Annotated in this window: 56 protein-coding genes; 37 read left to right on the top strand and 19 right to left on the bottom strand. The window is 62.8% G+C overall.

Annotation, left to right across the window (positions count from 1 at the left end):
- Positions 1 to 16: 16 nt before the first annotated feature.
- Together AC1D08_RS31820 and AC1D08_RS31825 are read left to right on the top strand one after the other, a co-directional pair.
- A complete protein-coding gene (locus tag AC1D08_RS31820) occupies positions 17 to 1,162 on the top strand; it encodes a porin (protein WP_477226234.1) in 1,146 nt (381 codons plus the stop codon).
- A 240-nt stretch (positions 1,163 to 1,402) separates the two neighbouring features.
- On the top strand, positions 1,403 to 2,485 hold the full coding sequence (locus tag AC1D08_RS31825; protein ID WP_477226235.1) for a tyrosine-type recombinase/integrase: 1,083 nt from the start codon (positions 1,403 to 1,405) through the stop codon (positions 2,483 to 2,485).
- 75 nt (positions 2,486 to 2,560) lie between these two features.
- On the opposite strand, the gene AC1D08_RS31830 is transcribed toward AC1D08_RS31825, so the two are convergent.
- Positions 2,561 to 3,442, bottom strand: a complete 882-nt coding sequence (locus AC1D08_RS31830; protein ID WP_477425000.1) for an alpha/beta fold hydrolase — start codon at positions 3,440 to 3,442, stop codon at positions 2,561 to 2,563.
- Positions 3,443 to 3,593: 151 nt separating this feature from the next.
- Entirely contained in the window at positions 3,594 to 5,624 is a 2,031-nt protein-coding gene (locus AC1D08_RS31835; RefSeq protein WP_457153874.1) for a lytic transglycosylase domain-containing protein, read from the bottom strand.
- 293 nt (positions 5,625 to 5,917) lie between these two features.
- Between AC1D08_RS31835 and dapA the strand changes: the two genes are divergently transcribed.
- From dapA to AC1D08_RS31850, 3 genes are read left to right on the top strand one after another with little or no spacing between them, the layout of a single operon-like run.
- Positions 5,918 to 6,799: a 4-hydroxy-tetrahydrodipicolinate synthase gene (dapA, locus tag AC1D08_RS31840; RefSeq protein ID WP_457153876.1), complete on the top strand. Its 882-nt coding sequence runs from the start codon at positions 5,918 to 5,920 to the stop codon at positions 6,797 to 6,799.
- Between the two features lie 25 nt (positions 6,800 to 6,824).
- Positions 6,825 to 7,304: an SsrA-binding protein SmpB gene (smpB, locus tag AC1D08_RS31845; protein ID WP_013896388.1), complete on the top strand. Its 480-nt coding sequence runs from the start codon at positions 6,825 to 6,827 to the stop codon at positions 7,302 to 7,304.
- A 36-nt stretch (positions 7,305 to 7,340) separates the two neighbouring features.
- Complete coding sequence (locus tag AC1D08_RS31850; protein WP_457153875.1) at positions 7,341 to 8,054, top strand: glycoside hydrolase family 25 protein; 714 nt, start codon at positions 7,341 to 7,343, stop codon at positions 8,052 to 8,054.
- 69 nt (positions 8,055 to 8,123) lie between these two features.
- On the opposite strand, the gene AC1D08_RS31855 is transcribed toward AC1D08_RS31850, so the two are convergent.
- Complete coding sequence (locus AC1D08_RS31855; protein ID WP_167392168.1) at positions 8,124 to 8,486, bottom strand: winged helix-turn-helix transcriptional regulator; 363 nt, start codon at positions 8,484 to 8,486, stop codon at positions 8,124 to 8,126.
- Positions 8,487 to 8,596: 110 nt separating this feature from the next.
- Between AC1D08_RS31855 and AC1D08_RS31860 the strand changes: the two genes are divergently transcribed.
- The gene (locus AC1D08_RS31860) at positions 8,597 to 9,610 is read left to right on the top strand and encodes a zinc-binding alcohol dehydrogenase family protein (protein WP_477425002.1); all 1,014 of its coding nucleotides are present in this window, start codon (positions 8,597 to 8,599) and stop codon (positions 9,608 to 9,610) included.
- Positions 9,611 to 9,619: 9 nt separating this feature from the next.
- Here the strand turns inward: AC1D08_RS31860 and AC1D08_RS31865 are convergent, their stop codons facing one another.
- Both AC1D08_RS31865 and AC1D08_RS31870 read right to left on the bottom strand, forming a co-directional pair.
- Positions 9,620 to 10,276: a uracil-DNA glycosylase gene (locus AC1D08_RS31865; protein ID WP_457153439.1), complete on the bottom strand. Its 657-nt coding sequence runs from the start codon at positions 10,274 to 10,276 to the stop codon at positions 9,620 to 9,622.
- 11 nt (positions 10,277 to 10,287) lie between these two features.
- Entirely contained in the window at positions 10,288 to 10,869 is a 582-nt protein-coding gene (locus tag AC1D08_RS31870) for a LabA-like NYN domain-containing protein (RefSeq protein ID WP_095086599.1), read from the bottom strand.
- A gap of 326 nt (positions 10,870 to 11,195) precedes the next feature.
- On the opposite strand from AC1D08_RS31870, the gene rpoZ reads away from it, so the two are divergent.
- The 9 genes from rpoZ to era all read left to right on the top strand — a co-directional run bounded on the left by rpoZ (position 11,196) and on the right by era (position 18,988).
- The gene (gene rpoZ / locus AC1D08_RS31875) at positions 11,196 to 11,597 is read left to right on the top strand and encodes a DNA-directed RNA polymerase subunit omega (protein WP_477418426.1); all 402 of its coding nucleotides are present in this window, start codon (positions 11,196 to 11,198) and stop codon (positions 11,595 to 11,597) included.
- A 131-nt stretch (positions 11,598 to 11,728) separates the two neighbouring features.
- Positions 11,729 to 13,957 carry a RelA/SpoT family protein gene (locus AC1D08_RS31880; protein WP_095086593.1) on the top strand — a complete coding sequence of 743 codons (2,229 nt, stop codon included), beginning with the start codon at positions 11,729 to 11,731 and terminating at the stop codon, positions 13,955 to 13,957.
- Between the two features lie 66 nt (positions 13,958 to 14,023).
- Positions 14,024 to 14,602 carry an orotate phosphoribosyltransferase gene (pyrE, locus tag AC1D08_RS31885; protein WP_095086590.1) on the top strand — a complete coding sequence of 193 codons (579 nt, stop codon included), beginning with the start codon at positions 14,024 to 14,026 and terminating at the stop codon, positions 14,600 to 14,602.
- Positions 14,603 to 14,648: 46 nt separating this feature from the next.
- Positions 14,649 to 15,050 carry a VOC family protein gene (locus AC1D08_RS31890; protein WP_457153442.1) on the top strand — a complete coding sequence of 134 codons (402 nt, stop codon included), beginning with the start codon at positions 14,649 to 14,651 and terminating at the stop codon, positions 15,048 to 15,050.
- A gap of 252 nt (positions 15,051 to 15,302) precedes the next feature.
- The gene (locus AC1D08_RS31895; RefSeq protein ID WP_477226242.1) at positions 15,303 to 15,902 is read left to right on the top strand and encodes a DUF2062 domain-containing protein; all 600 of its coding nucleotides are present in this window, start codon (positions 15,303 to 15,305) and stop codon (positions 15,900 to 15,902) included.
- Positions 15,899 to 16,312, top strand: coding sequence for a holo-ACP synthase (acpS, locus tag AC1D08_RS31900; RefSeq protein WP_184871218.1), 414 nt, complete (start codon positions 15,899 to 15,901; stop codon positions 16,310 to 16,312). Before AC1D08_RS31895 ends, acpS begins: the two co-directional genes overlap by 4 nt.
- A gap of 77 nt (positions 16,313 to 16,389) precedes the next feature.
- Positions 16,390 to 17,139: a signal peptidase I gene (lepB, locus tag AC1D08_RS31905; RefSeq protein WP_095086791.1), complete on the top strand. Its 750-nt coding sequence runs from the start codon at positions 16,390 to 16,392 to the stop codon at positions 17,137 to 17,139.
- Positions 17,139 to 17,885 carry a ribonuclease III gene (gene rnc / locus AC1D08_RS31910; RefSeq protein ID WP_457154092.1) on the top strand — a complete coding sequence of 249 codons (747 nt, stop codon included), beginning with the start codon at positions 17,139 to 17,141 and terminating at the stop codon, positions 17,883 to 17,885. Before lepB ends, rnc begins: the two co-directional genes overlap by 1 nt.
- Before the next feature lie 170 nt (positions 17,886 to 18,055).
- The gene (gene era, locus AC1D08_RS31915; protein WP_379026024.1) at positions 18,056 to 18,988 is read left to right on the top strand and encodes a GTPase Era; all 933 of its coding nucleotides are present in this window, start codon (positions 18,056 to 18,058) and stop codon (positions 18,986 to 18,988) included.
- A gap of 146 nt (positions 18,989 to 19,134) precedes the next feature.
- Here the strand turns inward: era and AC1D08_RS31920 are convergent, their stop codons facing one another.
- Together AC1D08_RS31920 and AC1D08_RS31925 are read right to left on the bottom strand one after the other, a co-directional pair.
- Positions 19,135 to 19,950, bottom strand: a complete 816-nt coding sequence (locus AC1D08_RS31920; protein ID WP_477425004.1) for a CPBP family intramembrane glutamic endopeptidase — start codon at positions 19,948 to 19,950, stop codon at positions 19,135 to 19,137.
- Between the two features lie 294 nt (positions 19,951 to 20,244).
- The gene (locus tag AC1D08_RS31925) at positions 20,245 to 20,520 is read right to left on the bottom strand and encodes a hypothetical protein (protein ID WP_477425005.1); all 276 of its coding nucleotides are present in this window, start codon (positions 20,518 to 20,520) and stop codon (positions 20,245 to 20,247) included.
- A 231-nt stretch (positions 20,521 to 20,751) separates the two neighbouring features.
- Here AC1D08_RS31925 and AC1D08_RS31930 point away from each other — a divergent pair, with 231 nt between their 5' ends.
- From AC1D08_RS31930 to AC1D08_RS31970, 9 genes are all read left to right on the top strand, one after another.
- Positions 20,752 to 21,921 (top strand): porin, encoded by a 1,170-nt coding sequence (locus tag AC1D08_RS31930; protein WP_477425007.1) that lies wholly within the window; start codon positions 20,752 to 20,754, stop codon positions 21,919 to 21,921.
- Positions 21,922 to 22,059: 138 nt separating this feature from the next.
- Positions 22,060 to 22,821, top strand: coding sequence for a DNA repair protein RecO (gene recO / locus AC1D08_RS31935; protein WP_477425009.1), 762 nt, complete (start codon positions 22,060 to 22,062; stop codon positions 22,819 to 22,821).
- The gene (locus AC1D08_RS31940; protein ID WP_457153975.1) at positions 22,818 to 23,336 is read left to right on the top strand and encodes a PaaI family thioesterase; all 519 of its coding nucleotides are present in this window, start codon (positions 22,818 to 22,820) and stop codon (positions 23,334 to 23,336) included. Before recO ends, AC1D08_RS31940 begins: the two co-directional genes overlap by 4 nt.
- 82 nt (positions 23,337 to 23,418) lie before the next feature.
- Positions 23,419 to 26,187: a DUF2339 domain-containing protein gene (locus tag AC1D08_RS31945; RefSeq protein WP_477425010.1), complete on the top strand. Its 2,769-nt coding sequence runs from the start codon at positions 23,419 to 23,421 to the stop codon at positions 26,185 to 26,187.
- A 161-nt stretch (positions 26,188 to 26,348) separates the two neighbouring features.
- Positions 26,349 to 26,867: a sigma-70 family RNA polymerase sigma factor gene (locus AC1D08_RS31950; protein ID WP_457153973.1), complete on the top strand. Its 519-nt coding sequence runs from the start codon at positions 26,349 to 26,351 to the stop codon at positions 26,865 to 26,867.
- Positions 26,864 to 27,655: an anti-sigma factor family protein gene (locus AC1D08_RS31955; protein WP_457153972.1), complete on the top strand. Its 792-nt coding sequence runs from the start codon at positions 26,864 to 26,866 to the stop codon at positions 27,653 to 27,655. Before AC1D08_RS31950 ends, AC1D08_RS31955 begins: the two co-directional genes overlap by 4 nt.
- Positions 27,656 to 27,861: 206 nt before the next feature.
- The gene (locus tag AC1D08_RS31960; protein WP_477226249.1) at positions 27,862 to 28,968 is read left to right on the top strand and encodes a peptidase C39 family protein; all 1,107 of its coding nucleotides are present in this window, start codon (positions 27,862 to 27,864) and stop codon (positions 28,966 to 28,968) included.
- On the top strand, positions 28,965 to 30,428 hold the full coding sequence (locus AC1D08_RS31965) for a RimK family protein (RefSeq protein ID WP_477226250.1): 1,464 nt from the start codon (positions 28,965 to 28,967) through the stop codon (positions 30,426 to 30,428). The genes AC1D08_RS31960 and AC1D08_RS31965 overlap by 4 nt, the downstream gene beginning before the upstream one ends.
- 17 nt (positions 30,429 to 30,445) lie before the next feature.
- Positions 30,446 to 30,718 carry a DUF3303 domain-containing protein gene (locus AC1D08_RS31970; RefSeq protein WP_457153773.1) on the top strand — a complete coding sequence of 91 codons (273 nt, stop codon included), beginning with the start codon at positions 30,446 to 30,448 and terminating at the stop codon, positions 30,716 to 30,718.
- A gap of 10 nt (positions 30,719 to 30,728) precedes the next feature.
- Here the strand turns inward: AC1D08_RS31970 and AC1D08_RS31975 are convergent, their stop codons facing one another.
- A complete protein-coding gene (locus AC1D08_RS31975) occupies positions 30,729 to 31,661 on the bottom strand; it encodes a LysR substrate-binding domain-containing protein (protein WP_457153772.1) in 933 nt (310 codons plus the stop codon).
- 113 nt (positions 31,662 to 31,774) lie between these two features.
- On the opposite strand from AC1D08_RS31975, the gene AC1D08_RS31980 reads away from it, so the two are divergent.
- Positions 31,775 to 32,665 (top strand): fatty acid desaturase family protein, encoded by an 891-nt coding sequence (locus AC1D08_RS31980; protein ID WP_457153775.1) that lies wholly within the window; start codon positions 31,775 to 31,777, stop codon positions 32,663 to 32,665.
- A 56-nt stretch (positions 32,666 to 32,721) separates the two neighbouring features.
- Here AC1D08_RS31980 and AC1D08_RS31985 read toward each other — a convergent pair whose 3' ends face one another.
- The gene (locus AC1D08_RS31985; protein WP_457153771.1) at positions 32,722 to 33,477 is read right to left on the bottom strand and encodes an SDR family oxidoreductase; all 756 of its coding nucleotides are present in this window, start codon (positions 33,475 to 33,477) and stop codon (positions 32,722 to 32,724) included.
- A 93-nt stretch (positions 33,478 to 33,570) separates the two neighbouring features.
- Here AC1D08_RS31985 and AC1D08_RS31990 point away from each other — a divergent pair, with 93 nt between their 5' ends.
- Positions 33,571 to 34,488, top strand: a complete 918-nt coding sequence (locus tag AC1D08_RS31990; protein WP_457153770.1) for a LysR family transcriptional regulator — start codon at positions 33,571 to 33,573, stop codon at positions 34,486 to 34,488.
- 14 nt (positions 34,489 to 34,502) lie between these two features.
- Here AC1D08_RS31990 and AC1D08_RS31995 read toward each other — a convergent pair whose 3' ends face one another.
- The 3 genes from AC1D08_RS31995 to ygfZ form a co-directional block, all read right to left on the bottom strand.
- Positions 34,503 to 36,641: a putative bifunctional diguanylate cyclase/phosphodiesterase gene (locus AC1D08_RS31995; RefSeq protein ID WP_477226252.1), complete on the bottom strand. Its 2,139-nt coding sequence runs from the start codon at positions 36,639 to 36,641 to the stop codon at positions 34,503 to 34,505.
- A 63-nt stretch (positions 36,642 to 36,704) separates the two neighbouring features.
- Positions 36,705 to 37,340 (bottom strand): HD domain-containing protein, encoded by a 636-nt coding sequence (locus AC1D08_RS32000; RefSeq protein WP_095086537.1) that lies wholly within the window; start codon positions 37,338 to 37,340, stop codon positions 36,705 to 36,707.
- Complete coding sequence (gene ygfZ / locus AC1D08_RS32005) at positions 37,340 to 38,197, bottom strand: CAF17-like 4Fe-4S cluster assembly/insertion protein YgfZ (RefSeq protein WP_477226440.1); 858 nt, start codon at positions 38,195 to 38,197, stop codon at positions 37,340 to 37,342. The genes AC1D08_RS32000 and ygfZ overlap by 1 nt, the downstream gene beginning before the upstream one ends.
- Positions 38,198 to 38,270: 73 nt before the next feature.
- On the opposite strand from ygfZ, the gene AC1D08_RS32010 reads away from it, so the two are divergent.
- Entirely contained in the window at positions 38,271 to 39,602 is a 1,332-nt protein-coding gene (locus AC1D08_RS32010) for a dihydroorotase (RefSeq protein ID WP_457153425.1), read from the top strand.
- 33 nt (positions 39,603 to 39,635) lie between these two features.
- Here the strand turns inward: AC1D08_RS32010 and AC1D08_RS32015 are convergent, their stop codons facing one another.
- The 4 genes from AC1D08_RS32015 to AC1D08_RS32030 form a co-directional block, all read right to left on the bottom strand.
- On the bottom strand, positions 39,636 to 40,421 hold the full coding sequence (locus tag AC1D08_RS32015) for a hypothetical protein (RefSeq protein ID WP_457153426.1): 786 nt from the start codon (positions 40,419 to 40,421) through the stop codon (positions 39,636 to 39,638).
- Between the two features lie 70 nt (positions 40,422 to 40,491).
- Positions 40,492 to 40,749, bottom strand: coding sequence for a hypothetical protein (locus tag AC1D08_RS32020; protein ID WP_008874920.1), 258 nt, complete (start codon positions 40,747 to 40,749; stop codon positions 40,492 to 40,494).
- A 339-nt stretch (positions 40,750 to 41,088) separates the two neighbouring features.
- Positions 41,089 to 41,466 (bottom strand): TIGR02301 family protein, encoded by a 378-nt coding sequence (locus AC1D08_RS32025; RefSeq protein ID WP_477399512.1) that lies wholly within the window; start codon positions 41,464 to 41,466, stop codon positions 41,089 to 41,091.
- 65 nt (positions 41,467 to 41,531) lie between these two features.
- Complete coding sequence (locus AC1D08_RS32030; RefSeq protein ID WP_457153429.1) at positions 41,532 to 41,963, bottom strand: NUDIX hydrolase; 432 nt, start codon at positions 41,961 to 41,963, stop codon at positions 41,532 to 41,534.
- Between the two features lie 131 nt (positions 41,964 to 42,094).
- Here AC1D08_RS32030 and AC1D08_RS32035 point away from each other — a divergent pair, with 131 nt between their 5' ends.
- Positions 42,095 to 42,856: an SOS response-associated peptidase gene (locus AC1D08_RS32035; protein WP_457153430.1), complete on the top strand. Its 762-nt coding sequence runs from the start codon at positions 42,095 to 42,097 to the stop codon at positions 42,854 to 42,856.
- A 72-nt stretch (positions 42,857 to 42,928) separates the two neighbouring features.
- Here AC1D08_RS32035 and AC1D08_RS32040 read toward each other — a convergent pair whose 3' ends face one another.
- The gene (locus AC1D08_RS32040) at positions 42,929 to 43,084 is read right to left on the bottom strand and encodes a hypothetical protein (RefSeq protein ID WP_095086527.1); all 156 of its coding nucleotides are present in this window, start codon (positions 43,082 to 43,084) and stop codon (positions 42,929 to 42,931) included.
- Between the two features lie 391 nt (positions 43,085 to 43,475).
- On the opposite strand from AC1D08_RS32040, the gene cysS reads away from it, so the two are divergent.
- The 9 genes from cysS (at position 43,476) to AC1D08_RS32085 (ending at position 51,223) form a co-directional block, all read left to right on the top strand.
- Positions 43,476 to 44,909 (top strand): cysteine--tRNA ligase, encoded by a 1,434-nt coding sequence (gene cysS / locus AC1D08_RS32045; protein WP_457151889.1) that lies wholly within the window; start codon positions 43,476 to 43,478, stop codon positions 44,907 to 44,909.
- Positions 44,910 to 45,177: 268 nt separating this feature from the next.
- A complete protein-coding gene (locus AC1D08_RS32050) occupies positions 45,178 to 45,585 on the top strand; it encodes an endonuclease domain-containing protein (protein WP_457151888.1) in 408 nt (135 codons plus the stop codon).
- Entirely contained in the window at positions 45,582 to 45,968 is a 387-nt protein-coding gene (locus AC1D08_RS32055) for a VOC family protein (protein WP_457151887.1), read from the top strand. The genes AC1D08_RS32050 and AC1D08_RS32055 overlap by 4 nt, the downstream gene beginning before the upstream one ends.
- A 6-nt stretch (positions 45,969 to 45,974) precedes the next feature.
- Positions 45,975 to 46,466, top strand: a complete 492-nt coding sequence (locus tag AC1D08_RS32060) for a GFA family protein (RefSeq protein WP_457151886.1) — start codon at positions 45,975 to 45,977, stop codon at positions 46,464 to 46,466.
- Positions 46,463 to 46,939, top strand: coding sequence for a GFA family protein (locus AC1D08_RS32065; RefSeq protein WP_457151885.1), 477 nt, complete (start codon positions 46,463 to 46,465; stop codon positions 46,937 to 46,939). The genes AC1D08_RS32060 and AC1D08_RS32065 overlap by 4 nt, the downstream gene beginning before the upstream one ends.
- Complete coding sequence (gene pip, locus AC1D08_RS32070) at positions 46,936 to 47,892, top strand: prolyl aminopeptidase (RefSeq protein WP_457151884.1); 957 nt, start codon at positions 46,936 to 46,938, stop codon at positions 47,890 to 47,892. The genes AC1D08_RS32065 and pip overlap by 4 nt, the downstream gene beginning before the upstream one ends.
- Positions 47,889 to 49,511 (top strand): citramalate synthase, encoded by a 1,623-nt coding sequence (gene cimA, locus AC1D08_RS32075; protein ID WP_477226255.1) that lies wholly within the window; start codon positions 47,889 to 47,891, stop codon positions 49,509 to 49,511. The genes pip and cimA overlap by 4 nt, the downstream gene beginning before the upstream one ends.
- Before the next feature lie 83 nt (positions 49,512 to 49,594).
- Positions 49,595 to 50,512 carry an EamA family transporter RarD gene (gene rarD / locus AC1D08_RS32080; RefSeq protein ID WP_457151882.1) on the top strand — a complete coding sequence of 306 codons (918 nt, stop codon included), beginning with the start codon at positions 49,595 to 49,597 and terminating at the stop codon, positions 50,510 to 50,512.
- Positions 50,513 to 50,521: 9 nt separating this feature from the next.
- Positions 50,522 to 51,223, top strand: coding sequence for a glutathione S-transferase family protein (locus tag AC1D08_RS32085; protein WP_457151881.1), 702 nt, complete (start codon positions 50,522 to 50,524; stop codon positions 51,221 to 51,223).
- Between the two features lie 18 nt (positions 51,224 to 51,241).
- Here AC1D08_RS32085 and AC1D08_RS32090 read toward each other — a convergent pair whose 3' ends face one another.
- Together AC1D08_RS32090 and AC1D08_RS32095 are read right to left on the bottom strand one after the other, a co-directional pair.
- Entirely contained in the window at positions 51,242 to 52,240 is a 999-nt protein-coding gene (locus AC1D08_RS32090) for a transporter (protein WP_457151880.1), read from the bottom strand.
- A gap of 152 nt (positions 52,241 to 52,392) precedes the next feature.
- Positions 52,393 to 52,944 (bottom strand): hypothetical protein, encoded by a 552-nt coding sequence (locus AC1D08_RS32095; RefSeq protein ID WP_477425013.1) that lies wholly within the window; start codon positions 52,942 to 52,944, stop codon positions 52,393 to 52,395.
- Positions 52,945 to 53,248: the final 304 nt, after the last annotated feature.

Here is a 53,248-nt window from a genome sequence, read left to right on the forward strand (position 1 = left end):
GACTGGAGGTCAGAAAATGAACATCAAGAGCCTTCTCCTCGGCTCCGCTGCGGCTCTGCTCGCAGTTTCCGGTGCGCGCGCCGCCGACGCCGTCGTCGTCGCCGAGCCGGAGCCCGCTGAATACGTCAAGATCTGCGACGTCTACGGCGCTGGCTACTTCTACATCCCCGGCACCGAAACCTGCCTGCGCATCGGCGGCTATGTCCGTTACGACATCGGCGGCGGCGACGTCGGCTCGTTCGATGGCGCAAGAAGCGCTGATCACATGGATGCCGGTGAGAGCAACGACACCTGGCGCAAGCGGGCCCGTCTCTCGCTGAAGACCTGGACCGGCCAGGAAACCGAGCTCGGCACCTTGAAGACCTACACCGAGACCCGCTTCAACTTCAACAATGCCAACGCCGACACGAGCCCCTACATCAACGAAGCCGGCAACTCGGGCGCTTCGCTGAACTTCGCCTGGATCCAGCTCGGTGGTCTCCGCGTCGGTAAGGACGAATCGGCTTACAACACCTTCATCGGTTATGCCGGCGAAGTTATCCAGGATACGCTGGTTCCCTACGGCGGCTTCGACACCAACGTCATCCAGTACTACTTCGATGCTGGCAACGGCTTCTCGGCCGTGGTCTCGCTCGAAGAAGGCTATGGCGCTTACACGATCGACAGCTATGTTCCGCATGTCGTCGGCGGCGTGAAGTGGACGCAGGGTTGGGGCGCTATCACCGGCGTCATCGCTTATGACAGCAACTACGAAGAAGTGTCCGGCAAGGTTCGCTTGGACGTGAAGGCGTCTGACGCTGTCACGCTGTGGATCATGGCCGGTTACGGCACCGACGACAACCTCAGCGACGGGACCTTGGCTTTCCCGGCTGGCGGTCGCGGCATGTACAAGCAGTGGGGCGGCAACTGGGCAGTGTGGGGCGGTGGCACCTACAAGTTTAACGAGAAGACCTCGTTCAACGCTCAGATCTCGTATGACGATTGGAAGAATCTCGGCGTCGCCGCGAACATCGCCTACGACATCGTCCCCGGCTTCACGGTTACGGCCGAAGTCGACTACCTCAATGCAGGCAAGTTCGACGACGCCGACTTCTCCAACTGGACCCATGCCGACAAGAAGAGCAGCGTCGGCGGTATCCTCCGCTTCCAGCGCTCGTTCTAAGGGCTGGTTCTACACAGGTGAAATCCAGCCCGGGCGCACAAACGCCCGGGCTGTTTTTGTTTCGTGACTGGGTCAAGGCAGACAGAAGGAACAGGGGGTAACGGTAGCTGAATAGGGTCCGTGGGTGATTTCGTGGGATCCGCTGATGGGCGGATGAAATCACAACTGCGTGATTCAAATCTCTTGAAAGGACGCCTCCAAGCGGGTAGGGCTGATCTATCCCACTCGGGGGTGTGGCAAATGATGACGACCGAAGCGATTCAAGAGGGTGAGCCTTCTGATCATTTTTCGATGTTTTCTTCTCAAAATGCGAATATACGATACAGTTACAACAAGATCAGAGAAGTAAAGTCGTATAGGGTTCGAGAGCTCTTTTTAGCATACCGGGACATATTATGGGATGATGGGCGGCATAAGTACAATGTCAGCTCTTTCATCGGCGAGATAGATGAGCTTCTCCTTGGGGAGCGATTCAGCGCCTTTGACCAGAGTACCCTGGACAACCTCATTGGTACCTTGCGCCAGCGCGGCAACAGCAACGCAACCATCAACCGAAAGATGGCTGCCCTTAGCAAACTGCTGCGCAAGGCATATAAGATGGGAGATATCCACAGCCTGCCCGAGTTCCGCCGCCAGAAGGAGCGGGCGGGACGGATTCGTTTCCTCGAGAGGGACGAAGAGGCACGGCTGTTCGCGGCCATCAGGAGCCGCAGCGAGGACGCCTACAGGCTTTCAGTTTTTTTGGTCGATACCGGGTGCCGTCTCGGTGAGGCGCTTGGGCTGATCTGGAACGACATCCAGGAACATCGGGTCAGTTTCTGGATCACCAAATCCGGTCGCAGCCGCACCATTCCGATGACCGAGCGGGTCAAGGAGGTCATCAAGCTGCCGGCTGCCGAAGGCCGACGGCCCAAAGGCCCGTTCACCAAGCTCAGCCAGGCACAGTTCCGTGCCATCTGGAACGATGCCAAAGCCGAAGTTGGCCTTGGCGCCGATGACCAGGTGGTGCCGCATATCTTGCGACACACCTGCGCCTCGCGTCTCGTCCAGGGTGGCATCGATATCCGCCGTGTGCAGATGTGGCTCGGTCACCAGACGCTGTCGATGACCATGCGTTATGCGCATCTGGCCACCAATGACCTCGATGGCTGTGTGGTCGTCCTGGAAACACCTCGCGGCGAGCAACCGGCAAGCAGTGGGGAAGGCTCCATGTTTTCGTCGCCTGTGACCACTCCCTCATCCCCGCCCACGGCTCGGAAACAGCGGGACGAATCAGCCGCGGCCTCGCCGAAAGCGCCTCGGAAAAATTCAAAAGCCAAATAGGCTGGGGAGCTAGCTTATACTGTTGTGTCAACCCCAGGACCTTGTTTGGTCTTGGGGTTTACTTTAGATGCGCCGTCACTCGGCGCGATCAAGGAAAGACGCGATGGCGTCCGGCAAGTTGCCGGTTTCGAGGAAAGGGGCGTGGCCCTGGCCCTCTACAGTGATCGTCTCCATCATGGAATGATGCTCTTGCATCTGCCGTAGTGTGTCTGTGGACAGCAATCTCGAGTTGGCGCCGCGTATGGTGAGCAATGGGATCGCGGCCAACGCGTCGAATTGCGGCCATAGGGCAGGTAGAGGCTGCGTCAGATCGAGACCCGCAACGGTGTCGACCAGCTTCGGGTCGAAATCCGGCAACAGGCCCTGATCCGTCTCGCGGTTGAGCGCCCGTACCATCCGCTCCCAATCCACGTCGGTGAGAGCGGGAAAGTCCTGGCCGTGAACGCTGCGTTGGGCAGCCACGGCCTCGGCGAAGGTTCTGGGGTTCGGTGTCCGTTCAAGATAGGACTTGATATGGGCGAGACCGGCCGCCTCGATCACCGGCCCGATGTCGTTGAAAACAATGGCTTTCAGGATAGCCGGCTGCATCATGCCGAGCACATGGATGATCAGCCCGCCGCGTGATGTTCCGATAAAGGCGGCCGCCTCTATTTCCAATGCCGCCAGCCCGGCAAGGATGTCGCCGGCTTCGACGCCGACATTGTAACGACCGACATCGGCATCGTAGGCGGACTGCCCGCGCCCGCGATAATCGAAGGCAACGACCTTGCGCGGAGCCTGAGCTCGAGCCGAAAGATAGAGCGCGAGTTCATGAAAATCCCGTGCGTTGCGGGTCAGGCCGGGCAGGCAGACGACCGGCCAAGGACCGGCATTCACGTCACCATAGACGCGCGCGTGAAGGTTTAGCCCATCCGGCGCGCTGTAGAAAAAATCGGAGAAACCTTCACTGCTCGACATCTGGACGCGATTCCTTCCGCCTGCCTGATTGTCTTCCGACTGCTATAGGCGAGGGAAGGTGGGGTCAAATTGAGATTGGGTTGGAGAGAGCCGCCGATCCGCAGAGGCAGAATCGACAGCTTCGGCGACGCCTCTTGAGGGGTCGGCTGCGTCAGCCGCGCCCGTTCACGAGATCTCCAACGATGTCGTATTTGCCGGAAATACGCATCTTGTAGACCTCGTAATTCTCCATCACGCGCTGCACGTAACTTCTTGTTTCCGTGTAGGGAATCCGTTCGATCCAGTCGACGACGGCGTCGATGTCCTTTCCGCGCGGGTCGCCGTATTTCGCGACCCACTGGCTGGCCCGGTTGGGACCGGCATTGTAGCCGGCGAAGGTCAGCACATAGGAGCCGTTGAAGCGGTCGAGCTGCTCGCCGAGGAAGGCCGAACCAAGCGTCGCGTTGTAACCGGCGTCGGTGGTCAGCCGTGTCTGCGAGAATTGCAAACCGGCCTTCTTCGCCAATTGCTTGGCGGTGCCCGGCATCAGCTGCAGCAGTCCGCGAGCGCCTGCGCTCGACACGGCACCGATGTTGAATTCGCTTTCCTGGCGGGCGATCGCATAGGCCAGCGCCTTGCCCGAGCCGGAAATGTTGGCCGAATCGGGAATGACGCCGAGCGGATGCGACAGTGCGCCGACATCGATGCCGCGCGCGCCAGCGATCTTGCCGACTTTCAGCGCCATGAAATGGTTGCCTTGCTTTTCCGCCAAGACGGCGAGCAGCGCCAGTTCGCCTGGGCTGGTCAACTGCCCGGCAAGGTCGCGATAGAGCGTTTCGGCATAGCGGTCGTAGCCCGCCTCCTGCAGCCGCTTGATGGCGCTGACGGCCTCGCGGCCGGCAAAATTCTGCCGGTCGGCTGCATCGGGCTGCGGGTAGGCAATGTTGAGCGCCTGCCGGCCGACGCGTTCGGCGGCAAGCTGGCCGTAAAATGTCGTGCCGTAGGCAGCGGCGCGCGCAAAATAGTCCTTGGCGCTGCCCGGGCCGCCGACTTCCGCCGCCCGGCCGAGCCAGTAGTAGGCGCGCGACAGCGTCATCGGTCCCTGGGCGAGGTCGGCGATGCGCGCAAAATGCGTTGCCGCGGTTTTCGGATCGTTCAGGCCACGCAGCGCATACCAACCGGCATGGAACTCGGCCTCCGCCGCATTGGTGGCGCTTTCGGCGGCATGCGTGGCGACGATCTGGTAGGCCGTCTTCATGTCGCCCTGGTCGACCAGTTCGCGCGACAACACCCGGCGCTCGACCCACCAGGCGTCCGGATCGACCAAAGCTTCGCGATCCGTCGGTGCCTGCATCACGACAGCCGCGGCGTCGGCAAAATTCTCTTTTTTGCGCAGATATTCGGCCTGCGCGAAGAAGTAGCCGGCTGAACGCTGCGCCGCCGGCACGGCCTTGAGCAGTTTCGGCGCATTCTTGTCGCCTCTGTCCGCCGCCGCCCAGGCGTCGGCAAGCTGCTGGGCACCGGCGAGGCCGGCGACGCGCTGCGCCGAATTCGCCCGATCGGCATAGAACATGCGCTCCATGCGAAAACGGTGGTCGGCGGCCGGAATCAGGCTGCCGAATTCCTTGAGCAGCGCCGCCTCGTCCTTGGCCTCCAGGATCGCGGTACGCCAGAACGGCGACAGCACCGAACGCGCCGCCTTGGCATTGCCCGACGCCACATAGGCGCGGGCGAGAACCATCACGCCTTCGAATGTCTGCGGCTGGCTGCCGTCGAACGCGGCAATGACGGTATCGGGGGCAGGGTTTTCGCGATAGAGCGCGCGCTCGCTGTTCTTGCGCAAGGCGACGGTGCCGGGCCAGGTGGGCAGCATCTTCGCGGCGGCGGCAATATCGCCGCTCGGAACCTTGTCACCGCCGTAGAGCGCGATCGCCCAGGCAAGGATATGCTTGTCGAGCGTGTGGCCGGGAAGGGCATCACGCACGGCGCGGGCGCCGGGAATGTCGCCAGCCGCCAGCGCATCCAGCCCGCTTTTCAACAGGGCGACGCTTGGCGAGGCGTCCTGTGGCGCCTCGGCCTGCAGGCCCGGCATCGGGATGGTCGAGGTGACCTGCACATCGACGCTGCCGCCGATCGCCATGCCCGGCATCAGCGCGAGCGTGGCGCCAAGCAGCGCGAAGAGGTGAGGCCGACTTGTCGGCATGGTCTTTTCGTCTTTCCTTGTCCTGGCATTCTACCAGCAGGCGCAGAGGCTTCGAAGCCTAAACTTAGGTCGTGAAGAGCCCGTAAACAAAGAGTTAGCGCGGTCGTTCGAATTGCGCTTGCTGGCACCATGGCAATGCTTGCCGCGCAACAATGTCGAGACTATGGTGCGCGGCTTCGCTTTCGGCTAGAAGGCGCGCACGATGAAACACCGATGCATGTCGCCTAAAAGTGGGTACCGGTTTTAGGGACATCGATATGCATGAACAAAGAAGTGCCAAGGAGTTGGACGACATGCTGAGAGGCTCGCTTACTGCGCTCGTGACACCGTTCGAAAAGAGCGGGCGTTTCGACGAGAAAGCCTTTCGCGCGTTCGTCGACTGGCAGATCGCCGAGGGCACGACGGGCTTGGTCCCCGTCGGCACCACTGGCGAGTCGCCGACGCTGTCGCATGACGAGCACCGCCATGTCGTCAAGGTCTGCATCGAGGTGGCCAAGGGCCGCGCACCGGTCGTCGCCGGCGCCGGCTCCAACAACACCGAGGAGGCGGTCGGGCTGGTGCAATATGCCGAGAAGGCCGGCGCCGACGCCGCACTCGTCGTCACGCCCTATTACAACAAGCCGACGCAACGCGGCCTCTACGCGCATTTCGCCGCCGTCGCCAGGGCAACCAGCCTGCCGATCATCATCTACAACATCCCGCCGCGCTCGGTCATCGACATGAGCCCGGAGACGATGGGCCAGCTGGTGCACGACTTCAAGAATATCATCGGCGTCAAGGATGCCACCGGCAAGGTCGAGCGGGTTTCCGAGCAGCGCGCCACGTGCGGCAAGGATTTCATCCAGCTTTCGGGCGAGGACGCTTCGGCGCTCGGCTTCAACGCGCATGGCGGCGTCGGCTGCATTTCGGTGACGTCGAATGTCGCGCCGCGGCTCTGCGCCGAATTCCAGGAAGCAACGCTTTCTGGCGACAGCGCCAAGGCGCTGGAGCTGCAGGACCGCCTGCTGCCGCTGCACAAGGCGATCTTCCTCGAGCCCGGCGTTTCCGGCGCGAAATATGCGCTGTCGAAGCTGGGCAAGGTCGAGAACGTGCTGCGTTCGCCGCTGATGACCGTCGAACAGTCGACCGCCGACAGGATCGATGCGGCGATGAAGCACGCCGGCTTGATAAACTAGGGATGAGGCGCCACCTCTCCACATCATGAATCAAGTCAGAAAAGCCGATCCCAACAACAAGACCGTTGCGGAAAACCGCAAGGCGCGGTTTTCCTATGAGGTGCTCGACACGATCGAGACCGGCCTGGTGCTGACCGGCACCGAGGTCAAGTCGCTGCGCCAGGGCCAGGCCAACATCCAGGACAGCTATGCCTCGGTCGAAGGCGGCGAGATCTGGCTGATCAATTCATACCTGCCGGAGTATCTGCAGGCCAACCGCTTCAACCACGAGCCCCGCCGCCGCCGCAAACTCCTGCTCAACAAGCGCGAGATGGCCAAGCTGGCACAGAGCGTCGACCGCGAAGGCATGACGCTGGTGCCGCTGAAGATCTATTTCAACGATCAGGGTCGCGCCAAGCTGCTGCTCGCCGTCGGCCGCGGCAAGAAATTGCACGACAAGCGAGAAACCGAGAAGCAGCGCGACTGGTCGCGCGAGAAGGGCAGGCTCTTAAAAGAGCGGGGGTAGGCAGGGGCCATTCGTTTGAAGAACCGGATCGTCCTTTTGGGTTTGGCCAGCCTGGTCCTGGTGTGTTTCATCGCTGCGGGCGGCTATCTCTATTTCAGGGCATTCTCGCCAGACCGCGGCAAATATCCGGTGCGGGGCATCGACGTCTCCCATCACCAGGGCCAGATCGACTGGCGCCGCGTTGCCGCCGCCGACGTCGCCTTTGCCGTCATCAAGGCGACCGAAGGTGGCGATCATGTCGACGATGCCTTCTCCACCAATCTGCGTGAGGCCCGCGCGGCCGGACTTGCCGTCGGCGCCTATCATTTCTTCACCTTCTGTCGGCCTGGTGCCGACCAGGCGAAGAATTTCATCTCGGTGGTGCCGCACGACCAGCCCTTGCTGCCGCCGGTCGTCGACATCGAGTTCGGCGGCAATTGCCCGCAGCGGCCAACACCCGAGCAACTGAACGCAGAACTTGCCGCGTTCCTCGCTCCAGTCGAGGCCGCGTTCGGCAAGCCGGCGATTGTCTATCTGACCGACGAGGCTGAGCAGGCCTATGCCGGGCGCATCCCCGCCCGGCCGCTCTGGCTTCGCTCGTTGCTGCTGCAGCCGGATCGCGGCGACTGGATCTACTGGCAGTACCACAACAAGGGACGCGTCGACGGCATCAACGGCGATGTCGACCTGAATGTGCTGCAGGGTGGTCCGGCCGTGTTGGGCGCACTGTCCGCGCCATCATCGGGATCGATCGTTCCGCAAGCCAAGTGATCTCCCAAGCCAAGTGATTTCCCAGGCCAAGTGATCCCCGGAAGCCATTCCGGGACCTCGCTCGTCGTCTCAAGCTGCAGCCTGGGAAGCCTCCGGCGCCAGCGTGACATTGGCATCGCCCCAGACTTTGAGCGCGGTGATCACCGGTTCCAGGCTTCTGCCGCGCGGCGTCAGGCTGTACTCCACTTTCGGCGGCACTTCAGGATAGATCTTGCGCGCAATCAGCCCATCGGCTTCCAGTTCGCGGAGCTGGTTGGTCAGCATGCGCTGCGTGCAGTTCGGAATGCGCCGGCGGATCTCGTTGAAGCGCATCGTGCCCTCGAACAGATGATAGAGCACGACGCCTTTCCACTTTCCGTCGATGTAGCGGAGTGTTCCCTCCACCGTGCAGCCGGGGCTGCAATCGAATCGCTCATGGCGAATGCGCGGCATGACGGTATCCTTTTCGACACTATGTGCTTTATATGTGCATTCTTGCGCTTCCGGCACATAATCCGCATCTCTGCTCTGAACAACACTCAAGAGCAATCGCGGAGACCAAAATGCGCGCCGTCGGCTATCAAATCCCAGCCCCCATCAGCGATGAGACCTCCCTGGTCGATATCGATTTGCCCAGGCCCGAGCCGAAAGGTCGTGACCTGCTGGTCGAGGTGAAGGCAATCTCGGTCAACCCGGTCGACACCAAGGTGCGGCAAAGCGCCAGACCCGAGGCCGGAGCATGGCGTGTGCTCGGCTGGGACGCTGCCGGCCGGGTCGTTGCGGCCGGTCGGGACGCCAGCCTGTTCAAGGCGGGCGACGATGTCTTCTATTCCGGCGCCCTGGCGCCACAAGGCACCAATGCCGAATTCCATATTGTCGATGAGCGCCTTGTCGGCCGCAAACCCGGCTCGCTCGGCTACGCGCAGGCGGCGGCCCTGCCCTTGACGGCGGTCACCGCCTGGGAGGCTCTGTTCGACCGCCTCGATGTCAGGAAACCTGTCGCTGGCGCGGCTAAGGCCATTCTGATTATTGGCGGCGCCGGCGGCGTTGGCTCGATCGCGGTGCAGCTGGCGCGCCAACTGACCGATCTGACGGTGATCGCCACCGCATCGCGGCCCGAGACGCGGGACTGGGCGCTTGGGCTCGGCGCTCATCAAGTCGTCGATCACTCCAGGCCGCTCGCCGCCGAAGTCGCAGCCCTTGGTCTCGGCGCACCTGCCTTTGTGTTCTCGACGACCAACACCGACCGGCACTTGGCCGAGATCGCCGAACTGATCGCGCCGCAAGGCCGTTTCGGGCTGATCGACGATCCCAAATCGCTCGACATCAATTCGTTCAAGCGCAAGAGCGTCTCTGTGCATTGGGAGTTCATGTTCACCCGCTCGATGTTCGAGACGCAGGACATGGCCGCGCAGGGCGAGCACCTCAACGAATTGGCCCGGCTTGTCGACGCCGGGACCATCCGCACGACGCTGGGCGAGACCTTCGGTCCTATCAATGCCGCCAATCTGAAGCGCGCCCACGCGCTGATCGAGACCGGCAAGGCCAAGGGCAAGATCGTGCTGGAGGGGTTCTGAAGGGCGGCGCTATTTCTGCAGGAAGGCCGCGATCTCGCTGAAGACGCTGACGAACATCTCCTCGGTCAGCACACCTGTGTTGGTGTTGTAGCGCGAGCAATGATAGCTCGAAAACAGCGTGATGCCCCCGGCCGGCAGCTGCCCGCCATGCTTGAACGGATAGGCGGCGACGCGCCCACCCAGCGCGCGCACCGTCGACTGGTGCGCGATCGACCCCAGCGCCAGCACGGCGCGCAAATTGGGAAAGCGGGCGATCGTCGGCACCAGGAACGTCCGGCACGTGGCAATCTCGGCGCCCACCGGCTTGTTCTCCGGCGGCACGCAGCGCACCGCATTGGTGATCGCCGTGCCGACCAACTCCAGTCCGTCATCCGGCCGCGCCTTGAACTCACCGCGCGCAAAACCGTGCGAAATCAACGTCGAGTACAGCAGGTCGCCGGCATAGTCGCCGGTGAAGGGCCGTCCGGTGCGGTTGGCGCCGCGCAGGCCGGGCGCCAGCCCAACGATCAGAAGCCGGACGGCGTCGTCGCCATCGGGTGGCAAAAAAGTCGGCACCGGCGCGTTGAACCAGGATGGCTCACGTTGCCGCCATTCGGCGATGAAATCATGCAGCCGCGGACAGAGCAGGCAGTCGCGGCCGGGTTCGGAGATGGAAAGGGCGGTCAACGCGACCGGCCTCAGTAGTCGTCCTCGTCGACTTCGGCCGGCTCGGGCCGGCGCATCGGCCGCTCGGACGGATCGCGACCGACCTCGTTCTTCAACGTTGTCAGGTCAATGAAATGGTCGGCCTGGCGGCGCAGGTCGTCGCTAATCATCGGCGGCTGAGAGGCCATGGTCGAGACGATCGACACCTTGCGGCCACGCCGCTGCAGCGCCTCGACCAGCGTGCGGAAATCGCCGTCGCCGGAAAAGATGACGTAATGGTCGACGACATCGGCGAGTTCCAGCGCATCGACAGTGAGTTCGATGTCCATATTGCCCTTGATCTTGCGGCGGCCGGTCGAGTCGGTGAATTCCTTGGCCGGCTTGGTGACCACCTTGAAGCCGTTGTAATCGAGCCAGTCGATCAGCGGACGGATCGAGGAGTATTCCTGATCCTCGACCAGCGCGGTGTAGTAGTAAGCGCGCAGCAGGTAGCCGCGCTTCTGGAAGCTCGACAGGAGCTTGCGATAGTCGATGTCGAAGCCGAGCGCGCGCGACGTCGCGTAGAGATTGGCGCCGTCGATGAATAGGGCGATTTTTTCACGAGGGTCGAACATGGAAAATAGTCCTTTTCGAAATAATCGGCCGTCTAACGAAATGCGATAGCGACTATCGGTCAGGCTCATAATAAACCGGCTGACCTTCGCGCTATCCGAGATAACGCCAGTTTCACGGCAATCCAAGGGCGTGTTGGCGAACTGCAAGCAATTGTGATCGGGCGCCGAACCGATGGATGCAGCCTGATTTTGCCGATCGGGTGTTTAAATGAAGGGATTGGCGGCCCTGCGACCCCGCCATTGCCATGATGCTTGTGTTTTGGCGGCGTTCGGGTTAAGGACCGCGCCTGATTTCCATCAAATCCATCGCATGAAAGGGGCAGTCCATGGCCCGCGTAACCGTTGAAGATTGCATCGACAAGGTCGACAACCGCTTTGAGCTGGTGCTCCTTGCCGGCCACCGTGCCCGCCAGATCAGCCAGGGCGCGCCGATCACCGTGCCGCGTGACAACGACAAGAACCCGGTCGTGGCGCTGCGCGAGATCGCCGACGAGACACTGTCGCCCGACGACCTCAAGGAAGACCTGATCCACTCGCTGCAGAAGCATGTCGAGGTCGACGAGCCCGAAGCCGATGGCGAGGCGATTGCCGACCAGACCGGCGCCACAGTCGCGGCCACCGATGCCGACGACGCCGAGGAGAACATCACCTTCGACCGGATGACCGAGGAAGATCTCCTGGCCGGCATCGAGGGCCTGGTGCCCCCGGAAAAGAGCGACGACTACTAAGCGAGCCTCCGTTCTGGAGGTCGCTGGAACAATCTTCCGCACTTCCGTATCGGCAGTTTCGTGGCTATCTATGACATGCGCCGTACAGCAGTGCGGCGCATGATTCATTTCACCGCTGCGAGATCCCGCCCATGATGCGTCAGTATGAGCTTGTCGAGCGCGTCCAGCGCTACAAGCCTGACGTCAACGAGGCGTTGCTCAACAAGGCCTATGTCTATGCCATGCAGAAGCATGGCCACCAGAAGCGCGCTTCCGGCGATCCTTATTTCTCGCATCCGCTCGAAGTCGCCGCCATCCTCACCGAAATGCACATGGACGAGGCGACGATCGCGGTCGCCCTGCTGCACGACACCATCGAGGACACCACGGCGACGCGGGCCGAAATCGATGAGCTGTTCGGGCCCGAAATGGGCAAGCTGGTCGAGGGGCTGACCAAGCTCAAGAAACTCGATCTCGTGTCGAAGAAGGCCGAGCAGGCGGAAAACCTGCGTAAGCTTCTGCTGGCGATTTCGGAGGATGTCCGCGTCCTTCTGGTCAAGCTCGCCGACCGTTTGCACAACATGCGCACCCTCGACCATATGCCGGAGGCCAAGCGCCTGCGCATCGCCGAGGAGACGATGGACATCTATGCGCCGCTCGCCGGGCGCATGGGCATGCAAGGCATGCGCGAGGAGCTGGAGGAGATCGCCTTCCGCTACATCAACCCGGAAGCCTATCGCGCCGTCACTGCCCGGCTCGCCGAAATCTTCGAGCGCAACAAGGATGTGCTGTCCGAGATCGAGAAGGCGTTGTCCGCGCTGTTCGAAAAGCATGCGATCAAGGCCAGCGTGAAAAGCCGTCAGAAGAAGCCGTGGTCGGTGTTCCGCAAGATGGAGGCCAAGGCCCTGTCCTTCGAGCAGCTGTCCGACATCTTCGGCTTCCGTGTCGTCGTCGATACGGTGGAGGATTGTTATCGCGCGCTCGGAGCCATCCACACCGCTTGGTCGATGGTGCCCGGCCGCTTCAAGGATTACATCTCGACGCCGAAGCAGAACGACTATCGGTCGATCCACACCACCATCGTCGGGCCGTCGCGCCAGCGCGTCGAGCTGCAGATCCGAACCCGCGAAATGAACAAGATCGCTGAATACGGCGTGGCAGCGCATTCGATCTACAAGGACACCGGCGGCAAGACCAACGGCGCCGCCCATGCGATCTCGAAGGAGACCAACGCCTATGCCTGGCTGCGGCGCACCATCGAGCAGCTTGCCGAGGGTGACAATCCGGAAGATTTTCTCGAAAACACCAAATTGGAACTGTTCCAGGACCAGGTGTTCTGCTTCACGCCGAAAGGCATGCTGATTGCACTGCCGCGAGGTGCTACGCCCATCGATTTCGCCTATGCCGTGCACACCGATGTCGGCGACACCTGCGTCGGCGCCAAGGTCAACGGCCGCATCATGCCGCTGATGACGGAACTGAAGAACGGCGACGAGGTCGAGATCATCCGCTCCAAGGCGCAGGTGCCGCCGGCGGCCTGGGAATCGGTCGTCGTCACCGGCAAGGCGCGCTCGGCCATCCGCCGCGCCACCAAGAATGCCATCCGCAAGCAGTATTCGGGCCTCGGCATCCGCATCCTGGAACGCGCCTTCGAGCGCGCCGGCAAGACCTTCACCAAGGAGAGCCTGAAGCAGGTGCTGCATCGGCTGGCGCGCAAGGATATCGAGGACGTGCTGGCCTCGGTCGGCCGTGGCGAGCTCGCCTCCACCGATGTCATGAAGGCGGTATTCCCCGACTACAAGGACGAGCGTGTCACCACCGCCGCGCCCAAGCAGCGCGAGGAGGGCTGGTCGAAAATCCGCAACGCCGCCGGCATGCTGTTCCAGATTCCGGGCCGCGCGGCGCGCAAGGACAAGGACCAGCCGCGCGATGGCGCCGTGCCGATCCGCGGCGTGCGTGGCGACCTGCCGGTCCGTTTTGCGCCGGAAGGGGCGGTGCCTGGCGACCGCATCGTCGGCATCGTCCAGCCCGGCACCGGCATCACCATCTATCCGATCCAGTCGCCGGCGCTGCAGGCCTTCGACGACCAGCCCGAACGCTGGATCGACGTGCGCTGGGACATTGACGAGCGCACCAAGGAACGGTTTCCGGCGCGCGTCTCGGTCACCGCCATCAACGCGCCGGGTTCGCTCGCCGATATCGCCCAGGTCGTTGCGTCGAACGACGCCAACATCCACACGCTGTCGATGGTCCGCACCGCGCCCGACTTCACCGAGATGCTGATCGATCTCGAAGTCTGGGATCTGAAGCACCTCAACCGGCTGCTGTCGCAGCTCAAGGACAATTCGAGCGTCAGCGACGCAAGGCGTGTCAACGGCTAGACCATGATCCCGAAAAGTGGGGACCGGTTTTCGGAAGAGATCGTGGTCAATCAAGATGAGGCAGAAATGAACACCGATGAAGTGCTGGGGATTTTCCGCGAAGCAGGTGCTGTTCTCGAAGGGCATTTCATTTTGACCTCGGGCCTGAGAAGCCCGGTCTTCCTGCAGAAGGCGCGCGTGTTCATGCATGCCGACAAGACCGAGCGGCTGTGCAAGGCGCTGGCCGAAAAGATCCGCGCTGGCGTGCCGGGCAAGATCGACTACGTCGTCGGTCCGGCGATCGGCGGGCTGATCCCAGCCTACGAGACCTCGCGCCATCTCGGCGTGCCGGCGATATGGGTTGAGCGGGAAGGGGGCGAGTTTCGCCTGCGCCGCTTCGAGATCGCCAGCGGTGCGCGCGTCGTCATCGTCGAGGATATCGTCACCACCGGCCTGTCGATCCGCGAAACCATCGAGTGCCTGCGCGAGCTTGGCGCTGAGGTGGTTGCCGCCGCCTGCATCATCGACCGTTCGGCCGGCAAGACCCATGTCGGCGTGCCGTTGATCGCGCTCGCCGAATATGAGGTTCCAGCCTATCCGGCCGACCGGCTGCCGCCGGAGCTGGCCGCCATACCGGCGGTCAAGCCCGGCAGCCGCAATATTTGACCCATGCGTGCCGCCCAAAAGTGTGCAGCGGTTTTGGGTTAACGACATGCATGAAAACAAATTGGCGATGATCGCAGGCATCGATCATTTCGTGCTGACGGTCGCTTCGCTGGACGTGACCTGCGCCTTTTATCAGCGCGTGCTGGGTTTTGAACGCATCGATGCGCCCGGCCGGCCGACAGCGCTGGCTTTCGGCACCCAGAAGATCAATGTGCACGAGGTGGGCCGCACCTTCGAGCCGAAGGCGAAGGCGCCGACGCCCGGCTCGGGCGACTTCTGCCTGATCACCGACCGGCCGCTGGGCGAAGTCAGCACCCGTCTCTCGGCCAATGGGGTGGTGGTGGAACTCGGACCGGTCGAACGCGTCGGGGCTCGTGGTCCGATGATGTCGGTCTATTTCCGCGACCCGGACGGCAATCTGGTCGAGGTCAGCGAATATTTGCCGTAGCCGCCGCGCCTTTCGGCCATACGACAAATGCCGGTTCCTTAAATTCGCCGCGATTGTCCAATGTTCGATGCGAGGAATGCCATCCCGCAAGGGCGGCAACAAGCGCACGCCAAGCAGGCGGCGTTGGTTGTTCTCCTGCCAGCGCGTCGCTATATCAACGTGGCGATTGCCATCGGGGGATCGTCAAGCGCAAGATAGTGCTGTTGCGCCCGGCTGAAAGTGCCGGCGCGGGAGCTGTGAAACGGGTACAGAGTGCTTTTTCGACGCCGCAAGCCTGATGGCCTTATCGAGCGGGTGCGTACCTATTTGTGGCCGCGCCGCTCGTTTTCGCGCTCGCTTCAGTATTTCTCCAAGCGCATCCTGCGGCTGAAGGCCACACCGCACGCCGTGGCGGCCGGTGTCGCCGCCGGCGTCTTCGCCTCGTTTTTTCCCGTGGGCTTTCATTTCGCCATTGCCGCCATCCTGTGCTGGGTGATCGCCGGCAATCTGGTGGCGGCGGCCCTTGCAGCGGTTTTCTTCGGCAACCCGCTGACCTTTCCGCTGCTGTGGGGCGCCTCCTGGGAAACCGGAAAGCTGATCCTGCATGACCGCCTGCCTGCGCATGGCCCACCGGCGCATCTGGGCGAGATGCTGCACAGGCTTTCCTTCGCGCAATTGTGGAAGCCCGTGCTCGAGCCGATGCTGATCGGCGCGATCCCGCTCGGGCTGGTGTTCGGCCTCTTGTTCTATGGCGTCACGCGCTGGGGTATGAACGCTTTCCGCGAGCAGCGACGCAAGCGCCTCGCCGAGCGCGCAAGCCGGCATGGGCAATCGTCTCATCCCGGCGGAAGCATTGGTTCCGCCGCACGATGATCATCGGCATCGGCAGTGACCTGATCGATATCAGACGCATCGAAAAGTCGCTTGAGCGTCACGGCCAGCGCTTCATCCAGCGAATCTACACCGATCTCGAGCAGGCCCGCTCCGAGAACCGCCGCGCGCGTGCTGCGTCCTACGCCAAGCGCTTCGCCGCCAAGGAAGCCTGCGCCAAGGCGCTGGGCACGGGTCTGGCGCAGGGCGTGTTCTGGCGCGACATGGGTGTCGTCAACCTGCCCAGCGGCGCGCCGACCATGGCGCTGACGGGAGGGGCACGGGCGCGGCTGGACAAAATCCTGCCTAAGGGCCATCGGGCGGCAATCCACCTCACCATCACCGATGATTTCCCGCTCGCTCAAGCCTTTGTGATCATCGAGGCGTTGCCCGTCGAAGAAGCGCCACATTGATTGCATCTGACGACCGGCACGACGTTGCCCAGCGCGCGCCGAGACTCTATACCATCCAACGCACAATCGAGGACGACATGAGCGTGGTTGATAAATCTGAGAAGAAATCCGGCGGCCTTGGCGAGACCGTCAGCGTCATCGTGCAGGCGCTTTTGCTCGCCCTGGTCATCCGCACGCTGTTGTTCCAGCCTTTTTCGATCCCGTCGGGATCGATGCGCCCGACGCTTCTGGAAGGCGACTATCTGTTCGTCACCAAATGGTCCTACGGCTATTCCCGCTACTCGCTGCCTTTCGGCCCCGACATCTTTTCGGGCCGCATCTGGGGCTCCGAGCCGAAGCGCGGCGACGTGGTGGTGTTCAAGTTCCCGCCTGACCCGTCCGTCGACTACATCAAGCGCGTGGTCGGCCTGCCCGGCGACAAGATCCAGGTCAAGGACGGCCAGCTGTTCATCAACGACGTCGGCGTGCCGCGCGTGAAAACCGGCCAGATCGACAATCCCGACATCACCGAAGAGCCTCGGCCGATCGACGTCTACCGGGAAACGCTGCCCAACGGCGTCAGCTACGACACGCTGGACATCTCGCCCAATTCGATCGGTGACAACACCCGCGAATGGAACGTGCCCCCCGGCCACTATTTCATGATGGGCGACAACCGTGACAATTCCTCGGACAGCCGCTTCACCGTCGGCTTCGTCCCGGCGGAAAATCTGGTTGGCCGCGCCAATCTTGTTTTCTTCTCGATCGCCGGCAAGGCGAGCCCGCTCGAAATCTGGAAATGGCCGACGCTGATGCGCGCTTCGCGCCTGTTCCACTTCGTCAATTGATGGCTTTGAAGCGCCCGACAGGCGAAACACTGGCCGGTTTGGTGAAGGCCAAGACCGGCCATGTCTTCAAGGATCTCCGCTTGCTCGAGACCGCATTGACGCACTCCAGTGCGGTCAAGGCGGCAAGCAACAATCAGCGTCTCGAATTCCTTGGCGACCGAGTGCTTGGGCTTGTGGTCGCCGATATGCTTTTCGAAAAGTTTCCCGACGCGCCGGAAGGTGAAATTGCGCCACGTTTCAATGCACTGGTCGATGCGAAAACATGCTCCGAGATCGGCATCGAAATGCAGCTCGAGGATATGGTTCGGGCCGACGCGGCCTTGAAGACGCGGTCGCGTGGCTCGGGCGGAAACTATCTGGCAGATGCGGTCGAAGCCCTGATCGCGGCGGTTTATGTTGACGGTGGCATCGACGCCGCGCGGCGCTTCGTCCTGCGCTACTGGGAGCCGCGCTCGCGCACGGTTGTGGCAAAGCCGCTCAATCCGAAATCCGATTTGCAGGAATGGATTGCCAAGACCAGCGATGCGCGCCCTGAATATGTGATCGAAAAGCGCGAAGGGCCCGACCACCAGCCGGTCTTCACGGTGTCCTTGCAGGTCAGCGGCTTTGCGCCTTCCACCGGCACCGGCGGCTCCCGCAGGGCAGCGGAAGAAGCGGCGGCTTCGGCATTTCTTTTGCGTGAAGGCGTCTGGGCCAGCGCATCGAGCCAAAAATCGGAGCCGATTTTTGGAAAGCACGATGCGTAGAGTCAAAGTTTTAGAGCGTCCTTTGTGCGTCCAAGTAGACGCGCGCGCTCTGGAGCAATTCCGGGAAAAGTGTATAGCGCTCTCCCTCAGGGAATTGCGTCAAAACAAGGAGATAGAGCGGTTCGGCGTTTCCGTGAAACGATGAACCGCTCTGATGAAGGGAGCGCGGCATGACCGCCACCGAAGACACCTCTCCGGCAACGGAGGTCGCCGCCACGCACTCCGGTTTCGTTGCGCTGATCGGCGCGCCAAATGCGGGCAAGTCGACACTGGTCAACCAGCTGGTCGGCGCCAAGGTGTCGATCGTCACCCACAAGGTGCAGACGACCCGGGCCATCGTGCGCGGCATCGCCACGCATGACAATGCGCAGATCGTCTTCGTCGACACGCCCGGTATCTTCAAACCCAAGCGGCGGCTCGACACGGCAATGGTGACCACCGCCTGGGGCGGCGCCAAGGATGCCGATATCGTGCTGCTTTTGATCGACGCCGAGCGCGGCATCAGGGGCGATGCCGACGCCATCCTTGAGCGGCTGAAGGATGTGCGCCAGCCGATGGTGCTCATCCTCAACAAGGTCGATCGCGTCAAGCATGAGGCGCTGCTGGCCCTGTCGGCTGCAGCGAACGAGAAAGTGCCGTTCAAGCGCACCTTCATGGTCTCGGCGCTGACCGGTTCCGGCTGCAAGGACCTGCTCGACTATCTCGCCGAAGCCCTGCCGGCCGGCCCCTGGTATTATCCGGAAGATCAGATTTCGGACCTGCCGATGCGCCAGCTAGCGGCCGAGATCACCCGCGAAAAGCTTTATCTGCGGCTGCATCAGGAACTGCCCTATTCCTCCCATATCGAGACCGAGAAATGGGAAGAGAAGCCGGACGGCTCGGTGCGCATCGACCAGACCATCTATGTCGAGCGCGACAGCCAGAAGAAGATCGTCCTCGGCCACAAGGGCGAAACCATCCGCGCCATCGGACAGGCGGCTCGCATGGAGATCGCTGGCATCCTCGAACAGAAGGTGCACCTCTTCCTGTTCGTCAAGGTGCGCGAGAACTGGGGTGACGACCCCGAGCGCTATCGCGAGATGGGGCTCGAATTCCCGCGCTAATCCCGGGGATCGATGTAGTGCTTGCCGCCCATGCACCGATGACTTGATGTCGCCCTGTTGGCGGGGCTTTCGCCGCTCCCCGAGCGCCGGCAATACGCATCCGCGCCGCCGACCAAAGGTGCGGCGCCCCGCTTCGGACACCGCGCTCATTGCGCGCCTAGACAGCGCCAGCCGCGGCAAGCTGCGTCCTTTGGCCGGCGAACGAAGCTCTCGGTGCCGTAGTAGGCGACGATGGCGACGGCGATGATCGCCCAGATGGCCACGCCGATCCACTGCTGCTGCAGGTAGTCGCCGCCGGTGAAGACCTTGCCGAGGAAGCGCACGCTGTTTTGGTGCGTCACGTGCATGATGAAGGCGAGCAGCACGCTGCCGGTGTTCTGATAGAGCCAGGTGAACACAATTCCGGCCAGCACGACGTTGATCGTGCTGTAGAGGCTGAGGTCGCCGACCAGGCCGAGCGGGAAGTGCCAGATCGCCCAGATCACGCCGAGGATCAGGCTGCCGGTCAGTGCTGAATGGCTGGCGAGAAGACGTGGCGTCGCAAAGCCGCGCCAGCCAGGCTCTTCCCCGAGCGGGCCGCTGAAGACTGCGTACAGCGCTATGATCGGCAGCATCTCGGAGAGGGCCGGAATATTGCTCCAGGCCGGTGCTGCCGAGCCAAACAGCGGATTGATCAGGATCGAGATCAATTGTGTTCCGAAGGGCAGGCCGAATGCCACCAGGTACCACAACGGGTGAACCCGCCATTTCACCATCGAGGCGAGGATTGCCTTGACCGAACCCCAGCCGCCGGACAGGGCCGCGACGATGAAGCCGGCGGCCATAGGACCGAAGGTGAACCAGGGAATGCTGTCGCCATTCGACAGCCAGAATGGGATGAACGCCAGCCAGGTCAGGCCAAGCGCGAGCGAAAAGAAGGCGGTCAGCTGGTGCCTTCGCACCAGGCTCGGGACGGAAGTCATGTCGGTCCTCTCAGCGGGCAGATTGGTCACGAGAGGTCGCCGGGCTGCCCGATCGGTCGACATGCATCTGGAGACGAGCCAGCCGAATTGTTCGGCAGGCCGTGCCGACCGCATCGGCCAACCCGGGTCTATTGGCACCGGCGCGGCCAAAAATCCCGAGCGGTTTCTGAAAGAATTCCGATATTTCCGCTGGACAGACATCGCTCCGCTGTCTTGTCGCTACAGGACGATCCGCATCATTGGCGCGCGACCAACTCACACAGAATCGTCTTGATCGGTTGGCTGCCGTCATAATCAGCGACGCGACAGCGCTCCGGCGGGTTCGATCGCCTCGGCAAAAGCAAAACTGGCCGGGCAGGCGTCGCCCTGCATTTCGGCGCAGCGCCAGAGCGCAAGTGGCGGACGGATGCCATCGGATGGTCGGTGGGTGAAGAAATATCCAGCCAGCTTTTCGCCGAAAGCAGGCGCATATTTTGCGTGCGGAGCGCAATCGTAGAAATTTGATGTCAAAAAGTAATAATTAGCCGCGCAATTATCTGAAAATATATTGAATATATGACGTTGTTCCAATTGTGCTAACTTCCAATATGGAAAGTGTTATTTGTGCAACACAGCATTAATCTGTTGATGGAAACGGGATTATTTCCGGAATCGTCATTGAAGGCAGAAGGTCGATGGGTATGTTCGCCGCGGAAAAGGGCGAGCGGTGCGCGCCTTTTTCATTGTGGGGGTGAGGCGGGACAACATTGCCGCCAGCCACAAATCCGAAGCCATTTAAAACTATGACTGGAGAGTCAGAAAATGAACATCAAGAGCCTCCTTCTCGGCTCAGCCGCGGCACTGATCGCGGTCAGCGGCGCGCGCGCGGCTGACGCTGTCGTCGTCGCCGAACCGGAACCGGCCGAATACGTCAAGATCTGCGACGTCTACGGCGCCGGCTATTTCTATATCCCGGGCACCGAAACCTGCCTGCGCATCGGCGGCTATGTCCGTTATGACATCGGCGTCGGCGATGCCGGCACGTTCGATGGCGTCAACCACGTTCCGGACCACCAGAGCGCCGGCGACACGCACTCGACCTACTACAAGAACACCCGCTTCACGCTGAAGACCTGGACCGGTCAGGAGACCGAGCTCGGTACCCTCAAGACCTACACCGAGACCCGCTTCAACTACGGTAACAGCAGCGGCGACTATCTCAACCAGGCCGCCTCCAATGCGGACGACTGGCAAGGCCGCAACAAGTCTACCTCGCTGCGTTTCGCTTGGATTCAGCTCGGCGGCCTGCGCGTCGGCAAGGACGATACGGCTTTCGATACGTTCATCGGCTATGCCGGCAACGTCATCCAGGACACGCTGGTTCCGTATGGCGGGCAGGAGAGCAACGTCGTTCAATACTACTTCGACGCAGGCAACGGCCTCACGGGATTGGTCTCTCTCGAAGAAGGCGCCGGCAAGGGCGGCACCATCGACAGCTATGTTCCGCATGTCGTCGGCGGCTTGAAGTACAAGAGCGACTGGGGTGCGATCACTGGCGTCGTCGCCTATGACAGCAACTACGAGGAAGCGGCCGGCAAGGTTCGTTTGGACGTGAATGTCACCAAGGAACTGTCGCTGTTCATCATCGGCGGTTACGGCACGGACGACAACCTCAACGATCCGACCAACGCTATCAACGCTAAAGGTCGCGGCTTCTACAAGCAGTGGGGCGGCAACTGGGCAGTCTGGGGCGGTGGCACCTACAAGTTCAACGACAAGACCGCGTTCAACGCCCAGATCTCTTATGACGACTGGAAGAACCTCGGCGTCGCCGCCAACGTTGCCTACACTGTTGTGCCCGGCTTTACGGTCACGGCCGAAGTCGATTACCTCAATGCTGGAAAGTTCGACGACGCCGACTTCAGCAACTGGACCAAGGCCAACAAGAAGAGCAGCGTCGGCGGCATTCTCCGCTTCCAGCGCTCGTTCTAACGGATCGATTGATCTCACCCAACCGCCGGCAGCGTTATCGCTGCGGGCGGTTTTTTGTGCACTGTGCTGTACCGATCTGTCAGTTGAGCCAAACTCCATACCTTGATTTCGCCATCCAACCGGTGAAAAGCTCTGGAAATGGAATGGCGCGACGAGGGAATCATTCTCGGCACCCGCAAGCATGGCGAAACCAGCGCCATTCTCGAGGTGATGACACGCGCGCATGGCCGTCATCTCGGCCTGGTGCGTGGCGGCCGCTCGCGCAAGCAGCAGCCCGTCCTCCAACCCGGCAATCGCGTCGACCTGTTGTGGCGGGCGCGGCTTGACGAGCATCTCGGCACGTTCCAGGCCGAGGCGATCGAGATGAACGCCGCCCGGCTGATGGACAGCGCGGTGGCAGTCTATGGGCTGCAGACCATGGCCGCGCATCTGCGCCTGTTGCCCGAGCGCGACGCTCATGAAGGTCTCTACGAAACGCTTGCCGTGATGATCGTCCATCTCGACGATGCCGACGCTGCCGGCGAACTGGTGGCGCGCTTCGAGCTTCTGGTGCTGGACGAACTCGGCTTTGGCCTCGATCTCAGTCAATGCGCCGCCACTGGCGTGCGGCAGGACCTTGCCTATGTCTCACCCAGATCCGGACGCGCCGTGTCTCGTGAAGCAGGCTTGCCATGGCGCGACAAGATGCTGGCGCTGCCGGCCTTCCTGCAGCGCGGCTCAGGCCAGCGTGGCGATCCGGCGGCGGTCGACGACGCCTTCCGGCTGACCGGCTTTTTCTTCACCCGCCACGTCTATGAGCCGCGCGGCATCGAACCGCCGGACGCCCGCGCCGGCTTCCTTGCCGCACTGCGCAAACACCACGCGCGCAGCAAGACCATAGCCGGAGAGAACGCAGCATGAGCAAGGTCGAATTGTATCCGGGCTGGGTCTCACCGCTCGGCCTCGGCACGATTCCGCATGCCGACATCCTGGAATACACCGGCCTGGACCTGCTGCAGCGTATCATCGACGGCAAGTATCCGGCGCCGCCGATCTCCTTCCAGCTCAACTTCGCGCTGACCGAAGTGTCGGAAGGACGTGCGGTGTTCCGTGGCGTGCCCAACGAGCGCCACCTCAACCCGCTGGGCAGCGTGCATGGCGGCTGGGCGGCGACGCTGCTCGATTCGGCATTGGGTTGCGCCGTGCAGACGCTGCTCGAAAAGGGTGAGGCCTATACGACCGCGGAGTTCAAGGTGAATTTGACGCGGCCCATTACACCGAAGACCGGCAAGGTGATCTGCGAGGGCAAGGTCGTCCACAAGGGGCGTACTCTGGCGGTGTCGGAAGCGACGCTGAAGGATGCCGGCGGCAAGCTGCTGGCTTTTGGCACCGAAACATGCTCGATCTTTCCCGCGGCCAATCTGGCGGCGCGTTGACTTTCAGGCCGTTTGGCCGCCGCATTTGAATGTCAGTGAGACTGAACGTCAGTGAAAACTGGCCCGGTTTGGGGGAACCGCCATGTTTGAAAGCCTGATCGGCCTTGTCGCCATCATCGCCTTGTTCGTCATCATTTCGCGCCAGCAGAACCGCATCGGCCTGATCGAGCGCGAGCTTGGCGCGCTGCGCAGCTTTGTCCTTTCGGGCGCCGCGCCGCTGGCGGCCAAGCCGTCCGAACAGGCAACCGCCGACAGCGCGCCGCCCGCCGATGTGGCTCCGGCCGTTGCGGCCGCGGCCGATATCGTCCTGCCGGCGGTGAGCGAGGCGGTCGCTGCGCAGGCACCGGTTGCCGAGGCGGAAGTTCCAACCGGCGAGGCCGTGTCCAGGCCATGGGCGCCAAGTGATGCGGCGCCGAAGGCAGCAGAACCTGCCGAGCCGGCCGCGGCAGCGAAAGCCGCCCGCCAGTCGGATGTCGAAACGGCACTCGGCACCCGCTGGGCGGTCTGGGTCGGCGGCATCGCGCTGGCGCTGGGTGGCCTGTTCCTGATCCGCTACACCATCGAGGCCGGCATTTTCGGCCCCGGCGTGCGGCTGACCATGGCCGCTGTTCTCGGCCTGGTGCTGGTCGCCGGCGGCGAGTTCATCCGCCGCACCGGCTTCAAGGTGCCGGTGCAAGGCGTTGCCGGCGCCTATATTCCAGCGATCCTGACAGCGGCCGGTGCCTTCATCCTGTTCGGCACCGTCTATGCCGCCCATGGCATTTACGGCTTCATCGGCCCGGCGCTCGCCTTCACGCTGCTCGGCGCCATTGGCGTGGCGACCATTGCGGCAGCCCTGGTCCATGGTCAGGCGCTGGCCGGCATTGGCCTCGTCGGCGCCATGGTGACGCCGATGCTGGTTGCCTCGCAGGCGCCCAATCCCTGGGCGCTGTTCGGCTATCTCGCGATCGTGCTTGCCGCCACCGGCGTCATCGCCCGCATGCGCGACTGGACGTTGCTGATGGCGGCCGCCTTTTTCGGCACCGGTGTCTGGACCATCCTCTACATGACCGATGCGCCGGGCGCGAACCTCTCCACCATCCTGTTCATCGACGCCGTCACGCTGGCGGTACTTGCGTTTGTCTGGCTCGGCCGTCGTGGCGACGAGGCCGGACCAGCCAGGGCTTTCGACTGGCCGTCCATCGTGCCTGGCCTCTTCGTCGCATTCTCGGCGCTCGGCCTGTCAGTCGACCCGGTCTTCGCCGCAGCCGGCGATGCCTTGCCGGGCGCCGTGCTGATCGCCGCAATGGTGGCCGTCGCGCTTTATCGCCCACTGGCGCTGCCGCTCCTCTATGCCGCAGGACTGGTGACGGTGATGATCTATCTCGGCATCATCCCGCCGACTTCGATCGCCTCCGACTTCTCGGCCGGCGCTCTGGGCGTCGATGGCTTGCCGGTGGCCACGTCCAACGCGCTGACATTGCGTATCGGCATCGCGCTTGGCCTGGTCTTCATAGGCGCCGGCTTCTGGGCCGCCCGCAGGTTCGCCGCCGCGACACAGATCCGCGCGGCCTCATGGGCGGCGTGGGGCGTCATCGTGCCGCTGCTCGTCCTGCTGGCGCTCTGGTTCACCTTCGGCAATCTCGATCGCGACTTTGTCTACGCCGCCGCCGCCGCACTGCTGGTCGTGGTTTTCACGGCCGGCAGCGAGTGGATCGCACGCAGCGAAGAGCCGCCTCTCACCGGCGGCGTGGCGGTGTCGTTTGCCCTGGGCGGTGCGGCCGTCGCCGGCCTCCTGATGCTGCATATGGCGTTCAATTCCGGCTGGACCACCATCCTGCTCGGCGCAGCGGCGATCGTGCCGACGCTGGCGACGCGCTGGCGTTCCTATCCGGTGCTCGGCTGGATTTCGGTTGGCGCGGTGATTGCCGTGCTTGGCCGCGTCGCCTTTGACCCGACCATTGTCGGCGCAGAGTTCCTGTCGACGACGCCGGTCTTCAACTGGCTGCTGCCGGGCTACGGCGTGCCGGCGCTCGCCTTCGGTTTCGCCGCCTGGCAGCTTGCCCGCACCACCAACGGCCGCCCACGCCTCGCCATGGAAGCGGCGGCGGCACTGTTTGCGCTGCTCACGCTCGCCATGCTGGTGCGCCACGCCATGCATGGCGGCGTCATCGACACGGGTGCGATGACGCTCGCCGAGCAGGCGATCTACACGCTGATCGCCATTGGCGCCGGCGCCATCCTTGTCGCCATCGACATGCGCTCGCCAAGCTCTGTGCTGCGCTATGGCTCGATGGCGGCGGGCGTGGTTTCGGTGGCCTTCATCGTCATCCGGCATTTCGTGGTGCTGAACCCGTTGTTCACCGACGAATCGACAGGCCAGATCCCGGTCTTCAACCTGTTGTTCCTCGCCTATCTCCTGCCGGCCATCGCTGCCGGCGGACTGGCGCTCTATGCCAGGGACAAGCGGCCGAAATGGTATGCGCAGATGCTGGCGCTGGTGGCGGCCGTGCTTGCCTTCGCCTACGCCACCCTGTCGGTGCGGCGTCTGTTCAAGGGCGAGTTCATTGGCCTGTGGAGCGGCCTCGGCCAGCTGGAAACCTACACCTATTCGGCGCTGTGGTTGGTGATCGGCGTGGCGTTGCTCACCGCCGGCGTCTGGCTGAAATCGCAGGTGCTGCGCATTGCCTCGGCCGTGCTGATCTCGGTCGCAGTGCTGAAGGTCTTTGTCTTCGACATGTCGGAGCTGGAAGGCGTGTTGCGGGCGTTGTCCTTCATCGGCCTTGGCGCCGTGCTGATCGGCATCGGCCTGTTCTACCAGCGCCTGCTGACGCGGGCGGCAAGAGAGAAAATATCGGTCGGAGAGCAGTGACGACAGGAACTCAATTTAGCCGGGAATAAAACGGCCCGTCATCTCGTTATCTCATTGCTTGGGTGACCGGGGCGGCGGACCGCTTCGCGCTGGCCGCTTGCGCCGCGCCGAGAAGGCGCGTTCAATATCGGATCAACAAGGGCGACCCAGAACCAGCGGTCATGCACGAAAAGAAGGCAGCAATCCTTGGCGAAATACCGCGACTGCGCCGCTACGCACGCTCGCTTGTGCGCGACCGCGATGCTGCCGACGATCTCGTTCAGGATTGTCTCGAGCGGGCGCTTGTCCGGCTCGACAACTGGCAGACGGGAGAAAGCCCCAGGAGGTGGCTGTTTACGATCATGCATCATTTGTTCATCGACCAGATGCGCAAGGTGAACCGACGCGGCGAGGCGACGATGCTTCCGCTGGAAGCAGGCGAGGCGGTGGCCCAGCCTGCCGAGCAGGTGGAGAGCATCGCTTCGCGCGAGATCATCGACGCATTGCAGGCAATCAGCCCCGACCGCCGTGCGGCTCTTGTCATGGTCGCCATCGAAGGGTTTTCCTATGCCGAAGCCGCCAACATTCTGGGCGTCCCCGCAGGCACGCTGATGTCGCGCATTGCGCGCGGGCGTGAGGAATTGCGCGGGCTGCTGGACGACACGGCGCGCCGTCGCGCAATAAGGATCGTCGAGAAATGATCCGCCGCGACTTCTCCGAACGTGACATCCACATGGCGATCGATGGCGAGCTGCCGGCTGACGAGCGCGCCGCCTATGATGCCTGGCTCGACGCCAATCCCGAGATGAAGGCCAGGAGCGCCCGTTTCACCGCCGATCGCACGGCATTGCGCGCCGCCTTCGCCGGCGTGCTGGACGAACCCGTCCCAGTGCGGTTGCGCAAGGTCGTGTTCGGCGAGACGCCGGTCAAGGCTGCGGCCTCGCGCTCGCGCTGGTGGCTTGCCGCCGCGGCGGCCGTTCTTGTGGTCGCCGGCGGGCTTGGCGGCTACCTTGCCGGCATCGACCGCATCGGACAGGAGAATCCGGCCGAAGATCAACTGGCCGAACAGGCAATCGCGGCCCACGTCGTCTTCGCCGCCGAAAAGCGGCATGCGGTCGAGGTGCCGGCCAGCGACAAGGATCATCTCCAGACCTGGCTGTCCAACCGTGTCGGGTTGAAGCTGGTGGCACCGGACCTGACCGCGAACGGTTTCCAGCTGGTCGGCGGCCGGTTGTTGCCGGCCGGAGAAAGCAAGGCCGCGATGCTGCTCTACGAGGACGACAAGGGCGAGCGCATATCTCTCTTCGTCACGGCGCAATCGGCGCAGAATGCCAAGGGCACCTATGCATCGGCGCAAGACGGTCCCCAGGCCGTCTACTGGCTGGACAAGGGCTATGGCTGCGCCGTCGTCGGTTCGCTGCCAAGCGAGCAATTGGCCGTCGTGGCAAAGAGCGCCTATGGCCAACTTCTGGCTGGCCTGGCCAGTTGAAAAGGCGCCGCCTTGATGGCGACGCCAGTCCATAAATAGTGATCCTGTTCAAAGCGTTTTGCATCGCCAGGTTGCCGCCGAATCTGTCACAATTCGGCCCTATTCGAGGTGCGATAGCGCTTTGTGGTCATCAGTATTTCGGCTGATGTCTTGAACGTTTTCCAGTAGGGCATTTCCCACCACCAATCGAGGTTTTCTCAACCCGCATGCCTGCCGAGATCCGCACGGCCCGCGCGTCTGACGTCGATGATCTCGCCGCCATCGAGAAAGCTGTTTTCCAAAGCGACCGTATTTCCCGCCGCTCCTTCCGCCTGTTCATCGAGCGCGAAACCGCCGAGACGCTGGTCGCTGAAATCGATGGCCGCGTGGCCGGCTATGCGATCGTGCTGTTTCGCAAGGGCAGCGGCGTGGCACGTCTCTACTCGATCGCCACCGGTCCCTTCTTCGGGGGACTGGGTGTTGGCCGCATGCTGCTCGGATCAGCGGAAGAGGCCGCCTTCGAGCACGGCCGTATGATGCTGCGTCTCGAGGTGCGCGAAGACAACAGCCGGGCCATCCGCATCTATGAGCAGGCCGGCTATCGCAAGATCGGCCGCGAATCCGGCTACTACGAGGACGGCGAGACAGCGCTTCGCTATGAAAAGACCTTGCGCGGTGACATTCCGATCGCCACCAAGGTGCCGTTCTACCAGCAGACCTGCGAATTCACTTGCGGCCCATGCTGCCTGATGATGGCGATGGCCAATTTCGATCGCGGCTTCGTGCCGGATCCGGTCATGGAAATCCGACTGTGGCGCGAGGCGACGACTGTCTTCATGATGTCGGGACCCGGTGGCTGCGAACCGTTCGGCCTCGCTGTCTCGGGCTACGAAAGCGGGCTCGCGGCGGAGATCTATGTTTCGTTCTACGGCGCGCTGTTCCTGCAGTCGGTGCGCAGCGAGGACAAGCGCCGGGTGATGGAACTGGCCCAGGTCGACTTTCGCCGCCGCGCGGAACTTTACGGCATCCCGGTGAATTACCGTCCATTCACCATCGACGACATTCGCGCCGCGATCGCGGAGGGAAAACTGGTGCTGGTGCTGATCAGCGGTTTCCTTATGTTCGGCAAGAAGGTGCCGCACTGGGTGCTGGCGATCGGCGATGACGGCGACCATATCCTGATCCACGATCCATGGGTCGAGGACGAAAGACAGGAGACCATCCTTGATGCCGCCAACATTCCCGTGCCGTACGGCATCTTCATGAACATGGCGCAGTTCGGCCGCGACGGACTGCGTGCCGCCATCACTCTGGGAAAGCGCGACAGACAATGACCTGGGTCATCCTTACCGGCCGGCAGAGCGATCTCGACCAGGTGGCGACACCGCACAAGATCATCACCAACCGTGACTATCTTGCGCATCCGTCGCTGTTTCGCGGCCAGCGGCCGAAGGTCATCAACCTGTCGAACAATTACGGCTACCAGAGCCGCGGCTACTACGCCTCGCTGCTGGCGGGCTCGCGCGGCCACAAGGTCATTCCGACCGTCGAGACGATGATCGACCTGTCGGAGCGCAAGCTCTACGAACATGCGTTGCCCGAACTGGAACTGGCACTCAACAAATGTCGCAAGGATCTCGGCGGCGCCTTTCCAACCAAGGTCTGCATCTTCTTCGGCATCGGCCCGTCGAAAATCTGGGACCGGTTCGCCAAGCTGTTGTTCGACTGGTTCCGCGCACCGGCACTCGAAGTCCACATCAAGGACAGCGCCGAATGGGCTTCGATCCGCAAGATCGGCTTCCATCCGCTGGCGCGGATGACCGAGGATGAAGAAAAAAGCTTCATCCAGTGCCTGGAGACCTACACCAACCGCGAGTGGCGCGACACCAAGGGCCGCACGCCGGCGCGCTACACCTTCGCCACGCTGGTCGATCCGCATGAGGAATTGCCTCCGTCGGAGATCTCGTCGCTGCGCTACTGGGCCAAGATCGCCGAAAAGATGGGCGTCGAAATCGAGCCGATCACCAAGCGGGACCTCGCCAAGCTCGCCAACTACGACGCGCTGTTCATCCGCGAGACCACCTCGATCTCCAACCACACCTATCGTTTCGCCCGCCGTGCCCAGCAGGAAGGCATGCCGGTGATCGACGATCCACTGTCGATGATCCGCTGCACCAACAAGGTCTATCTCAACGAGCTGATGGCCTACAACAAGGTGCCGGTGCCGCCGACGGTGATGATCGCCGGCAGCTCGGATCTCGAACTGGCGGCGCAGACGCTCGGCTTTCCGCTGGTGTTGAAGATCCCCGATTCGTCGTTCTCGCGCGGCGTCAAGAAATGCGCTGACTTCGAGGAGTTGAAGACGCTCGCCACGGAATGGCTGGAGGATTCCGATCTTCTGATCGCGCAGAAGTTCATTCCGACCGAATATGACTGGCGTGTCGGCGTGCTCGGCGGCCAGCCCCTGTTTGCCGTCCACTATCTGATGGCCAAGAAGCACTGGCAGATCGTCAACCACAAGGCCAACGGCAAACCCGACCAGGGCGGCATCAAGACCTTCACGCTGAAGGAAACCCCGGCGCATGTCGTCGAGACGGCGGTGAAGGCGGCGCGCTGCATCGGTGACGGGCTCTATGGCGTCGACCTCAAGGAAACCAAAGATGGCGTCTTCGTCATCGAGGTCAACGACAATCCGAACCTCGACCATGGCTGGGAAGATTCCGGCGAAAAGGACGAGGTCTGGGTGCGGCTGACGCAGTGGTTCCTGGAGCGGCTGGACCGGCCGGGGCGCTAATTTGATCGGGGGTGGATATGCTGTTCGTCGTGATCGAGGACTTTCGCGGTTGCGATCGCAAGGATATCTACCGTCGCTTCAGCGATCGCGGCCGCCTGAAGCCGGACGAGTTGCTCGTGCACCATAGCTGGATCGCGGCGGATATGAGCCGCTGCTTCCTGCTGGTGGAGGCTGATGACGTCACGCTGCTGCAGCGCTGGGTCATCGAATGGGCCGATCTGGTGGAGTTCGAGATCGTTCCCGTGGCGACGAACAAGGACATGGTGGAGGCATTGAGCGGGCACCTCTGAGAGGCGGCAGTCAACGGCCCTCGGTCAGCGCCGGCGATTTGACCGTGCGCACGCATTCCTCGATCAGCCACTGGCGAAATGCCGCCACCACATCGCGTCTCGCGCTGCGTTCCGGGATTGTCAGGCAATAAGGCTGGCGCAGCTCCAGCGCCTGGGCCAGCGGCCTGACCAGCCGGCCGTCTTCCAGCGCTTCGGCACAGTAGACCCCTTGCGCCAGCGCCACGCCAAGGCCGGAAATGGCAAGATCAAGGGCGGCCCGTGACGAATTCGCCGAAAGGCCGCGTTGCGCTGCCCGGCCAGGCTCGATGCCCATCGCTTCGAACCAGTTGCGCCAGGACGGGAACGACGCGCCCGTTGGGCCCCAGTCGGTGTGGATCAGCGGCAGACCGGTGAGGGCGGTACCGTCCAGATATCTGTTCGTCGCAACGAGATCAGGGGCGCAAACGGGGTAGACGGCATCCCTGGCGATGTCTTCCGTTGCCTGGTCGCGATAGTGCGAACGGCCATAGGAAAGGCGGATGTCGATCAGGTCTCGGTCGAACGATACCGGGTCGTCTTCGCCTCTGAGCGATATGTCGACAGCGCCGTGGGCCGCGACAAAGCCCGCCAGACGCGACGACAACCAGCCCATCGCCATGGATGGCGGGACTGACACGACGAGCCGGGAGCGGAACTCGGCGCCGCCCAGTTCGCGTGACACGCTGCCGATCTCACCGAATGCCGTTGTCAGCCGAGGCAGTATTTCCCTGCCGGCGTCGGTGAGGACGACGCGGCGGTTGACCCGGTTGAACAGCTTGCGGCCCATCTGGTCCTCGATGGTCCGGATCAGCTGGCTGACCGCGGCAGCCGAGATGGACAGCTCCTGGGCTGCCGCGGCAAAGCTGCCGGAACGCGCCGCCGCTTCGAAAGCCTGGAGTCCGCGCAAGGATGGAAAAGCGATCATGCTGCCCGATAGATAAGTTGACCTTATCTAAATCGCATAATTCATCGTTTTCAGAAAGCTTTCTTGTTGAATACGATATGGGCGTCGACATTTTCGAACTCCGGATGACGCCAGTGGACCATCGCGACGTAATCGCATCGTTGACGCAGCAAGAGCGCAATCGCCTGACCGCCAAATCAGACGTCGCGGGCCTTGTCCAACTTGGTGCTCATTGGGGTGCGATCATCATCATCGGATCGCTGATCGCCGCCAAGGTCCCGTTCTGGCCGCTGCTGATGCTGCCGCAAGGCATCCTGATCGTCTTCCTGTTCACGCTGCTGCACGAGACGGTGCATCGCACGGCCTTCGAAACGCAGTGGCTGAACGATGCCGTGGCGCGGGTGTGCAGCCTGGCGATCGGGCTGCCTGCGGACTGGTTCCGCTATTTCCATTTCGCCCACCATCGATACACCCAGGACCCGGACAATGATCCGGAACTGGCTTTCCCCAAACCGGAGACATGGAGGCAATACCTCGTCCATGTCTCCGGCATCCCGGTGTGGTGGGGGCACCTCAAGACGCTTTGTGGCAATGCGAAGGGCCGCGGCCGGGAAGGCTATGTGCCGCCAAAAGGCTACGCCAAGGTGCGCGTCGAGGCGCAAGCCATGCTTGCCTTCTATACCGGGGTCATTCTGCTGGCCGTCTATTTCCGGCTTACGGTGCTCCTCTACGTCTGGATCGTGCCGGCCTTGCTCGGGCAGCCATTTCTGCGCCTCTATCTCTTGGCCGAGCATGGCCGTTGTCCATTCGTCGCCAACATGTTGGAGAACACCAGGACCACGCTGACCAATTGGCTGGTGCGCAAGCTGGCGTGGAACATGCCGTTCCATGCCGAGCATCATGCCTATCCCGGCGTGCCGTTTCATCAATTGCCGGAGTTTCATGCGCTGATCGAGCGGCATCTGAAGATTGTCGAACCGGGCTATGTCAGCTTCCACGAAAAATACATCGAGACATTGCGCTGATGCTGCGCGGTTGCATACCGGTCGCGCCCTGCTTGAAGACGCGACCGGTACGACGGCTAGATTTGCGCAATACCGCCGTCGACGAACAGCTCGGCGCCGGTGACAAAGCTGGAATCGTCCGAGGCCAGGAACACGGCCGCCTTGCCGATCTCATCGGGATCGCCGAGCCGGCCCATTGGCACCTGGTTGGCAAGGAAATCGAGCAAACCCTTCTGGTGTTCGGCCTCAGGTCCGGCAAGCTCGGCGAGACCCGTTGTACGGGTCGGACCGGGACTGAGAATGTTGACGCGGATTTGCCGCTCCTTCAGGTCGAGAATCCAGCTGCGGGCAAAATTGCGCAGGGCCGCCTTCGACGCGCCATAGACGCTGAACGCCGCCGCGCCAGTTGAGCCGGTGGTCGAACCAGTCAGGATCACCGATGCACCGTCCACCAGCAATCCAAGCGCCTTCTGCACGGTGAACAGCACGGCTTTGACGTTGCGGTCGAATGTTTCATCATAGTGCTGTTCGCTGATCTGCCCGAGCGGCAGCATGGAACCGCCGCCAGCATTGACCGAGAGCACGTCGATCCGGCCGCTTTGCGCTTTCACTTTGGAATAGAGTCGGTCGAGATCGGCGAAACTGGTCGAGTCGGCCTGGATGCCGGTGGCGTTCTTCCCGATTGCCGTGACGGCCTTGTCGATCTCGGCCTGGCGCCGTCCGGTGATGTAGACATGGGCGCCTTCAGAGGCGAAGCGCTTGGCGATGCCAAGGCCGATGCCGCTGCTGCCGCCGGTAACCACGGCGATCTTTCCTTCGAGTTTCCGTGTCATTTTCGTCACTCCTGTTGTCGGTGACAGAGACATATGGACAGGTAGTTCTTTTCGAAATAGCAATGTTTGCAAACAATCGTTGCAGGATTGGTGATGTCGAAAGTTCCGGACTTCGAAGGATTGGCCATGTTCGCCAAAGTCGCGGAGGAGCGGTCCTTTGCTGCCGCCGCGCGCGTGCTCGGCCTGTCGGTGGCGACAGTATCGCGTGGCGTCAGCCGACTGGAGGAGCGGCTTGGCGCGCGGCTTTTCAACCGCACGTCGCGGCGTCTCGCCCTCACGGATTTTGGTCATCGTCTCGCCGAGCGGGCGTCGCGCCTCTACCGTGACGCGGAGGATGCCGAGAATGCGGCACGCGAGCTGTCGGCCAGTCCGCGCGGCCTTGTACGTCTGGCCGTGCCGATGTCGTTTGGGCTGCGGTGCGTTGCGCCGTTGCTTCCTGATTTCTTCAAACTCTACCCCGACGTGTCGATCGATATGCATCTGAGCGATGCGGTCGTTGACCTGGTCGGTGATGGGTTCGATGCAGCACTCCGGATTGCCGTCCTGCCGGATTCCTCGCTGGTTGCGCGGCGCCTGTGCAGCATTGCTCCGTTCATCGTCGCGGCACCGACCTATCTCGCCCGGTATGGCCGTCCAGGCACGCCGCGCGACCTCGACGCGCATCATTGCCTTGGCTATGCCTATCGTCCTCGGCAGGACGTCTGGCATTTCAGCAATGCCGCGGGTGACAGGGAGGCCGTCACGCCCTCCGGGCCATTGCGGGTGACCAATTCTGACGCGCTGGTTCCAACAGTGCTGGCCGGAATGGCGATTGCCGAGCTGCCGGAATTCATTGCCGGCGAATACCTTGCCGATGGGCGCCTGGAAGCGATCCTGACCGACTGGACTTTGCCGAGGGGCGCGCTGTATTTCGTCACGCCCTCAGCACGCTCGCGCCCCGCCAAGGTCGAAGCCGTCGCCGGTTTCATGGCCGCGCATCTGTCACAGCCAAGTTGGCCAGGGCCGAAATAGCGGGTACCGCCGGTTCAACCGGATTGCCCGAAGGCGGCGACGGTTGGCATCAGCAGGCGCTGAATATCCGCCGCCCTTGACGGCAACCCGATCAGATAGCCCTGCGCTTCGACACAGCCATTGACGCGCAGAAAGTCAAACTGCATCTCGGTCTCGACACCCTCGGCGGTGACCGTGATGCCGAGCTCGGCGCCCAGCCCGATAATGGTGCGAACGATTGCTGCTGTGTCGCGATTGCCGATGTCGCGGATGAACGAACGGTCGATCTTGATCTTGTCGACCGGAAAACGCCGGAGATAGCCGAGCGAGGAATAGCCGGTGCCGAAATCGTCGAGCGCAATGCGGATGCCCAGCCCTCGCAATTGACGCAACGTCTTCAGCACGGTCTCGCTTTCGTCCATCAGCACGGTTTCGGTGATTTCCAGTTCGAGCCGGCTGGCCGGGACGCCGGAGAAGGCCAGCGCCGAGATGACGCTGCGGGCAAAGCCGCCGCTTTTGAGCTGCACGGCCGAGACATTGACCGCAATGCGCAGGGAAGGCCAACTTGCCGCCGCCACGCAGGCTTTCCTCAATGCCCACTCGCCAAGCGGCACGATCAGCCCGGTTTCTTCGGCGACGGGAATAAAGTTGTCCGGCGCCACCGTGCCGCGTGTCGGCGAATGCCAGCGCATCAAGGCTTCCGCGCCGACGATCCCGCCGGAGCCTATGTTCATGATGGGCTGGAAATCGAGATCGAATTCGTGGCGCGGCAACGCTGTCTCAAGGTCGACCTCAAGCGCCCGGCGCGCCTGCACCGTGGCGTCCATTGCTGGCTCGAAGAATCGGTAAAGGTTGCGTCCTTCGCTCTTCGCCCGGTACAGCGCCGTGTCGGCGTTCTTCAGCAGCGTATCGGCATCCCTGCCGTCGTCGGGGAAAACGGCGATGCCAAGGCTGATGCCGACATGCATCTCCCGGCTCTTGTCGCGAAACGGTTGTGCGATCGCCTCGACGATACGTTTCGCCAGCTTTTCCGCGTCGGCAAGGTCTTTGAAGTTGGACTGGATGATGACGAACTCGTCACCGCCGAAACGGGCGACGATGTCTGTTTCATCGCGCAGGCAACGCCGCAGCCTCTCGGCCACGCTTTTCAGCAGCCAGTCGCCGGCCGGATGCCCCAAGGTGTCGTTGATCGCCTTGAAGCGGTCGAGATCGAGAGAGAAGATCGCCAGCGGTGAAGTCGCATCCTCCAGCGCCTGGTCGAGCCGTTCGCGAAGCATCGAACGGTTGGGCAGTCCGGTCAGCGTGTCGTGATGCGCAAGATGGGTCATGCGCTCCTCGACCAGCCTGCTTTCGGTGACGTCGTCGAACGTGGCGACCCAGCCGCCACCACTCATCGGCCGACGCGCGATCATCAGCGTTCGTCCGTCGGCAAGCTGACGAGGGGTCGATCGCGTCTGGCCGATCTGCAGGCGGGCTTCAGTTTTGAGGACCTCGCCATCGATATCGATGGGCGGATAGACACCCAGGCGTACAAGCCGCTCAAGGAGTTCGCGCAGACCCATGCCCAGCGGAAGGTCTGCCTCGCTGACACCATAGAGCTCCAGAATGCGTTGGTTGCGCACGATCAGCCTGCCGTCGGCGTCATACATCAGCAGGCCTTGCGACATGTTGGCAAGTGCTGCGTCGAAGCGGCGATGCTGCTCCTTGAGATCCCGTTCTGCGCGTCGCTGTTCGGTGATGTCCTCGTAGATGGAGACCCAACCGCCCGAAGCCAGCGGGCGATGCGAGATGTTGATGATACGACCGTCCGACAGCGTCTCCTCGTAGGTCGAGGCTTTGGCCTGGTCGATATAGGGCTTGCGGATGGCGTAGAGTTCTTCGGCGCTTTGCGAGGCGATGCCGATGTCGACGCTGTGGCGCAGGATGTCGAGGAACCGGATGCCGGGCCGCATCACCTTGGGGTCGAGGCAGAAGATGTTGATGTAGTTGACGTTGCAAATAATCATGCGCTCGTCGGCGTCGAACATGCACAGCCCATGCGACATGTTCTCGACCGCAGCCGAAAAGCGTTCGTTCTGTTCGCGCAGTTCGTCTTCAATGGAGCGCGGCCGATCCATGCCTTCGGCCCCCGGTTCCGGGACGGTCGAACCATCCTTGGCATCAGCGACGGGCATAAGGCGCCTGCGGATCGTGATCGAACGGGCTAGTGTGGTCGCCGCCGGTTAATTTAGCGTTTTTCAGCCGATCACGGGTGCTGGAACCTGGTGGCGCGACTTCTCGATTGCCGAAAAGCGCTTCAGGAACGCATTTTGCGCTGAGGTCACCGAGCGTGGCGTGAAATCGAAGCGATCGGCATTGAAACCGCGCGGACGGCCGAAGAATTCGGTCGCCTCGGCAGTCGAAAAACCGGCAAGCAGCGTTGCTTCGAAATAGGCGGCGATCTGGTCGGCGCGCTTGATCTCCTTGCGCAACGCAGCAGCTGGTTCCGGCGGCAACGAGAAGCGCAGATGGATGGCGCGCTGCAATCGCAATTCACAGTCCTTGTAGCTGCCGCCCATCACCGATTTGAACGGCGAGATCATGTCGCCGATGACATATTCGGGGGCATCGTGCAGCAGCGCCGCCAGCCGGGCGTCGGCCGAAGCCGCAGGCACCAGGTCGCAAAACAGCGCCTCGACAAGCAGCGAGTGCTGGGCGACCGAAAAGGCGTGCTCGCCTCTGGTCTGGCCGTTCCAGCGGGCAACGCGGGCGAGCCCATGCGCGATGTCCGAAATCTCGATGTCGAGCGGCGAGGGGTCGAGCAGGTCGAGCCTGCGGCCGGACAGCATGCGCTGCCAGGCGCGTGGCGGCGCGCCGACGCGATCGGCCGCCATCAGGCCTCCTCCGCGCTGACGGCTTCCTGCGGAAAGCTGAACTTCGCCCAGGCGGGGATGGTCACGGTAACCGGCACGTCGCCCGCCATGATCGGCTGGCCGGCGTCGAGCGCCGCCTTGACCCTGTCGATGCGGGCAATGGCGAGCCCGGTCGTGCCGGCGTTCGAGCCGAGCGTGCCGACGGGCCGCCCCTCGACTGTCAGTTCGGTGCCCGCGGCGGGCAGGGGAAGTCCGGCCTGGACGATCAGCACGCGCCGCCTGGCCGTACCGCGGTGCTGCATGCGCGAGACAACCTCCTGGCCGACATAGCACCCCTTCTTGAAACCGACGCCGCCGGTTTCGTCCAGCAGCACGTCGTGCGGGAAGGCGTCTCCAAGTTGGTAGTCGCTGCCGCTTTCGGCAATGCCGCTGGCGATCCGGGAGGCCTGCCATGCGGCAAGGTCGCTCCGCTCATCCGCGTGGCCATAGCAACGCGTGACGGCGCCGTTCGCAAAGCGCGTGTCGGCGGCCGTTGAATCAGATTGTGAGGGCGTTGACTCAACTCCCCATGCGACGGTGACAAGCGCCTGATCGGCTTTGGCAATCTCGACCTTGGCACGCAGCTTGTAGAGCGTCAGCCGGCGTTCGAAATCATCTGAAATGTCGGCCCGGCATTCGAGCCTGAATGCATTCTCGCCAGCCCGCGAGATCAGGAAATCGAACAGGATCTTGCCTTGCGGCGAAAGCAGCGCGCCAGGTTTTGCTTGGCCGGGTGTCAATACGTCGAGATCGGTGGTCAGGATGTTCTGCAAGAAATGCTCGGCATCAGGCCCCGAGACGGAGATGAGCGCGCGGTCTTTGAGCTGGGCAAAGGGCATTGGCGAAAGCAGCCTGATCTTGCAAAACGGTCGGCCTTTACGTAAGCCGCTGGCACTCCCCCTGCAAGAGAGCATGGCCATGACCTACGACCTCATCCTGACAGGCGGCACTGTGGTCAACCATGACGGCGAAGGGGCTCGCGATGTCGGTGTGAAGGACGGCCGCATCGCTGCCATCGGCGATCTCGGCCAGGCCTCGGCCGGCGAGACGATCGACTGCCGCGGCCTGCATATCCTGCCGGGTGTCGTCGACAGCCAGGTCCACTTCCGCGAGCCGGGACTGGAGCACAAGGAAGACCTTGAGACGGGGTCGCGGGCGGCGGTGCTGGGCGGTGTCACCGCCGTTTTCGAGATGCCCAACACCAATCCGTTGACTACGAGCGAGGCAGCGCTTGCCGACAAGGTCCGCCGCGGCAGCGGTCGCATGCACTGCGATTTTGCCTTCTGGGTTGGCGGCACCCGCGAGAATGCGAAAGACGTCGGCGAACTCGAGCGGCTGCCGGGTGCGGCCGGGATCAAGGTTTTCATGGGCTCCTCCACCGGCGACCTCCTGGTCGAGGACGATGAAGGCGTCGCTTCGATCCTGAGGAATACCCGCCGCCGCGCCGCCTTTCACTCCGAGGACGAATTCCGGCTGCGCGAGCGTCAGGGCGAACGCATCGACGGCGACCCGTCATCGCACCCGATCTGGCGCGATGAGATCGCCGCCTTGCGCTGCACCGAGCGGCTGGTGCGCATCGCGCGCACTGTTCGCGCCCGCATCCATGTGCTGCACATCTCGACGGCCGAGGAGATCCTGTTCCTCCAGCAGCACAAGGATGTCGCAACCTGCGAGGCGACGCCGCACCACCTGACCCTGTCGGCTGACGATTACGCGCGGCTCGGCACGCTGATCCAGATGAATCCTCCGGTGCGCGACATCAGACACCGCGACGGCGTCTGGCATGGCATTGCGCAAGGCATCGTCGACGTGCTCGGCTCCGACCACGCACCGCACACACTGGCCGAGAAAGCCAAACCTTATCCGGCCTCGCCGTCGGGGATGACCGGTGTGCAGACGCTGGTGCCGATCATGCTCGACCATGTCAACGCCGGCCGGCTGACGCTGCAGCGCTTTGTCGACCTGTCCAGCCACGGTCCGCAGCGCATCTTCGGCATGGCGAGAAAAGGTCGCATCGCCGCCGGCTACGACGCCGATTTCACGATCGTCGACATGAAGCGGCGTGAGACTATAACCAACGCGCAGGCCGGCTCGAAAGCCGGCTGGACGCCTTATGATGGCAAGCAAGTCACCGGCTGGCCGGTCGGCACCGTCATTCGCGGCCGCCGCGTCATGTGGGATGGCGAGATCGTGGCGCCGGGCCAGGGCAAGACGGTGGAGTTTTCCGAGGCATTGCCTCGCTAGGCCCCAACCTCCCGCAAGGCGGGCCAAAAAGGCTCAATCGCCGGCGACGAAGAATGTCCACTGTCCGGTGGGCGTGATGCCGACGCGGTAGAAGATGTAGGCGCCGAACTGCTTCATGTCGTCGAAATCGCCGGCGGTGACGATCTTGAACAGTTCGACCCGTTGCTTGGCGTCGAGCTTGTCCAGTGGCAGCGCGAAGAAATACGGCCACACATAGAGTTCTTCCGGCTTGCCGGCATCGAGGTGGACGTAGCCGGCATTGAGCACCTCTTCCAGGATGGCCAGGATCTCCTGGCCGTCCGGGTCGCCCGAGAGACCCTTGAGGAAGGTGATGGCGTCGCCGTCTATATCGGTCAGCGACAATTGTGTCGTGCTGTCGCCCGTGCCGATCAAAGGCCGCAGCTTTTCGATGTCGCCGCTTTTGCAGGCTTCGACGATCAGGTCGTGCATGCGCCGTACCGGTTCCGGCAGCTTGCCGAGATCGTAGACGACCTCGGGCACTGGGGTTTCCGGATCGACGCGCGGCCTGGTTACGCCGCCGCCGCTCGGCGGGCTGTCCGGCTCGGCTTCGTCAGGGCCGGCCGGCTTGCTGGTTGGAGGCGGCGTTCCGACCGGGTCGGGCATTGGCACTGTGCTTCCCGGCGGCGACATGTCGTCGTCCGCCGGCGGCGTGACGGGTGCGGGGAGCTCTTCGCGCTTGATCTCGCTTAGCGCATAAGCGGGGCTGCTGACGAGAACCAGGGGAATCGCGGCACAGCCAGCGGCGAAGCAGATGTAGAGGACCAAGCCAACCGGCTTGCCTGACATCGAAAAACTCACTGCCCGTTTCTCCCTGCTTCCGGGCATGACGCCCGAGCGGCATTCTGCCGTCAAAGAACCGGATGTCGGTTCAGTGCCGCAGCCGTTCAGGTTCGAAGGCGCCAGCAATCACCTTTTCACGCATACGGTCGAGCAGGGCAAGGGCCGAGGTCTCACCATTGGCACGCAACATCTCGCCGAAGGCCGTCTCGAGCGCTGCCTCGGCAATGATCTCGGGCTCTATACCGGCGGAGAGACCTTCCGCCCAGGCTTCGCTGTGGCTTTCCACGGCGGTCAGGCGCTTCTCTTCCCTGACCAGCGCGTCGATGTCGTTGACACCATGTTCCATATGCGATGTCCACCCTTTCAAGCGGCGATCCGTCGATGCGGATCAGGCTTGATCTGTTCATTTCACACGCAGGGTCAATTAAGTATTTGTAAATACGACATTTTTTTGATCGTTTTTTACAGAGCCCGATTGCCTTGCGCGAAGCTGCGTTCAACTCAGGCCAAACTTAGCCGATTAGGGCGGCCTGCGGGGCGAAAACCTTCAGTTTGAGTTAATTCCGCATTCGCGCGGTAAGGTTTCATTAAGACTGTTGCAGAAGTGCCACACGAGGATTGCACCAAGATGTCACCTGACACAAGTCGGAGGTCCGAATATCTGTGGATGGGCAGTTCGGAATGCCTAGTTGCCATAACGCGAGGCGATGTCGCGCGACAGCGTCTCGCCTTCCTTCATATAGCGGCTGATGGCTTCGGTGGCCGAGGGGGTGCACTGCGTGTAGGTGCCGCCGAAGGAGCGGTAGCCGCGATTGAAGCTGGCGATGAAGCGGGCGCGCCGCTCGGCGTCCGGATTTTCCGAATCGAGCAGCTTCTGCATCTCGACACGCCACTGGTCGCCTTTCTCACCGCACAAATTGCGCAGGAAATGCAGCGATCCCAGAACTTCCGCCAGCCGCATCAGCCCGGGTTCGAACGGCGATTCGGCACTGAACGCCGGCCGCGTCGAGACGGCCGAGCTAACGGCCAGACATACGGCGAGGAGCAGGGATGGACGGTTCATAAGCCTCTTGGCCAAACAGCATTAAGTCTTTGTGGCGAAACAATTTGTCGCCCGCAAGGCGATTTTCAGGGCAGCCCGGCGTTTGCGCCAAGGCCCAGCAAGTCTTCGGCTACCGCGAACACCGAGCCGGCAAGTGGCAGCCTTGCCATCTCGCTGAGCGTATAGAAGGCGGCTGTCTCGGCGTCGTCGCTGGCCACCGCCTCGCCGCCGGCATAGGCGGCTCCGAACACTGTCAGAAGGTAATCGACCGGGTGGGCGTCATCCCTGCCGTCGATGTGGATTTCCCGAAGCGGGTGGTATTCGGTGGCGTTCAAGCCGGTTTCTTCCAGCAGTTCGCGCTTTGCCGCGGCCTCCAGCGTCTCGCCGGCCTCGACCTTGCCGCCCGGAAAGGCATAGAGCCCTTGCGATGGCTGCCGCGCCCGCTTGACCAGGAGCACGGTGTCGCCGCGCACGACGGCCACCGAGACGGCCGGAAGTGTCTTGCGCGCTTGGTTCATGGATTCCCGATCAGGCTCATCTGCAGGCAGGTCTGTTGTGGACCGCCCAGCATGGGGAAGCTTTGGCGATTGCGCAACGCCGGTTCCATCGCCACTTTCAAGCTGAACCAGCCGAAGGGTACCAGTCGACCATGTGCGGACGTTTTGCCTTGACCGCGACACCGGATCGGACCGCCGCCTTTCTGGGCGTGGCGGGGCTTGAGGATTTCCCGGCGCGCTACAACATCGCGCCGACGCAGCCGATCCTGGTGGCGATCGCCGGTGCTCCGCGGGCGCCGGGCTCCAATCTGCCGGACCGCCAGCCGATGCTGGTGCGCTGGGGGCTGATCCCGACCTGGGTGAAGGACACCAGGGAGTTTCCGCTGCTTTTCAACGCACGCTCCGAAGGGGCCGCCGAAAAGGCCTCGTTCAAGGCCGCCATGCGCCATCGTCGTGCGCTGGTGCCGGCATCCGGCTTTTACGAGTGGCGGCAAACCGGGGGCAAGAAGGGGCAACCTTACTGGATACGGCCCAGGCATGGCGGGGTGGTCGCCTTTGCCGGACTGATCGAGACCTATGCCGAGCCGGGCGGTTCGGAAATGGACACCGGCGCCATCCTGACCGTCAATGCCAATGCCGACATCGCCCATATCCACGACCGTATGCCGGTGGTGATCGATCCCAGCGATTTTGCCCGTTGGCTGGATTGCCGGACGCTCGAGCCGCGCGATGTCGCCGACCTGTTGCGGCCGGCGCAGCCTGATTTCTTCGAAGCAATTCCCGTGTCCGACCTCGTCAACAAGGTCGTCAACACCGGACCGGAGATTCAGGAGAGGGGCGAGATCGGGCCGGAGCCCGAGAAGGTCAGGCGCCAGAAGCCCGGCGCGGACGATAGTCAGATGACACTGTTTTAGAGGCGCATGTCGGCTTTAGAGGCACATGTCAGCGCTATGTCGCCGGCGCCTTCGGGTCGGTCGCGCACCAGTTCAGGCAGCGCGAGGTGATACGATCTTCTGCGCCGGCTTTTTCTTCTTCGCGGTATGGAGAAGGGCGGCGACGATCGCTGCCGGGCCGATGGCGCGGTAGTGGCTGGCAAGCGCCGGTTGCTTGGCGCGGTTGGATTCCTGCTTGGTTCGGGGCATGTCTCTCTTCCCAGGTAACATTTTCGTGTCTGCCGTTTGATGGCCGATTCTGACCAAATCGTGACGCCTGCTGAACTAGTCGACGAATGTTTCATCACTGTGCCGACATGTTTAATAAAATGTTTCGGCGCGCCTTTACCTGTGATCCAACGACGTTTTTGTCGAAAGTAGCGACTTGACGGCAACACCTGCCAAGGCGATAAAGCCGCCCATGAAAACGTCTTTCGCCATTTGTGGCATTTGCATTATTGGCTAGCCTCGCGCTGGTCCGGACGTTTTCGCCTCATCTTCCCCAGATTGGACAAACGCCCCGGCCAGCAGGCTGGAGTCTGTTTTGCGTCTCGGCGGGCGCCCGGCTTCAGTCAAAACATAACGAACCGGGAAGGCACGAATGTCTGACGCATCGCATGGCCTGCGCCTCTACAACACGCTGACGCGGACGAAAGAGGATTTCGTCCCGATCGATCCGCGCAATGTGCGCATGTATGTCTGCGGCCCGACGGTCTACGACTTCGCCCACATCGGCAATGCCAGGCCGGTGATCGTCTTCGACGTGCTGTTCCGCTTGCTGCGCCATCTCTATGGCGAGGCGCACGTCACCTATGTGCGCAACATCACCGACGTCGATGACAAGATCAACGCGCGCGCCTTGCGGGACTTCGGCGGCGAGATCGCTTCCGGCGCGCTCTCGCTCAACAAGGCAATCCGGCGGGTCACCGAAAAGACCGCCGACCAGTTCCACAGGGATGTGGCTGTTCTCGGCTGCCTGGAGCCGACGGTCGAGCCGCGCGCCACCGAATTCGTCGAGCCCCGCGCTGATGGCAAGGCCGACATGATCACCTTGATTCAAAGCCTGATCGGACGCGGCCATGCCTATGTCGCGGCGGGTGAAGTGCTGTTCGACACCGCCTCGATGCCGGACTATGGACAATTGTCGAAGCGCAATCTCGACGAGCAGCAGGCCGGCGCTCGGATCGCCGTCGACGCGCACAAGAAAAGCCCGCAAGATTTCGTGCTGTGGAAGCTGTCGTCACCGGAGGAGCCGGGCTGGAACAGCCCATGGGGCAGGGGACGGCCGGGCTGGCACATCGAATGCTCGGCGATGTCGGCCGCCTATCTCGGCGAGGTCTTCGACATCCATGGCGGCGGCCTTGACCTGATCTTCCCGCACCATGAGAACGAGATCGCCCAGTCGCGTTGCGCCCATGGCACCGACGTCATGGCCAATATCTGGATGCACAACGGCTTCCTGCAGGTCGAAGGCCAGAAGATGTCGAAGAGCCTCGGCAATTTCTATTCGATCAACGAGTTGCTGGAGACTGAGACTTTTGGCGGTCGCAAATGGCCGGGCGAGGTGCTGCGGCTGGCAATGCTGATGACGCATTATCGCGAACCGATCGACTTTTCCGTGCGCAAGCTCGAGGAGGCCGAAAACATGCTGCGCAAATGGAAACGGGCGGCGGATCTTGCGCCGGCCGCGGGGCAGTTGCCGGTGGAGGTCATCGATGCGTTGTCGGACGATCTCGCCACCTACGCCGCCTTCCAGGTCCTGACGCAGTTGGCCGGCGAGGCCGTGGACGGCAACGAAGCGGCGGCGTCGCTGAAGGCGTCGCTGCTGTTCCTCGGCTTCGATGTCGCCTCGGCCGACATTGATGAAGGTGGTGTTGCCGAGGCGATCGCCAATCGCCTCGCGCTCATCGCGGCGAAGAACTGGGCCGACGCCGACCGCATCCGCGACGAACTGCTGGCACAAGGCGTACAATTGAAGGACGGCAAGGACCCCGTCACCGGAGAGCGCGTGACAACGTGGGAGGTGAAGCGGTGAGGGTGGCGCTGGATACCAAGTTGGCGAAAGCGCCTGTGACAGCCGATCTCCCCCCTTGCGGGGGAGATGTCCGGCAGGACAGAGGGGGGTGGGAAGGATCGCCAACCACTCAATCCATTCCCATCGACAAACAACTCACGGCATCGCCACAATTGGCTGATGGGCCGGAGGGACAGCACCCCCCTCTGTCCTGCCGGACATCTCCCCCGCAAGGGGGGAGATTGGCCATCATCCATGATTTCGCCAACCTTCAAAACGAGGGCGCCTGATGGGTCACGACCTCGTCCCGCCACGCCAGCGCAAGAACGCAAAATCCATGCGTCGTGTGATGACCGATGCCGAGCTGAACCTCTGGAATGAGATTCGCGCACACAGGCTGATGGGATTGAGCTTTCGACGGCAGGTGCCGATCGGACCCTACATCGTTGATTTTGCCTGCTCGGACAAAAAGCTGATTGTTGAGGTTGATGGCAGCCAGCATGCGGATGCTGAGCATGTCGAGCGCGATGCAGAACGCAGCACCTTTTTGAAGGGCAGCGGCTGGACCATCCTGCGCTTCTGGAACGACGACGTCAGTCGCGATATCGACAATGTCTGCCAGCACATCGTGATCGAAGCCGGCCTGGCCGGCGCCGAAGTTCTGACGAGCGAACCAGCAAGGGAGTCCGTACCATGATCGACCATCTCGGTATCACCGTTGCCGATTTCGATGCTTCGAAGGCTTTCTACGACAAGGCGATGGCGCCGCTGGGTGCCTCGCTGCTGTATATGGTGCCGCTGGAATACACCGGCGGCGCCAAGGTCGGCGGCTATGGCCGCGACCGGCCGGTGTTCTGGCTGAGTTCCGGCAAGGACAAGCCGAGAGACCACCAGCACGTCGCCTTCACCGCGCGCAGCCGCGCCGAGGTCGATGCCTTCCATGCCGCGGCACTTGCCGCCGGCGGCAAGGACAATGGCGGGCCGGGCCTGCGCCCGCACTATCACCCAAACTATTACGGCGCCTTCGTCTTCGATCCCGACGGCAACAATGTCGAAGCCGTCTGCCATGCCCCGGAGTGAACCGCGATGAGCCTCGACAACCGACCGATCTATACCGGCGGCTGCCAGTGCGGCGCGGTGCGCTTTCGCGTCGAGGGCGCGCTTGGCGACGCTTCGATCTGCCATTGCCGCATGTGCCAGAAGGCGTTCGGCTCGTTCTACGCGCCGCTGGTTTCGGTGCGCGGCGCAACGCTCGACTGGACGCGCGGTGAGCCCAAATATTTCCGCTCGTCCAGCCACGTCGATCGTGGCTTTTGCGCCAATTGCGGCACGCCGCTGACCTTCACCGCGCCGGACGGCGTTGGCCTCGCCATCGGCGCGTTCGACAATCCGGCGGAGATCGTGCCGCTGATCCAGTGGGGCACCGAGGCAAAGCTGCCCTATATCGACACGATCCCGCAATTGCCGGGCGAGGAGACGATGGCGGACATGTCGTCGGCCCCCTATCTGGCCGATCTCGTCTCCTACCAGCACCCGGACCACGACACCGAACAATGGCCGCCGAAGGAAAGATCATGACCGAGACAATACGAACCGGCGGCTGCCAGTGCGGCGCGGTGCGCTTCCGCATCAAGGGGGCGCTCGGCCGGCCGTCGATTTGCCATTGCCGCATGTGCCAGAAGCAGTTCGGCTCGTTCTTCGGGGCGCTGGTGACGGTGCCCAGGGATGGCGTCGAATGGACCCATGAGGAGCCAAGCTATTTCCAGTCGTCGGTCAACATCGATCGTGGCTTCTGCGCCCGCTGCGGCACGCCGCTGACCTATCGGCAGCCCGGTGGACTGGAGATCGCCATCGGCGCCTTCGACGACCGCTCCGATCTCGCCCCGCAAATCCAGGTCAACTACGCCGCGCGGCTGCCCTGGGTGGAGACGATCTTCGACCAGCCCATCCACCAGGACCCCGACTACTATGCCCGGCAGGAGCAGATCATCTCCTTCCAGCATCCCGACCACGAAACGGCGGACTGGCCGACCAAAGGTTTGCAGCTATGAGCAGTCGACTGCGCACCCTCTATCCCGAGATCGAGGCGTTCGAGTCCGGCATGCTCGATGTCGGCGACGGCCATCAGGTCTATTGGGAACGCTCCGGCACCAGGGGCGCCAAGCCGGCGGTGTTCCTGCATGGCGGGCCAGGCGGCACCATCTCGGCAAAACACCGGCGGCTGTTCGACCCAAAACTTTACGACGTCATCCTGTTCGACCAGCGCGGCTGTGGAAAATCGACGCCCAACGCCTCCCTGGAAGCCAACACGACCTGGCATCTGGTCGCCGATATCGAACGCCTGCGCGAGATGGCCGGCTTCGACAAATGGCTGGTGTTCGGCGGTTCCTGGGGCTCGACCCTGGCGCTTGCCTATGCCGAGACCCACCCTGATCGCGTCAGCGAACTGGTGGTGCGTGGCATCTACACGCTGACGCGTGCGGAGCTCGAATGGTATTACCAGTTCGGTGTCTCGGAAATGTTCCCGGACAAATGGGAGCGGTTCCTGGCGCCGATCCCGGAGGCCGAGCGCGGCGACATGATGGCGGCTTACCGCAAGCGGCTGGTGGGCAGCGACCGCAAGGCGCAGATCGAGGCGGCTCGGGCCTGGAGCCTGTGGGAAGGCGAGACGATCACGCTTTTGCCTGACCCCGAAACCAGCGGGCCTTTTGGACAGGACGACTATGCCGTCGCCTTTGCCCGTATCGAAAACCATTATTTCGTCCATGCCGGCTGGCTGGAAGAGGGGCAGTTGCTGCGCGATGCCTGGAAACTGAGGGATATTCCCGGCACCATCGTCCATGGCCGCTACGACATGCCGTGCCCGGCGCGCTATGCATGGGCGCTGCACAAGGCCTGGCCGAAGGCGGATTTTCACCTGATCGAGGGCGCCGGTCATGCCTATTCGGAGCCGGGCATCCTGGGTCAGCTGATCCGGGCGACGGACAGGTTTGCGGGCAAATGACCATGACCCGCGAGCGCCTCTATCTCTTCGACACCACCTTGCGCGACGGCCAGCAGACGCCGGGCATCGACTTTTCCGTCGAGGACAAGATCGCCATCGCAAAATTGCTCGACGCTTTCGGCCTCGACTATGTCGAGGGCGGCTATCCCGGCGCCAACCCGACCGACACCGCCTTCTTCCAGGAGAAGCGCACGGCGCGCGCCAAATTTGTCGCCTTCGGCATGACCAAGCGGGCAGGGGTGTCGGCGTCCAACGATCCTGGCCTTGCAGCCCTTGTGCAATCGAAGTCGGACGCCATCTGCTTCGTCGCCAAGAGCTGGGACTACCACGTCCGCGTCGCGCTCGGCTGCACCAACGAGGAGAACCTCGACGCCATCAAGGCATCCGTCGAGGCGGCCATCGCCGCCGGCAAGGAGGCGATGGTCGATTGCGAGCATTTCTTCGATGGCTTCAAGGCCAATCCCGACTACGCCCTGGCCTGTGCCAGGACGGCCTTTGATGCCGGCGCGCGGTGGGTGGTGCTGTGCGACACCAATGGCGGCACGCAGCCGTCGGAAGTCCGCGCCATTGTCGAGCAGGTCATCGGCTCAGGCATCCCCGGTGGCAATCTCGGCATCCATGCCCATGACGACACCGGCCAGGCGGTCGCTAATTCGCTGGCCGCGGTCGAGGCCGGCGTGCGCCAGATCCAGGGAACGCTCAACGGCATCGGCGAGCGCTGCGGCAACGCCAACCTGATCTCGATCGTGCCGACCCTGGCGCTGAAGCCGGCCTTCTCCACCCGCTTCGAAACAGGTATTTCGGCGGAAGCCCTGACCGGTGTCTCCAGGCTTTCCCGCGCTTTCGACGAGCTCCTGAACCGTGCGCCGGAAGCGCAGGCGCCCTATGTCGGTGCCTCGGCCTTCGCCACCAAGGCCGGCATCCATGCTTCCGCACTGGCCAAGGAGCCGGCGACCTATGAGCACGTGCCGCCGGAAGCGGTCGGCAACCGCCGCCGCGTCATGGTCTCGGACCAAGGCGGCAAGGCCAATTTCCTCGCCGAGCTGAAGCGGCGCGGGATTGATGTGCCTAAGGACGACCACCGGCTCGATGCGCTGATTGCCGTGGTCAAGGAACGCGAGGCCGAGGGCTATGCGTATGAAGGCGCCGATGCCAGCTTCGAACTTCTAGCGCGCAAGATGCTGCACGGCCTGCCGGAGTTCTTCAACGTCACCTCGTTCCGCTGCATGGTCGAGCGCCGCTTCGACGCCAACGGCCAGCTGAAGACGGTGTCCGAGGCGATCGTGAAGGTGCTGGTCGACGGCGAGGAGAAGATGTCGGTGGCCGAGGGGCATGGCCCGGTCAACGCGCTCGACATTGCCCTGCGCAAGGATCTGGGCAAATTTCAGAACGAGATCGCCGACATGGAGCTTGCCGACTTCAAGGTGCGTATCCTCAATGGCGGCACGGAGGCGATCACCCGCGTGCTGATCGAATCGCATGACGGCACCGGCGCGCGCTGGTGGACGGTCGGCGTTTCCGAAAACATCATCGACGCTTCGTTCCAGGCACTGATGGACTCCATCGTCTACAAGCTGATGAAGAACCGAGAGATGGCCGGGCTGGTGGCGGCGGAGTAGGGTTGAACCATCAACGAAAGTCCGTTGATCCATCAGAACTTTGTGATGGTCTTGGCAAGGCGGCTGGGCCATAGCGTTGGCCTATGGCCCCTGAAGCAACTGCCCTGGACACCGATTCAAAGGCCCGCCGCGGTTTTCTTTTGGCGCTGGGCGCCTATCTGCTGTGGGGATTGCTGCCCTTCTATATGAAGGCGGTCGCCCACCTGCCGCTCGCCGAAGTCATTGCCCACCGTATCGTCTGGTCGGTACCCATCGCCGCGGCCGTGCTGGTCTGGGCCGGCCGCACGGCGGATTTCAAGGCGGCACTTCGCTCACCCCGCACCATCGCCATGGCCGCGCTGACGGCGGCGCTGATTTCGGTCAATTGGGGCATCTATGTCTGGGCGATCGCCGTCGACCGCACCGTCGAGACCGCGCTCGGCTACTACATCAACCCACTGGTCAACGTCGTCGTCGGCGCGCTGCTCTTGGGCGAGCGTCTCGACCGGTTGCAGATCGCGGCGGTGGTGCTGGCGGCAGTCGCCGTCACGGTGCTGACCATCGAGGGCGGCAAGCTGCCCTGGGTGTCGCTGGCGCTGGCGTTTTCCTTCGCCGCCTACGGCTTCTTCCGCAAGACGCTGCCGATCGGCCCGAGCCAGGGCTTCCTGCTCGAAGTGCTTTTGCTGTCCGTGCCGGCTCTCGGCTACATCGCCTACCTGATCGCGACCGGGCAGGACCACATCGTGTCCGGTAGCGGCGTCGATACGGCGTTGCTTATCGGCTGCGGTCCGGTCACATCGGTGCCGCTGCTGCTGTTCGCCTTCGGTGCCAAGCTGCTGCGCCTTTCGACCATCGGCATCATGCAATACATCGCGCCGACCATGGTGTTCCTGATCGCGGTCCTGATCTTCGGCGAACCTTTCGGCACCACCCAGGCCGTCGCCTTTGCCCTGATCTGGGCGGCATTGGCGATCTATTCCTGGTCGATGCTGACGAACGCGCGCAAGGCTTCTATCCGGTAAGGAGTTTCGATGTACCTGCTGCACATCGCCAACAAGAACTATTCCTCATGGTCGCTGCGGCCATGGGTGCTCATGCGCGAGCTGGATATTCCGTTCGAGGAGCGGCTGACGCCATTTCCGACCGGATCGAGCTGGGATCTCTACCGGCCGTTCTCACCCAGCGGCCGGGTGCCTTGCTTGATAGACAACAGCCTGGTCGACGATGGCTGGGCGGTCTGGGATTCGCTTGCCATCGTCGAGTATCTGGCCGAGCGTCACCATGGCGTCTGGCCCGTCGAGGCCAAGGCGCGCGCCTGGGCGCGGTCGGCCGCCGCCGAAATGCATTCGAGTTTCACCGCACTGCGCGGCGCGTGCCCGATGAGTTGCGGCGTGCGCGTCAAACCGTTCCCGATGTCCGATGCGCTGAAGCAGGATCTCTTCCGCCTCGGCGACCTATGGAACGATGGCCTTGCCCGTTTCGGCGGGCCGTTTCTCGCTGGCGCGCATTTTACCGCCGTCGATGCCTTCTTTGCCCCGGTGGCGTTCCGGGTGCAGTCCTATGGGCTCACCTTCGAGGGGGCGGCTGCGACCTATGCGGCACAGCTGCTCAATCTGCCGGCGATGCGCGAATGGTATGCGGCCGGCCTTGCCGAGACCTGGCGCGACCCGGGCCACGAGGCGGAAATCCGTGCCGCCGGGACCATCATCGAGGATCTTCGCGCTTCGGCATGAACAGTCGCCGGGCTGCGGTTACAGCCCCCGGCCAAGCCGCCTGACGAACAGATAGGTGGCTGCCGCGATAAACACAGAGACCGCTGTCACCACCCAGAAACCCATGGGCGTGTCGACCAAGGGCAGCCCGCCGACATTCATGCCGAACAGGCCCGAGATGATGGTCATCGGCAGCAACACCGCCGTCATGACAGAGAGTACATAGAGCAACTGGTTCGACTGCATGGTCAGCTTGGCCATCAACTCGTCCTGCAACAGCCTTGTGCGCGCCTGCAACTGCTCGCCGTCATGATAGAGCGTATGCGCCCGCTGCGAGAGCCTTGCCGCCATGTCGTTGATCGGGTCAGGCAGCTCGTTGCGATGCGAATGGTCGAGATGCCGGAACAGATTGGTGATCGTCGCCATCTGCCGATGGATCACCACCAGCTGCCGGCGCGCCTCGACCAGCGCCTGTCGCTCATTGTGCCATGCATTGCGCACGACGCGGTCCTCGATGCCGTCGAGCGTGTCGCCCAGCTTGCCGAGCTCGACCGACATGCCGTCGAGCGACTGGCCCGTGACCGCCTCGATCAGTTCCGCCGGCGAGCGGAATTTCCGCGATCCATTCTCCACCGTCTTGCGGACGGCATCGACCGATTCCAGCGGCTGCTTGCGAGCGCCGACCAGCATCGTCTCGTTGAAGGCAAAGCGGAAATGGACAAGCCCGCGCGCTTCCGAAAAGTCGTGTTTTAGGTCCGGCAGATCGCCATAGAGCCAGCCATCCTCGAAGTCGATGTGACAGCCATGGCTGGGGGCAAGGAAGGCGTCGCGCACCGGCCCCGGCAAAGCTTTTTCGGCGCCGATCTCCTGGCGTGCATGCAGGTCGGTGATCTGATAGCTGCGCCAGGTCCAGCACGCCTGTGCAGGGTCCTTGGTGCGCAGGCCATCGGCGGTGAAATGATAGATGAAGAACAGCCCGTGCTCGTCGGGCAGGTAAGGCGACAGGTCGGTGCCTTCCGGGGCAAGAGCGACATCCATGGGCAGTACCAAAGATACAGTTTTCGGAAATGGCGCCGCGTGGCGGCGGCCTGACCGCGATGTCTAGCACGGACGAGTCCGCTTGCGTGTGACGGTTTCTTGACGGTCGATCACAGTCTGCCGATCACCGGCATCGCTTTCGATGTTGCCCGTCATCTGCGGCGCGCGAACGGGCCTAGAGCCCAACGCAATGGTGCGGTCAGCCGCCAGCTGCGTGACGCGAGGATCGCGTCGCGTTCTGCGCGGAGAGCGTCTCGGTCGCGGACGAGCATGTCGCGTTGGAGGCTGAGATCGTGGTTGGTGCGAACAAGTGCGTCGTGGTCGAGTGCGAGGTCACGCGTCGTGACCGTCGGCTGCGGTTGTTCCTGGAGCGGCAGCCGGGCGAGGAGCCATTGGGAAATTGCTGCCGGAAGGGCCAGCGTTCCGTCCAATATCGGATTTGCCTCTGCCGATCCGGCGCTGAACAGGTGATGATAGTGGATGTGGACCAATCGCGCCGCGTCCGGTGCCGGCAACCCAGCCAGGTTGTTGAGAGGAAAATTGTGCGTATCCGGCAAAAGTCGCACGGAGTGGTTTCCCGCGACTGCCGCCAGCGAGAAGGCGGCCTGGCTTGTACCCCAATAGGCGGTGGCCTCTCCGTGCAGAACCCCGGTTCCGGTGTTGTAGGTTGGCCCGTCGGCCCACGACTTCATATCCGCGGCCACCAATTGTCTGAAAATGTCTTCGGTGCGCTGGAAAAGCCCGCAGGCCCTTTTTGCTACAAAAAGATCGGATGATTGGGGCTCCGGCGGCCTCCCTGCATGGGAGTAGCGGGAGGTCGGTCTTCCGGGCAGGCTCCAACAGTTCAACCGGTCAGGAGGTCTGCCATGGAACTGTTCGTCGGTCTTGATGTTTCCGTTCGCACCACCAGCGTCTGCGTAATGGACACGGGTGGCAAACTCATTCGAGAGAGCAAGGTGGAGACCGAGCTGGAGGCGATCGGCGCCCTGCTTCACGCGATTGGCGGCC

Source organism: Mesorhizobium sp. P2_E6, assembly GCF_056403835.1.

What these genes read in the sequence shown, in the direction of transcription:
- AC1D08_RS31820 (WP_477226234.1), top strand. Translation starts at nt 17, where the DNA reads ATGAACATCAAGAGCCTTCTCCTCGGCTCCGCTGCGGCTCTGCTCGCA.
- AC1D08_RS31825 (WP_477226235.1), top strand. Translation starts at nt 1,403, where the DNA reads ATGATGACGACCGAAGCGATTCAAGAGGGTGAGCCTTCTGATCATTTT.
- AC1D08_RS31830 (WP_477425000.1), bottom strand. Translation starts at nt 3,442, where the DNA reads ATGTCGAGCAGTGAAGGTTTCTCCGATTTTTTCTACAGCGCGCCGGAT.
- AC1D08_RS31835 (WP_457153874.1), bottom strand. Translation starts at nt 5,624, where the DNA reads ATGCCGACAAGTCGGCCTCACCTCTTCGCGCTGCTTGGCGCCACGCTC.
- dapA (WP_457153876.1), top strand. Translation starts at nt 5,918, where the DNA reads ATGCTGAGAGGCTCGCTTACTGCGCTCGTGACACCGTTCGAAAAGAGC.
- smpB (WP_013896388.1), top strand. Translation starts at nt 6,825, where the DNA reads ATGAATCAAGTCAGAAAAGCCGATCCCAACAACAAGACCGTTGCGGAA.
- AC1D08_RS31855 (WP_167392168.1), bottom strand. Translation starts at nt 8,486, where the DNA reads ATGCCGCGCATTCGCCATGAGCGATTCGATTGCAGCCCCGGCTGCACG.
- AC1D08_RS31860 (WP_477425002.1), top strand. Translation starts at nt 8,597, where the DNA reads ATGCGCGCCGTCGGCTATCAAATCCCAGCCCCCATCAGCGATGAGACC.
- AC1D08_RS31870 (WP_095086599.1), bottom strand. Translation starts at nt 10,869, where the DNA reads ATGTTCGACCCTCGTGAAAAAATCGCCCTATTCATCGACGGCGCCAAT.
- rpoZ (WP_477418426.1), top strand. Translation starts at nt 11,196, where the DNA reads ATGGCCCGCGTAACCGTTGAAGATTGCATCGACAAGGTCGACAACCGC.
- AC1D08_RS31880 (WP_095086593.1), top strand. Translation starts at nt 11,729, where the DNA reads ATGATGCGTCAGTATGAGCTTGTCGAGCGCGTCCAGCGCTACAAGCCT.
- pyrE (WP_095086590.1), top strand. Translation starts at nt 14,024, where the DNA reads ATGAACACCGATGAAGTGCTGGGGATTTTCCGCGAAGCAGGTGCTGTT.
- AC1D08_RS31890 (WP_457153442.1), top strand. Translation starts at nt 14,649, where the DNA reads ATGCATGAAAACAAATTGGCGATGATCGCAGGCATCGATCATTTCGTG.
- acpS (WP_184871218.1), top strand. Translation starts at nt 15,899, where the DNA reads ATGATCATCGGCATCGGCAGTGACCTGATCGATATCAGACGCATCGAA.
- lepB (WP_095086791.1), top strand. Translation starts at nt 16,390, where the DNA reads ATGAGCGTGGTTGATAAATCTGAGAAGAAATCCGGCGGCCTTGGCGAG.
- rnc (WP_457154092.1), top strand. Translation starts at nt 17,139, where the DNA reads ATGGCTTTGAAGCGCCCGACAGGCGAAACACTGGCCGGTTTGGTGAAG.
- era (WP_379026024.1), top strand. Translation starts at nt 18,056, where the DNA reads ATGACCGCCACCGAAGACACCTCTCCGGCAACGGAGGTCGCCGCCACG.
- AC1D08_RS31920 (WP_477425004.1), bottom strand. Translation starts at nt 19,950, where the DNA reads ATGACTTCCGTCCCGAGCCTGGTGCGAAGGCACCAGCTGACCGCCTTC.
- AC1D08_RS31930 (WP_477425007.1), top strand. Translation starts at nt 20,752, where the DNA reads ATGAACATCAAGAGCCTCCTTCTCGGCTCAGCCGCGGCACTGATCGCG.
- recO (WP_477425009.1), top strand. Translation starts at nt 22,060, where the DNA reads ATGGAATGGCGCGACGAGGGAATCATTCTCGGCACCCGCAAGCATGGC.
- AC1D08_RS31940 (WP_457153975.1), top strand. Translation starts at nt 22,818, where the DNA reads ATGAGCAAGGTCGAATTGTATCCGGGCTGGGTCTCACCGCTCGGCCTC.
- AC1D08_RS31945 (WP_477425010.1), top strand. Translation starts at nt 23,419, where the DNA reads ATGTTTGAAAGCCTGATCGGCCTTGTCGCCATCATCGCCTTGTTCGTC.
- AC1D08_RS31950 (WP_457153973.1), top strand. Translation starts at nt 26,349, where the DNA reads ATGCACGAAAAGAAGGCAGCAATCCTTGGCGAAATACCGCGACTGCGC.
- AC1D08_RS31955 (WP_457153972.1), top strand. Translation starts at nt 26,864, where the DNA reads ATGATCCGCCGCGACTTCTCCGAACGTGACATCCACATGGCGATCGAT.
- AC1D08_RS31960 (WP_477226249.1), top strand. Translation starts at nt 27,862, where the DNA reads ATGCCTGCCGAGATCCGCACGGCCCGCGCGTCTGACGTCGATGATCTC.
- AC1D08_RS31965 (WP_477226250.1), top strand. Translation starts at nt 28,965, where the DNA reads ATGACCTGGGTCATCCTTACCGGCCGGCAGAGCGATCTCGACCAGGTG.
- AC1D08_RS31970 (WP_457153773.1), top strand. Translation starts at nt 30,446, where the DNA reads ATGCTGTTCGTCGTGATCGAGGACTTTCGCGGTTGCGATCGCAAGGAT.
- AC1D08_RS31975 (WP_457153772.1), bottom strand. Translation starts at nt 31,661, where the DNA reads ATGATCGCTTTTCCATCCTTGCGCGGACTCCAGGCTTTCGAAGCGGCG.
- AC1D08_RS31985 (WP_457153771.1), bottom strand. Translation starts at nt 33,477, where the DNA reads ATGACACGGAAACTCGAAGGAAAGATCGCCGTGGTTACCGGCGGCAGC.
- AC1D08_RS31990 (WP_457153770.1), top strand. Translation starts at nt 33,571, where the DNA reads ATGTCGAAAGTTCCGGACTTCGAAGGATTGGCCATGTTCGCCAAAGTC.
- AC1D08_RS31995 (WP_477226252.1), bottom strand. Translation starts at nt 36,641, where the DNA reads ATGCCCGTCGCTGATGCCAAGGATGGTTCGACCGTCCCGGAACCGGGG.
- AC1D08_RS32000 (WP_095086537.1), bottom strand. Translation starts at nt 37,340, where the DNA reads ATGGCGGCCGATCGCGTCGGCGCGCCGCCACGCGCCTGGCAGCGCATG.
- ygfZ (WP_477226440.1), bottom strand. Translation starts at nt 38,197, where the DNA reads ATGCCCTTTGCCCAGCTCAAAGACCGCGCGCTCATCTCCGTCTCGGGG.
- AC1D08_RS32010 (WP_457153425.1), top strand. Translation starts at nt 38,271, where the DNA reads ATGGCCATGACCTACGACCTCATCCTGACAGGCGGCACTGTGGTCAAC.
- AC1D08_RS32020 (WP_008874920.1), bottom strand. Translation starts at nt 40,749, where the DNA reads ATGGAACATGGTGTCAACGACATCGACGCGCTGGTCAGGGAAGAGAAG.
- AC1D08_RS32025 (WP_477399512.1), bottom strand. Translation starts at nt 41,466, where the DNA reads ATGAACCGTCCATCCCTGCTCCTCGCCGTATGTCTGGCCGTTAGCTCG.
- AC1D08_RS32030 (WP_457153429.1), bottom strand. Translation starts at nt 41,963, where the DNA reads ATGAACCAAGCGCGCAAGACACTTCCGGCCGTCTCGGTGGCCGTCGTG.
- AC1D08_RS32035 (WP_457153430.1), top strand. Translation starts at nt 42,095, where the DNA reads ATGTGCGGACGTTTTGCCTTGACCGCGACACCGGATCGGACCGCCGCC.
- AC1D08_RS32040 (WP_095086527.1), bottom strand. Translation starts at nt 43,084, where the DNA reads ATGCCCCGAACCAAGCAGGAATCCAACCGCGCCAAGCAACCGGCGCTT.
- cysS (WP_457151889.1), top strand. Translation starts at nt 43,476, where the DNA reads ATGTCTGACGCATCGCATGGCCTGCGCCTCTACAACACGCTGACGCGG.
- AC1D08_RS32050 (WP_457151888.1), top strand. Translation starts at nt 45,178, where the DNA reads ATGGGTCACGACCTCGTCCCGCCACGCCAGCGCAAGAACGCAAAATCC.
- AC1D08_RS32055 (WP_457151887.1), top strand. Translation starts at nt 45,582, where the DNA reads ATGATCGACCATCTCGGTATCACCGTTGCCGATTTCGATGCTTCGAAG.
- AC1D08_RS32060 (WP_457151886.1), top strand. Translation starts at nt 45,975, where the DNA reads ATGAGCCTCGACAACCGACCGATCTATACCGGCGGCTGCCAGTGCGGC.
- AC1D08_RS32065 (WP_457151885.1), top strand. Translation starts at nt 46,463, where the DNA reads ATGACCGAGACAATACGAACCGGCGGCTGCCAGTGCGGCGCGGTGCGC.
- pip (WP_457151884.1), top strand. Translation starts at nt 46,936, where the DNA reads ATGAGCAGTCGACTGCGCACCCTCTATCCCGAGATCGAGGCGTTCGAG.
- cimA (WP_477226255.1), top strand. Translation starts at nt 47,889, where the DNA reads ATGACCATGACCCGCGAGCGCCTCTATCTCTTCGACACCACCTTGCGC.
- rarD (WP_457151882.1), top strand. Translation starts at nt 49,595, where the DNA reads ATGGCCCCTGAAGCAACTGCCCTGGACACCGATTCAAAGGCCCGCCGC.
- AC1D08_RS32085 (WP_457151881.1), top strand. Translation starts at nt 50,522, where the DNA reads ATGTACCTGCTGCACATCGCCAACAAGAACTATTCCTCATGGTCGCTG.
- AC1D08_RS32090 (WP_457151880.1), bottom strand. Translation starts at nt 52,240, where the DNA reads ATGGATGTCGCTCTTGCCCCGGAAGGCACCGACCTGTCGCCTTACCTG.